The organism is Bacillus cereus group sp. BfR-BA-01383, from assembly GCF_022663495.1.
In the GTDB taxonomy this organism is placed as follows: domain Bacteria; phylum Bacillota; class Bacilli; order Bacillales; family Bacillaceae_G; genus Bacillus_A; species Bacillus_A cereus_AU.
The window spans coordinates 57,672-103,044 of sequence record NZ_JAKUFP010000016.1 but is presented as its reverse complement, the minus strand read 5'-3'; the positions used below and the strand labels follow the sequence as shown (position 1 = coordinate 103,044).

Here is a 45,373-nt window from a genome sequence, read left to right as displayed (position 1 = left end):
CAAATGAAAAACACCTCCGTTGAATTTGCATACTTAGTATGCGAATTCAGGAGGTGTTTTTTTCATGTACCACTATTCGGGTTCACTTCAGATAATTGGATAGCTTTTTCTACATAATATATTACGCCACTTTAGGGCCTTTTCTCTCATGTCCACGTTGAACAATAAATAAGAAGATTGTTGATAAAATACCACCTGCTAGTAGTAGAATGAAACAACCATCCCAACCTGAACGATCAACAATAACACCAATTGCCGCATTTGCTACAAGACTTCCGCCTACATAGCCGAACAGACCACACATACCAACTGTCGTACCTACTGCAAATTTCGGTACTAATTCCATCGCACTTAAACCGATTAAGAACTGTGGTACATAAATTAAACATCCGATAATAGAAACTGCAATACTTACAACAAGTACGCTAGATGCTTGCCAATATACAACCGTACCAACAACAACTCCGGCCATACTAATAATACATAATGGCATACGTTTTCCTTTAAATAACTTATCACTTAAAAGACCAACGATTAATGAACTTGGAATAGCCATCCCTTCAAAAATCGCATATGCAGCATGTGCTTCATTTTTTGAAAAACCTTTAACGGTCGTTAAATAAAGTGGCACCCAGTTAATAACCCCGAAACGAATTAAATAAACAAATGCATTCGCAATACATAAATACCAAACGAACTTATTTTTCACTACATATTTCATTAAAATTTCTTTTGGTGACATCTTATTAGCGTTATCCGCTTTTTCAAGATTTTCATAGTCATTACGATACTCATCAATTGGAGGAAGACCTTCAGATTCTGGTGTATCCTTCGCATTAATCCAAACAAGAACTGAAATTACCATTGCGATAATCGCCGGGAAAATAAATACGCCGCCTTGCCAATGGTTTTCACCAAAAATACCTACACCAATTCCGACAAGGGGTGGCACAAGCATTCCACCAACGTTATGTGAAATATTCCAAATACCTGTTTTCGTACCACGTTCTTTCTTCGAGAACCATTTCGTCATTACGATACTACAAGGTGGCGCTCCCATACCTTGTACAATACCGTTCAGGACAAGTAATGTAACAATCATCCCAAATGAAGATGCAAAACCGAAGCAAATATTTACAAGCCCTGATAAGAATAAACCGACCGCGATAAAGCGCTGGGCGAAAGCTTTATCTGACAAATTCCCCATAAAGAACTTACTAAATCCATAAACAATCGCCATTACTGAACCTAGTAGTCCAATTTGAGCTGTACTAAAACCGTATTCTTGTACTAAATACGTACTTGATAACGTAAAGTTACTTCGCACTAAATAATAAGCAGCATATCCAACTGAAATTCCAATTAGTACACGAATACGCAGCAATGTATATACTTTAGCGATCATATCCGCTGGTAATCTCTCAATTGCAGGTGCTGGCTTAAGCCATTTAAACATATACTCTCGTCTCCTTTTCTCACTTTTGAGAGAGACGCTGTCTATTCCATATCTCGATTATTCCACTATTTGATATATTTTGGTTTGTCCTTCTAACCGGCTGTCCTTCTATTTCTTTCTCATTCTTCGCAAACATCGTCGGTACGCCAAACGAAACTTTTTCTAAAATGTGCCCCGCTTCTTCTGATAAACAATAATCAATAAATAAATCCGCAATAATACCACTCGGTGCACGTTTTAACTTCGAAATCGCATTAACGGACAACCCTGTTTGCTCAGGTTCGTTACTTAAAATAGGAAAGCCTTGTTTTTGAAGCATTCTCTGATCTCCCATAAAATTGATGCCTATCATATATTCACCGCTCGCAACAAGTTCCGCTGGTATGTAACCATTCACCGTTACTTCTCCAACCTGTCCTGCAAGGTTCTTAACATATTCCTTTGCTTGCTCTTCACCTAAAGTATCAATAAGTGATTGAAACAACGTATATGCTGTACCTGAAACGTTTGGATCGGGCATGACAATCTTTCCCTTATATACTGGATTTAATAACTCTTGCCACCTTGATGGATATGGAAGACCAAGCGGTGCTACCTCTTCATTCCACCGCTCTTTATTAATCGCAATCGCCAGTTTCTCCACTTCATAACCGTACCAATAACCGTCTTTATCTTTAACAGTTTTTAAAATACGATTCGCATGCTGACTAGTAACAGGAATAGATAGGTTTTTTTTCTTCATCATTTGATGCGCATCCACCGTACCACCAATAATAATATCTGCTTTCGGATTTCCAGCTTCCTCTTCTACCCTCCGAAGAAGCTCTTCTGTCGAAAGGCGAATAAATTCATACGTACATCCTCGTGGTTTGCAAAATGATGAAAGCAACGCCTCACCAACTTCCTCGCGGGCTGCTACATACGCAACAAGATGACGATCATCCAAAATAGGGAGACCACTTTTATTATATTTAATAGAGGTTGTATCTCGAGAGCAACTAGACATCGCTCCTCCGATTACTAGCAAAAAGAAGAAAAAGGCTATCTTTCTCATGACACATTCTCCTTTACAAAGAAATCTGCTAGAGATCCTTTCATATACATGACATTCCCGTTATTGTCACCGAGATATTGCACAACAAAGTACGATGGATATACAGAAATCGTAAGAATATCCTCCCGGTCATTCTTTATACGTTTACCTGTTTTATAAGCAGTAACATAAGCCACGGGCTCATTCTGTGATTGTAATAATTTCTGAATTTCTCCGTAATCTGTAATTTGCTTTGCGTATCGAATAGAATCAAACATTTGCGTAAGATTTGTAGTACGTATTACATCCCCTTGCCTCACTACAACTTCCTTTGCCTCTGCAAAGAAATTACTAATGCGCTCTGGTGTATAATACAGACTTAACAAATACGTTTGAAATGCTGAGATCATCGGATCCACGCCATTCTTTCCGTATACGTTCGCCTCATACTGGAACAAGTCACCTACTGCAAAAGTACGTTTATGTCCATTCAAGTACGTTACTTCTCCAGTAAATACTTGTTCTTGGCTCTTAGCTTCTCTCGGCTCTATTCGAATTCGGTCAAAGAATGAAACAATCGTATGTAAACGAACTTCATCCGTTACAACAATTTCTCCCCACTTCTCATGCTTTACTTTCATTTCAATAGGAAGAGATTCATTCACTCTTTGTAAAACGGCCTGCTTGTCATCCACAATTGTAATTCTGTTATATATTTGCTTCTCAATAACATAAAACACAATAAGAGAAGCAATGATACAAAAGACAAACGTAAGAATTTGAAATGATAGCCTTTTCATTTCTGCCTACCTCCAAGATAAAAAAACGTTGTTTCGAAAATACCGCATAATTGTTTCATAAATGTATCATTTAACCGCTTTCAAGTTTTTTATGTCTTCCATCCGTCTCGGAAGTAAAAATGTAATAAATATCGTAGTCCCAATCTCTTCGCTACTCTCAATTCGCATACTTCCGCCCTGCTTATTCATAATCTCTTGGCAAATATACAAACCATAGCCATTCCCATAACTAGAAGGAAGTACTTTACCTCCTGGAGACTCATTCCACTCCGCAAGCACACCTTCATCTATACCGATGCCATCATCATGAACAAAAACCTTTGCCTCATGCTCATTTACAATTACATTCATTCGAATTTGCGTAGCATCACTATATTTAATCGCATTATCAAGTACATTTAAGAAAATTTGCTTCGTCTTATCAAAATCGGCAACGACGTGTACTTCTGTTAACTCATTCATAACTTCAATTTCAAACTGCTGCAAGCGCGGTTTCACAATCGAAACTGCTTCCTCTGCCAATTCCTTTATATTCACAACTGTAGGAGACACTTCAAATGTGCTCGTCCCATATTTTGAAGACTTAAGTAGTTCCTCTACAAGTGCTAATAAACGCTCACTTTCTACAGCTACATAACGAAGACTCTCCTGCACATCCTCCTTCGATTGTAACTTCGGAATTAAATCTACATAACCGATAATGGCTGTTAGCGGTGTTTTCAGCTCATGCGTAATGCGGTCCAAGAAATCCTTCTGTTTCACTTTCTCTTCCTTCAGCTGCTTAATATGCAGTTCAATCCCATCAGCCATCGCATTAAAGGACGCTGAAAGCTGCGCAATTTCCACATACTCATTAAGCTCAATCTTACTTTCATAATCTCCATTCGCAAGCCGATGTGCCATTTGCCTTAACTGATCAATCGGCTTATGAAGAGACTTCGCCAAACGAATCGCAAAGAAAATCCCGGCAGCTACTAAACAAAGAGACGTCATTAGAAACGTCCAACTCACATTTATTAAAACTTCCTTCTCATCCGTTAACTCATTTATAAAACGAATACTCCCAATGACATCGTTTCCATAATAAACTGGACTTGAAAACAAAAGAATTGGAGCTGGGTCTCCCTCCTCGAAAACATACGATTTCTTTCCCTTCAAAGAACTCTCAATATCAATATTCCGATGAAGTAATGCTCCTTTTTGTGTATCTGCAACAACAGCTCCATTCTTCCCAATCATCTGCACACGGGCATCCATTCGCTTCGCTAAATACGAAGCAATTAAAAGCGAATTCGGACCTAGCGTCTCCACTTCTGCTTCCTTCTCTAAATAATTCATCGTATAAATTTGAGCCTCTACACTTAACTTTTCCAAAGAATCCGCCGCATTATGATACATATTCTTCTCTAGTGAAATATAAACAACTGCATACAAAAGAACAAGAATCGGGATCAACAATCCAACTATTCCAAACACCATATTTCGTTTTAAAGACATATCATCACCACTTAACAATCTAGCTTATAGCCAACGCCATAAATTGTCTTAATATACTCACCGCTCGTACCGAGCTTCTTTCGAAGTCTTTGCACCATAATATCTACCGCTCTCGTATTTCCGATATACTCAAAGCCCCATACTTTCTCAAGCAACTCATCTCTCATAAATACACGCTGCGGATTTGCAACAAACAGCTGACATAAATTAAACTCTCGGTACGTTAACTGAATCTCTTGTCCACTAACATGTAAATTTCTTTCCTTAGGACAAATTATTAACTCCCCAGCTCGAATTACCTCGTGACTTACATTTACCTCCTCCTTCTTCACACGCCTGCTCATATTCTTCACACGAAGAATAAGCTCCGCATAATTGAAAGGCTTCGTCACATAATCATCCGCACCAAGTTGCAGGCCCAGCAATTTATCATTCATCTGACTCTTTGCAGTTAACATGAGTACTGGAATATCTCTATCCTTCTCACGGAACAAACGAAGCAGCTCATACCCATCTGTATCTGGAAGCATCACATCCAAAATCAATACATCCGGCTGCTCATTCCATCTCTCTAAAGCTTCTCTCCCATCAGCTGCCGTCAATACTTCGTAGCCTTCCATCTCTAACTGCATACGAATCAAATTACGAATACTCGATTCATCATCAACTACAAGTATTTTCATCATTGTCCTCCTTTCATCCCGTATTATAGTACAGTTTAGTATAGCAAAAATCATACAAAAAAAGAGAGGGTATTGTCGAACATATATTGAACGACGATACCCTCTCTTTTTCATTTCTACTTACTTCTCATAGCCATGAGGTTTCTCCTGATGCCAATTCCACGCATGTTCAATAATTGTTTTAACCTCTACATACTGTGGATTCCATCCTAATTTCTCTTTCGCCTTTTGTGAAGAAGCAACTAAACGTGCTGGATCTCCCGCACGGCGCGGTGCTACCTCAGCAGGGATTTCATGATTTGTAACTTCACGAACTGCATCAACGATTTCTTTTACACTGAAACCATTACCATTTCCTAAGTTATAGAAATCACTCTCTCCGCCGTTCTGTAGATCCTTAAGTCCTAAGAAGTGAGCTGCCACTAAATCCTCAACATGAATATAATCACGGATACAAGTACCATCTGGTGTATTATAATCTTCACCAAACATCATAATCTTCTCACGTTGACCTAACGCCACTTGTAATACAAGAGGAATTAAATGCGTCTCTGGACGGTGATCTTCTCCAATAATACCATTTGGAGTTGCACCAGCAACGTTAAAGTATCTGAAAATCTTATAACGTAAATTAGAAGCTTGGCTATACCAATGAAGCATCTTCTCGATTGCTAACTTCGTCTCTCCGTATGTATTTGTTGGATTTGTCATCGTTTCCTCAGTAATAAGTTCCACATCTACCTCACCATACGTTGCCGCAGTAGAAGAGAAAATAAACTTATCTACCTTAAACTCGTCCATTACCTCTAATAAGCAAAGTGCACCATACACATTGTTATTATAATATTGAAGAGGCTTCTCCATACTAACTCCAACTAAAGAATCAGCTGCGAAATGCATAACCGCCTCAATATTTTCTTGTGTAAAAACATCTCTTAAAAATGCTTTATCACGAAGGTCGCCATTATAAAACTTCGCGCCCTCTGTAATTGCATCCTCATGACCAGTTTGTAAGTTATCTACTACTACTACAGATAAACCTTCATCTACTAATTTTTTCACAGCGTGAGAACCGATATAACCAGCTCCGCCACAGATTAGAATTGAATTCATTATATCCCCACTTTCCTCATAGCTATATTTTCAAGTTTATAACTATTTAATTTATAATACATTATAGCATAGACATCTATCTCAATTATCTATAGTGTGTACACTAAAACCTTAACGCTATTTTTTGATATAACCGTTTTTATTGTTTGACTGCCATTTCCAAGAATCTGCACACATTTCTTCTAATCCACGTTTTGCTTCCCATCCTAGTTCACGTTTTGCTTTTGATGCATCTGCAAAACATACCGCTACATCACCAGGGCGACGATCTGTAATTTTATAAGGAATTTTCTTATCTGAAACTCTTTCAAATGCTTCAACCATCTCTAACACACTATAACCTGTACCTGTTCCCAGATTATAAGCATCTACTCCTGTTGCATTCAGTACTTTCTCAAGCGCTTTTACATGACCATTCGCTAAGTCTACAACATGAATGTAATCACGGATGCCTGTTCCATCTTTCGTTGGATAGTCGTTTCCAAATACACTCAATTCCTTTAACTTACCAACTGCGACTTGCGTTACATATGGCATTAAGTTATTTGGAATTCCATTTGGATCTTCTCCAATACGTCCACTTTCATGCGCACCAAATGGATTGAAATAGCGGAGTAATGCAATGCTCCATTCCTCATCTGCCAATGCTACATCACGCATCATTTGTTCAATCATTAATTTTGTTTGACCATATGGATTTGTTGCACTTAATGGAAATTCTTCCGTAATTGGTGATGTTTCTGGAATACCATATACCGTTGCAGATGAACTAAAAATCATCTTCTTTACATTACGCTTTTGCATCACTTCACATAATACTAATGTGCTAATAATGTTGTTATGATAATACGTTAATGGCTTTGCTACCGATTCTCCTACAGCTTTCAAACCTGCAAAGTGAATGACAGCTTCAATTGTATTTTCCTCGAAAATCTTATTCAGTGCCTCGTAATTTACAAGATCATCTTTATAAAACTTAAATTGTTTTCCGGTTATCTCTCTCACTCGATTGATTGATTCTACTGAGCTATTTGAAAGGTTGTCTACTACTATAACTTCATAACCGTTATTCAATAATTCAACACATGTATGACTACCGATATATCCTGCTCCACCTGTTACAAGTATTGCCATAAGTATACCTCCAGTATTATTAAATATTAATAAAAAAGAAAATCCTTTATCTTTTATAAAACAAATGATTTTCTTCTCACAGATTTTATTTAGCTATAAAATAATCCGTTACATATTGCGCCCAAACTTCATGTCCTTTTGCACTTGGGAAACCAAACTCTTCTTGTAAGTAAGGTAAAATAGCTTTTGTTGTTGCATCAGGCCATGCTCCCCAATGATCAACATATGTATAACCATTTTGCGTTGCAAATTGCTTTAACGCTTCAATCGCTTTCGGATAATTTTTCGCACCATACACCGGGTTTGATGGTTGAATCATAATTGTAGCATCTTTTGCACTAGTAGAAAGTGCTTGAACGAACTTCTGCGTATTCGCAACAGAGTTGCCATTACCAGTTTTACTATTATCAGTAATAAATGGTGGCTCAAATAAAATCACATCTGGATTGTCTTTCGCAATCTCTTTATCACGTTTATTCGCGATTAAATCGTCTGTGCTTTCACCCTTATATTCCTTAACTGTCACATTCCATAAACCTTTACCATAAGCAGTTTCTAAATTAGCAGTTAACTTAGCTGCCCAAGCATCTTTTTCAGATGAAGAAGCTTCGTCACCAACAATAACAAGATTTACTGCCTTTTTATCCGCAGCAGCTTTCTTCACCTTCTCTTTTACTTCATCTGGTAGATTCTTCGCATATGCTTCATTAAAAGATACCTTCGCATCTTGTTTTTTCTCTGTTTTCTTCTCTCCACTATCTTTCACTTCAGCCTTTGTTTTCGTTACTTCACTCGTCTGTCCTGTCGCATTCGCAATTTTCTTATTCCAGTATAATTTACCGCTCACAATTGAAGCGACAAACAATACAAAAATACATAGGACAAGTACTGCTTTCTTATTCATCGATTCAACTCATCTATTAATCTCACAATATATAATACTAATATAAATTCATACAAAAATAAACCCAACTCCTACCAAAGGAGTTGGGTTATTACATATTACTTAGTCAATTCAAGATGCGCTCTTAACTTACTCGTTAAATCTTGTTTTGCTGCATCTGGAACATAGTAGTACCAAATACCATCAGCGGCTTTGTGACCGTCACCTGGGATTTGAATATCTTCACTATTCTGCAGACAATTTTTATAATTCATTTGCATATCAAACATTTGATCTTGTGTTAAGTTCGTTTTCACGTTCTTTTGAATTGCTGTTAACACATCGCCATAGCTCGATAAAGAAGAGAAGCTTGCACCTTTTTTAATAACTGCTTGCATCACTTGGCGTTGACGCATTTGACGACCGAAGTCACCACGTGGATCTTCTTTACGCATACGAATATACGCTAAAGCTTGATCACCTGTTAAATGAACATTCCCTTTTTGGAAGTGCTTTCCTTCAAGAGAGAATTCTAAATCATTATTTACATCAACACCGCCCACAGCATCAACAATATCCTTAAATCCTTCCATATTAACTTCTATGTAGTAATTGATAGGCACACCTAAGAATTTTTCGACCGTTGCGACAGACATATCTACTCCACCAAACGCATAAGCGTGGTTAATTTTATCACTTTTTCCTTTACCAACAATTTCCGTATACGTATCACGAGGGATACTTAACGTCTTCATAGAATTTTTCTTCGGGTTTAAAGTAATAACCATTAAAGAGTCAGAACGTCCTTTATCTTCACCGCGTTCATCTGCACCTAGTAATAGGATTGAAACAGGTTCAGATTTATTGATTTTTTCTTCTTGTTTATTATTTTGATCACGCTTTAAAGGTTTATGAACTTCATCTAATGTTTTTGAAACAGAAGAATATATATTATAAGCGTAGACTCCTCCACCTATAATTAATACTCCTATGATTCCTAATATCCATAATAGGATTTTCTTTTTCATTATTATAGACCTCTTCTTTCCATCATTCTGAATAAATATCCAGATAATAAAAGTATCAATTTAGTCTCTTATACTAAGAATGACATTCTATAGCCAATATATCAAAGTATATTCTATCTTAAGTAACCTAAACCGTTGATGGATTTTTCTTTCCCAAAAGCATAATCAATATTATTTCACTTTATAATACTCTACATACCAATTGGCGAACTCCTGTAAGCCTTTTTCTATAGAAGTTTCAGGTTTAAAATCTACAGCCTTCTGTAATAAATCAGTTGATGCATAAGTAGCTGGTACATCTCCTGGTTTGATAGGCTCAAATACCTTTTCAAATGCAACTTCTCTTCCTAAAGCTTTACCTAGTGCTTTCTCTAATGTTTCGATAAACACCATTAGTTTTTCAGGATTATTATTTCCAATATTGAATACTTTATGTTCAACATCACCTTTAGGTGGATTACTCAAAAGACGTTGGATTCCTTCAACGATATCATCTATATAAGTAAAATCACGATATAGGTCATTTTCAAAATCACCGTTATTAAATATTTTGATTGAATCACCAGCAAAATACTTATCAGTAAAACCAAAGTAAGCCATATCTGGACGTCCCATTGGACCATACACCGTAAAGAAGCGAAGCCCAGTAGCAGGAATCTTATACAAATGACTATACGTATGAGCCATTAGTTCATTTGATTTCTTAGTAGATGCGTAAAGTGATACTGGGTTATCTACAAAATCTGTTTCCTCAAAAGGAACCTTTTTATTTGCTCCATACACAGAACTAGATGATGCATATACAAGATGATCAACTAGGTAATGTCTACATGCTTCGAGAACATTATAAAAACCAATAATATTACTTTGAATATATACATCTGGATTTTCAATTGAATATCTCACACCAGCTTGTGCAGCTAAATTCACTACAATATTTGGCTTGTACTCTTCAAAGATCTTAGTAATCATATCCTTATCAGAAATATCCCCTTTAATGAAGGTAAATTTCTCATATGGCTTAAGTTGCTCCAAACGAGCATATTTAAGATTCACATCATAATAATCATTTATATTATCAACACCTATTACTTTGCAACCTTGCTCTAGTAATTTTTTAGATAAGAAGTATCCTACAAAACCAGCGGCTCCAGTAATAAGGTATATTTTATTTTTATCTAGAGGCTTGTAAATCACTGTTATTCAACTCCTTCATGCGATCTCTACTTGTTGATTTTCTACCAATAGAATGATATTCTATGCCTGCTTCTTGTATTGCTTGCACATCATAAATGTTTCTACCATCATAAATTAGAGGTGTTCGCATTAATGTTTTATAAATTTCTGGAGTTAATGCCTTCACTTCTTCCCATTCTGTGAAAATAAAGCAGACGTTTGCACCTTCTAAAGCTTGTTCAATATCCGTAGCATATGTGATATTACCGTTCTTATTTTTCCCCTCTGGATACACTTTAGCAAAGTTATTCGCACCTACTGGATCAAATGCATAAATATCTGCGCCTTGCTCTAACAGTAGAGGAATATTTTCAAGAGATGCAGCTTCTCTTAAGTCATCTGTACCTGGTTTAAATGTCAACCCTAGCACCGCTACTTTAAGACCGTTAAAAGTAATTAACCTTTGGCTCGCCTTTTTGTATAATAAAGTCTTTTGATCATTATTTACATCGATAGCGGCTTTTACCGTTTTTAATTCGTAACCATTTTGGCTCGCTAAATACTCTAATGCTTTAGTATCTTTAGGGAAGCATGATCCGCCAAATCCAATACCTGCATTTAAGAACTTACTTCCAATACGCTCATCAAAGCTCATACCTTTTGCAACATCCTGAATATCCGCACCAACTAACTCACAAAGATTTGCAATATCATTCATATAAGAGATTTTAAGGGCTAAGAAATCGTTAGAGGCATACTTAACCATTTCAGCTGATCTTCGGTTTACTGAAACGATAGGTAAATGAAATGGCTTATAAAGATTCATTAATACTTCTTCAGCCCATTTACTTTCTGTACCAATGACAACTCTTTCTGCATATAACGTATCATGAACCGCAGAACCTTGCGCTAAAAACTCTGGATTTGATGCTACTTCTACTTTTACATCATTAACTAAAAAGTCATGGATAAATTGCTCTACTTTATCGTTCGTTCCGATAGGAACAGTTGACTTTACAACAACAAGGCAATCTTTTTCTATACTTTCAGCAATTTGCTTTGCAACAGTTGCGATATATGAAAGGTTTGCAGAACCATCAGCTTGTTCTGGGGTCCCTACACCAATAAAAATTGCATCTGCGTCTTTATATGCTAACTTGTAATCTGTTGTATAATTAATTCTTCCAGCAGCATAGTTTTTTTGCATTAAGTCCTCTAAATCTGCCTCATAAATTGGTGAAGTACCAGATTTCATTAACTCTACTTTTTTCTCATCAATATCAACACAAGTTACTTGATGACCGACTTCTGCAAAACATACACCTGCTACCAGGCCTACATAGCCTGTTCCTGCTACCACTATCTTATACATAGTTACCTTCCTCTTCATATGTTAATTAACAATTCTATATTCCTCAATAATATAGAAGAGACAAGCATTATACTATTTTATATTATTAACCCATTTTGATATTCATTTCCTAAAAAAATAAATAGAGTTATTTCATAAATAAAATCTCATGATTTAATATCCCACTAAAATAAAACTAAATCTCTTTTATCTTTTTAGCGGGTATCCCAACATATAATGAATCTTTATTTATCTTTCCCTTAACAATCGAACCTGCACCAATAACAACATTATTTTCAATAATCGTTCCTGATAAAACCCTTACCCCTGCTCCTAACCAAACATTAGAGCCTATACTAATGGGATTAGGGATTACTGGATTATCCCTGTATATAGTTCCAGATGTATAATCATGTTCAAAAGAAACAATTGTACAATTATGTGCAATCGAAACATCTTTTTGTATTTCTACTCCACCAGTAGCGTCAATATAACATAAAGGATGAAAACTAACATTATCTCCTACTACTAAATTTTCTAGCTTAAAGAAATATACTCCAGGTCCAATTAAAACATTCTCCCCACAAGATTTACATAAAACCTTAAATATAGTATATCTTATTCCTAATCCTAAATATCCTGGCAAATTTCGATTTAACACTAATAAAGAATACAATACTTTCCGTGGAAAAAAACCCCAAATCCCTATCATTATTCTTAAAAAAAATTGGAATTTCTTTGCTTTTTCTCTTCCTCTCAATTTTTTCAAGCCCTTCCCGTTAAATAATTAATAATATCCCGTTTTACTTTATTTTTGTTTGCACCATACTTAAATCTCCAAATAAACAAAGCAAGCATTCTACAAGGGACTGGATAAATCCTATATTTATTAATAATTTTTGGTATTGGATGATTATTTTCTTTTAAAATATTGAATAATGTAATTCTTGCCAAATCCTTATTTAAAATTTTTCCCAGTCTTTTTTTCATAGATACCTTTTGTATAGATGAACTTGTATTATTCTGATGTCTCCTATAACACATTAAGGGTTCCTTAAAAGCATAACCTTTATTATAAGTCAATAATAATTGTATTAAGGCAAAATCTTCTCCCTGAATTAAGGTCGGAAATCCACCCACTTTAATAAAATCATCTTTTCTTACAAGAAGGCTACTAGTAGGCACTGAATGAATACGAAAATTCCAATCAAACTCTATTATTTTTGGCGGTAAAGTGTATAAATCAAATACTTTTTCATGATTCTCCAAAATTATACTATCTACTTCAATATCATCGTGTATTATTAAGCCGTTTGAAAATACAAAAGAAATATCCTGTTCCTCTTTAAAAATTCCCATTTGTTTTTCAAGTTTATTAGGAAACCAAATATCATCAGCATCAAGAAAAGCAATAAAATCTCCGGTAGCAATATTTACACCTTTATTTCTTGCACTAGAAGCTCCACTATTTTTTTGAGTAACATATTTAAATCTTTCCTTATTATTTTCTAACCACTCTAGCGTTCCATCTGTTGACCCATCATCTATAATGATAATTTCTTTATTTGTATATGTTTGATTTTCTACACTTTTTACCGCAAATTCTATTAATCTTCCTGGATTATAACTTGGTATTATAATACTAACCAATGGCTCTTTCATCAATCTCAATCCACCTTAAAAGCTTCTTTAAATTCATTAAAGTAGTTTATTTTTTTCTCTTTTAAAATGTCCTCTCTATAATCCTTGATCTCATTAATTCCTAAATTAGAAAGTTCACTTAGTAAAGACGGAGATTCCATTAACCTTATAATTGCTTGAGCTAATGTCTTATAGTCACCGACAGGAGCTATACACTCTTTAGGCAAAATTTCAATTGATCCAGAAACTTCTGTTGATACTACTGGTAATCCTCTAGCTAACGATTCAAGTACTACCCTAGGCATACCTTCTGTAAGAGAAGATAGAACAAATAAATCATTTTGATCATATAAACTAAAAAGTTCCTCTCCCCATGGTACAAAACCATGAAAATTTACATATTGTTCTATTTCCAACCCTTTTACAAACTGTTTTAATTCCGATTCAAGAGGACCTTTTCCCACTATGTTTAATTGAATATTATAATTAAATTTTTTTACAATAAAATGAAGTGCCTTTATTAAAGTTTTTTGATCCTTATAAGGACTTAAATTACCTACATTAATTATTTTAAAAGGTTCTGAAGGTTGCTCCCAAACCCTTGGCGTTTTAATAAAGGAATCTGGTAATCTTAAATCACTTATTACTGCTGCTTTAATTATATTTTTGGGCGCATATCTTTCTTTTAAAGTATTAGAAACATAAATACATCCGTATGCCCTTTCAAGATGCCTCATATGCATTTTTAGAAAAATTCGCTTTACAACCTTGGCAAAAGGAATACCCCTAGCTTTTAAAAAGCCTTCGTGCATTGATTGCTCGCCTCTACTTTCAACAACATAAGGCTTTTTATATTTTTTTAAAGCACTGAACGCTAACTCAGCTTCAAATGATGGACTATGCAATATCCCACCATCTAATGATTGAACTAATAAATTAATCTTATTTCTCACCTTTATTATACCAATTACATCTTTTTTCTTAATAGCAGATGAGTCAATAAATTTTACCTTCTTATTATCAGCTCTTTTACATCCAGTTGGAAGCTCATTTACTTTTTTTAATGGAGCTAAGACAAAAATTTCATCAAAACTTTTAAGATATTCATCCCACATCGTATTATTATATGATGTCGTTGTCCAAACTCCATCTTCACTTTCATAGTATTGCGAACTTATAGCAAAAATTATTTTCATGTATTAAACCTCTTTTTCTTAAATTTCATATATATTATTAACGGAAAGATTAAAAACAAATCCTTTGTAACATGCCATAATATTAACCTTGAATCGTGCAGTAAAAATTCCGCACCAAATGTAACTAACAAACCCGCTACAATCGGTGTAATACTCCCAAATTTATTTCTATTTATTACTTCATTTATAACTTCTAGGCAATAGCCAAATATAATCGCTAAAGTCCATATCCCTAAAAATCCAAAGTTTACATAACTTTCCGCCCAAAATCCTCCTATTTTTGCTGTAGTAGGTCTATATTGTTCATAAAATCCTCTACCAGATTCTGCATCATGAGACAAAGCAATCATACCCGGGGGCTTATTAGGTACAATCCAACTAGGTAACATAGTTAAAGCAGCATCAACATAAGTTTTTCCATGCTGGTAATCAATATTACCATTGGGTTGTAATTCCTTATAATATAACATCCAAATGTAATAGCGCCCTAAATCTGTAGCAATTGTGTAACTAGGCGTCAATTGTTCATATTGGTTTTGAATAGACTGTCGGTAATTACTATCTACCAAATAATCGGTATTATATTCCGCATACTTAAATAACTTATATTGTGTAAGCAATGGTATTAATATAAATGCAATTACTATTAGCTTTGTAATATTAAATTTTTTATTTAAATAATTTACATAGATATGTAATCCCCAAAATGCATAAACTAAAATAAAGAATCTGCTACCTCTATCTAAGTTAAATAAAGAAATTAAGACCACAATAACTAGTAAATATATTAACCCCAGAAACTTTACGTTTTTACCTTTCTTAGCAACTTTACTAGCCCAGTTAAAATATAAAAATATTAAACCTACACTAAAAAAATCATTTAAAACATAAATGGTCCCAGTTAATGCACCTAAGCCTATCCCTGACTCTATAATCATATTTGCACTAAAACCAACTAGTATATAAACAAAAGCGATGAAAGAAATATTAGGTACTTTTATTTCTTCATTCTTAAAAGCTTCTTTTTTTACTCTCCATTTAATATTTTTTCTAATATAGCTACCAAAATAAAACAATGGTATCACCGGTAATGAAGTCCAAGCAATAATAGCTATTAGATTTGTAAAATCAGATGGTAAATTATTCGCAATCGGTTGATGCGTTATTAGATGGTACAATGGAGAATAGATAAAAATTAGTATCGAAGTATACGTAAAAATAGCCCAAATATCCAAAGTGGGTACCGTACGAAAAATTATTAATATTATTCTTCGAATGATAAATAAAGCTGTAATTGCAATCGGTATTAAAGCAACTACTTCATTGGTGCTAAAAAACAAAAGTGATATTGAACTAAGTATTACAAGTAGAGTTACGAGTAATACATTAATTAATAGTGGAAATGAAATTACATTTCCACTATTACCCATGTTACTGTGTTTCATAACTTACTTTCCTTTCATTTGCTTTATTCACTCTTAAAATTATTACAAATCTTCCAATCGCAGTAATACAAGAGCCTACAAGTAAAGTAACAGCAGCACCGTATAATCCCCATATGGGTATTAATAAAAATGCACAAATACATGTTACAATTAACATGAAAATAAGTTGAGGTAACTCATTCTTATAAGTTTTAGTCGCAATAGTTGCGTATCCCATAAACTCAGCAGGATATCTAAAAATAGTCGCTGCCATTAAAAGAGTTAAAAGCGAAGAATATTCGATATAATCTGGTCCAAAAAGAATATACAATAAGAACTCTCCAAGATAAAAGGTCAATAATGTACTTACCAGGCCTAACATCGAGCCAAAGATAACTAGTTTATTAAATAATTTATTAAAATCACTTTTTGACTCCCGATCACTATAACGAGATAATCTATTGCAAAAAGACTGCCCTATCGCACCAACGAGAGTATTTCCCGCTATCATTAGATACGAGAGGGCTGTAAAATAACCTAATTGTTCTGTATCAGTATAATAAGTAATAAAGTATCTAGTTATATTTGTATTTAATGAATATAGAAGTGAGATAATCCCCAAAGGTAACAGAGCCCTATATAAATGACTAACCTTTTTCATATCATTAGGTAATTTCAAGTAAGCTTTAATATTTCTCTTCTTATTCATATTAATTTTAGAAATATCATATATTAAAAGAGTAAGTAACCATGATAATCCTATACTAAGAGTGGCCAATAAAATATCTCTTGTGAAATAGTAAAAAATAAAAAATAACAAGGTCGATGAAATACCTTTTATAAAATTTGAAAGTCCTACTTCGTGAAGCTTTTCTTGTTGTTGTAAAATACCATAAACTAATTCGGAAACTAATTGAACATTTTTGGCTAACAAGTAGATAAATACTAATTGTGTTACGTCAGAACTAGCTTTTGTAATAAAGCAAATACCTAAGGATATTATAGTTGCTAATATTACATTTAAAATTACAATTTCAATATACGAAGATGAGTTACTTTCTTCACTAGTAACTTTATTTCTAATTTGCATCGTAAAAAACATGTATACAGGACCTGTAATCGCCAGCATTAATCCAAACTCTCCTACAACTTCAGCATTACCTAGTCTCGCCAATATTATTATTATTAAAAATTGTGATGCCATAAAAAATGCTGATCCCATAAAAACTGATATAACCTTAAGTAACATAGACTTAGAATTAATCATAATATCATATAACCCTCTTACTTATAATTATTTCTGTACACTGTTTATTACGTCTAGATAGGCATTCAGAACAATATTTCTATCAAATTCCTTTTCAACTTTCTTTCTACCTGCTAAGCCCATGTTCTTTTTATCTTGCCAATCCATACTTAAAAAGCGCTCTATTTTTTCTATTAAGTCCTGACTATTTTGTTGTTTGACAATTAAACCATTTTCTCCATTTTCAACAATTTCTCGACAGCCACTTCTATCAGTGGTAATAATAGGCCTTCCACAAGCAGCACTTTCGAGTAATACATTAGACATACCTTCTGGATAATATGTAGGATGAATAGTACACTGAGAAATTTTATGGAACTCCTTGATATCACTTTGCATTCCATGATACTGAATTATCCCTTTTTCCTGCAGTATCTTTAATTTTTCTTCATATTCATCTTCACAAAATCCTAAAATATGGAATATAGTACTTGGGTATTTCTCTCTTATGTATTTAGCAGCATCTAAATATTGATCAATACCTTTTTCCTTCATTACACGAGCAATAAATAAAAAATTAACCTCTTTATCCAATGGATATTCCAGTATAGGATAATAATCAAGATTAACACCTGATCCTGGTATTAATCTTGATTCCCCCTTAACAACCCTTTTTGTACTAAAAAAGTTTTTATTTGATTCATTTTGGAAGAATACACATGTCGCGTCTTTTAGGGCGCTTTTATATAGAAATAAAGTGATTTTTTGTAATATCCCATCATTTTCTACCGCTGTTCCAAGACCAGTAATATTACATACATAAGGAATACCTGCCATCCTACAAGCTAGACCGCCATATACGTTAGGCTTTATTGTGTAGGTTAACACCACATCAGGTTTAACCTCTTTAATAATTTTTTTATAATTCATAAATAATTTTACATCAGTTATTGGATTAGTACCCCTTCTACTGATTGGTGTATTAATGAACTCACATCCTATTTCCTTTAATTGATGTATAAATTCACCACCTGGGAGTGAAATATAAACTTTATATTCTTTCACTAACTCTTGTATAAGCTCTTTTCTAAATTTATATAAACCGACATCGTTATTTGCTAATATTAAAACCTTTTTCATTCTATAATCTCCTAGATGGAACCCCAACATAAGTTCCTAATTCAGTTATATCCTTAACAACAACAGTTCCTGCACCAATCCTACAACCACCGGTAATATTAATATTATTACTTATGATACTACCAATTCCCAACCAAGTACCTCGCCCAATATTGACCGTACCTGCCAAATGTGCCCCCGGTGATATATGAACATAATCCTCAATTACATTGTCATGATCTACCGTAGAAGCAGTATTAATAATGCACCCTTTTCCGATTTTAGTACAACAATTAATCACAGCTCCTGCCATAACTACAGTTCCTGCTTCCAAATAAACTTGTTCCCCAATAATTGCACTCGGATGAATTAATACCGGGATACTCGCCTCTTCAGTCTCAAGTTGCCTCTGGATTTTCTCTCGTATGACATTATTACCAATTCCAACAAAAAAATCGTAATCATCTATATACTTTGAGACACTTGCTGATTTGTCAATTATTTCTATTCCCATTGAAGATTTTACATTTTCTTTATCATCTAAAAAAGCAATACTCTGCCATTTATTCATTTTCAGTGCGATATCGGCTATAACTTTTCCGTGGCCACTAGCCCCTATTATAAGAAGTTTTTTTTTCATAACCTTATACTTCCTTTTCCATTCCCATTAAATGGTTCCATTGTAGCAGCAGTTTCTGAATTAATTCCTTCTCTAATAAAAACTTTCTTAATTGTTAAAAGGATAATCTTCCAATCTGTAGTGAAACTTCCATTATCTACATACTCTACATCGTAATTAAATTTCTCTTCCCAACTAATAGCATTCCGACCGTTAACTTGTGCTAACCCTGACAATCCAGGCCTAACTTCATGGCGACGCTTTTGATGTTCATTATATAGTGGTAAATACTGAACTAATAAAGGCCTTGGTCCTATAATTGACATATCACCTTTAAAAATATTAAAAAGCCCAGGTAATTCATCAAGTGATGTCGAACGTAAAAATTCACCGAACTTAGTAAGTCTTATACTATCAGGTAACAGCTCACCATCTTCGTTTTTTTCATCGGTCATTGTTCTAAATTTATACATTTTAAAAATGTTCCCATGTAATCCTGGTCGCTCTTGCTTAAACAACACTGGACTACCTAATTTTGTTTTTACAAGAAAAGCAACTATAATAAATATTGGACTAAGCACTACAATAGCAATTAAAGACAGCATAAAATCCATCGGTCTTTTTATAAACCGTCTATAGATGCCAACTTTAGAACTCCTCATTACGCTATCCACAACCCTTTAATAATTTTCACGACTCTATCTAAATCTTTATCTGTCATTTTCGTATCACTTGGTAAGCAAACACCATTCTCAAATAGCTTCTCTGATACATCTGTCCCAACAAAATCATATTTTTCAAAGAATGGCTGTAAATGCATTGGCTTCCACACTGGTCTAGATTCAATATTTTCTTTTTCAAGAGCTTCCATCACATCAATCGGTCGAATCTTGCCGTTCAAAGTCATAGAACTTAACCAATAGTTTGGTTCATTCCATTCATTGCTAGGCATAAACTCAATACCTTCAAGATTTCCTAATTCTCTCTTATAAAACTCGAATATGTATCTTTTCTTCTGAACTCTTTGATCTAATACTTTAAGCTGTCCTCTACCGATTCCGGCAACTACATTACTCATACGATAGTTAAAACCTAATTCACTATGTTGATAATGTCTTGCTTGATCTCTACTTTGAGTAGCCCAAAATCTTGCTTTTGAAATTCTTTCCTCATCATTAGAAACGAGCATTCCACCACCAGAAGTAGTGATAATCTTATTTCCATTAAAAGAGAAAATACCATAATCGCCAAAGCTTCCCGTATGTTTACCTTTATAGTATGTTCCTAAAGACTCCGCAGCATCTTCAATTAAAGTAACGCCATACTTTTTACAAAGTTCAACAATCTTATCCATATCTGCGGAAAGCCCATAAAGGTGAACTACTATAACTGCCTTTACATTTGGATATTTTTTAAAAGCCTCTTCTAATGCTTTAGGGCACATATTCCAAGTTTCATAATCGCTATCTATAAAAACAGGAATAGCATTTTGATAAATAATAGGATTTGCAGTAGCTGAGAATGTAAGTGTTTGACAAAAAACAACATCCCCCTTCCCTACTCCCGCTGCTTTTAATGCCATATGAATTGCAGCTGTTCCAGAAGATAGTGCTGCCGCTGCCTTAGATCCCACTTTCATAGCTAATTCTTTTTCGAATCCATTCACATTTTCCCCAAGTGGTGCAATCCAATTTGTATCGAAAGCTTCCTTAACATAATGCATTTCATAACCTTCATCACTCATATGTGGTGATGAAAGAAATATTCTGTTTCTCATTTAAAAAACTTCCTTCCCTTAAATTAATGTTTAACATTAACTTTATTATTGGCAATTTCTAATAATCGTTCTCTTATTTCCTCTTTACTGATTTCTTCAAAATCATTCATAAACTGTCTTAAAACCTCTTGATCCATTAAAACAGCTTTTCCTATATGAATCTTAGGGAATATTTGCTCCGGATGAATTTCACCTTCATTTAATAACTCTTCATACATTTTTTCACCTGGTCTTAATCCAGTAAATTCAATTCCAATTTCCTCAATTGAATACCCTGAAAGAGTAATTAAATTTTTAGCTAAATCAACAATCTTTACTGGGTCTCCCATATCTAGTACGAACAATTCTCCACCTCTAGCTAGTGTTCCAGCCTGAATAACTAATCTTGAAGCTTCCGGTATTGTCATAAAGTAACGAATCATATCAGGGTGAGTAACTGTTACAGGTCCACCTTTTTGAATTTGTTTCTTGAATAATGGGATTACACTTCCTCTACTTCCAAGAACATTACCGAATCTAACTGCAACAAAACGTGTACCAGTACTAATGGATGCCATATGTTGGACAATCATTTCCGCAAATCGTTTTGTAGCTCCCATTACATTCGTCGGATTTACCGCTTTATCTGTAGAAACCATTACGAACGTATTTACTTTAAATGTATCAGCCGCTTCTGCAACATTTTTCGTACCAAAAATATTATTTTTTACAGCCTCTTCAGGATTACGTTCCATTAAAGGTACATGCTTATGTGCAGCTGCATGATATACGATATATGGTTGATGCTTGTTCATTATTTCAAAGATTTTATGTCGATCTTGAATATCAGCAATTTCTGTCGTAATTTCCACTGCATCTTTATAAGTAACTCGCATTTCCATTTCAATAGTATAAATGCTATTTTCACCATGTCCTAAAAGAACAATTTTTGCAGGATTATACTTCATCACTTGACGACAAATTTCTGATCCAATTGATCCGCCCGCACCCGTTACTAAAATCGTTTTACCTGCAATCTTTTCCCCGATGCCCGCGTCATCTAATTGAATTGGCTCCCTACCTAATAAATCTTCCACTTGTACATCCCGGAATTCATTAACAGAAACTGTACCATCTAGAAGATCTTCAAGCATCGGTACAATTTGAGTCTTTGCCTTCGTTTTTCTACACTTCTCAAAAATTTCATTTATTTGATTTCTACTTAAAGAAGGAATAGCGATAATGATATGTTCTATATCATTATCTTCTACAATTTCTTTAATGTTAGTTGTTGTACCAATAACAGGAACGTTATAAATTTCTAATTTTTGTTTATTTCTATCGTCATCAACAAAAGCAATTGGATATAAGTCTGCATCTTTATTATGTTGTAATTGGCGCACCACCATAGTTCCTGCCGAACCTGCACCAATGATTAATGTTCGTTTTTTATCTGCCGCTTTTGCAATATACGTATCCCGGAACATACGCCATACAAAACGAGAACCACCTATTAATAACAAATGTAGCATCCATGCCATAGCTAAAATTCGAACATAAATATCATGATTTATAATTTGTTGAACAATTGCTGTTACTAGAATAGATAGCGTAATCGCCTTAAATATTTGTATTAATTCCCCAATACTTGCATACTCCCACGCCTTGTTATAAAGCTTATAAATAGCAGCAAAAATATGATGGCTACACAATAATGTAATAGAACTAATAATTACTGTCGTGGGAATTTTACCTAATACATTCGGATGTATGAACCAATAACTTAAATATACGGCGGTTAATACAATAAATGAATCTAATAAAATTAATAATGAGAGCCGTTTTCGATAACTCAATATACCTGTTCCCTTCTTTATATAATTCACATCTTATTGATAATAAAAAAGGACATTCTCTTATGAATGTACCTCTTCTTTTTTTACAAGTTCTTTTATATACTTCATCAAGTCTAATTTCAATTCTTCGTTTTGAAGTGCCATCTCAATCGTTGTTTTAATAAATCCGAATTTTTCCCCAACATCATATCGAGTACCTTCAAAATCATATGCAAACACATGTTGAATTTCATTTAAACGTTGAATCGCATCTGTTAATTGAATTTCTCCACCTGCACCTGTTTGTTGGTCTTCAAGGAACATGAAGATTTCTGGTGTTAATACGTAACGCCCCATAATTGCTAAATTAGATGGTGCTGTTCCCTGTGCTGGTTTTTCAACAAATCGGCGCACCTGATATTGACGACCATTTTGCGTGATTGGATCAATAATTCCATAACGATGCGTTTCATTTTCCGGTACTGTTTGCACACCAATTACAGACGAATGTGTTGCCTCGTACTCATTCATCAACTGACGTAAACATGGCGTATCAGCTTGTACGATATCATCACCAAGTAATACTGCAAATGGCTCATTCCCAATAAATTTACGAGCACACCATACTGCGTGACCTAATCCTTTTGGTTCTTTTTGTCTTATGTAATGAATATTAATCTTTGAAGATGCTTGTACTTTTTCAAGCATTTCATATTTACCTTTTTCTAAAAGGTTTTGTTCCAGTTCAAAAGAATGATCAAAATGATCTTCAATTGCACGTTTTCCTTTTCCAGTTACAATAATAATATCTTCAATGCCAGATTCAATTGCTTCTTCTACAATGTACTGAATCGTCGGTTTATCAACGATAGGTAACATTTCTTTCGGCATCGCTTTCGTCGCTGGTAAAAATCTTGTTCCCAGTCCAGCAGCTGGAATAATTGCCTTCCTTACTTTTTTCAAATCAGTACCCCCAAATTTTTATATATATTTGTATATAACAATAATAAAAAAACCTACCTATAGAGTCATATTTATAACTCCATAGGTAGAGTTTCTATCATAAATAAATTATGGGCATCTAACCCAGCCTCACACCATGCTTTTGACAACAAACGCGTCTAAGGTAGAAATTTACTCTACCCACAGCACGACCGAGTGCCCCCATTGATAACGGTTAGGAGGCATCACCAAGTGGTTTTCTCTTTAAAAGAGACCGAATATTTTTCTTTGTCTTATTTTCTCGGGCTCTTCTCGATAAATCATTTTTCCACTTATTAGTTCATATGTATTTTCCTTGAAGTCGTACAATGTAGAACTCCCAAATGTTTTCTCTACTGTTTCATACGCAGCTTGCAAGTGAAAGGAGCGCGTTGTTGTGTTATGAGCATCTGATGATATGACATGTGTTAAATGATGCTCAATAAGTTGCAATGAAAACTTCTTGATTTTCTTTCCGAACTTTCCTGTGACGCTTCCTGCGGTAATTTGTGTTAGTGCCCCTTGATTGACGAGCTTATACAACACATCGGGGCGTTCAATAATTTCCATATTCCGTTCTGGATGAACAATAACCGGCGTGATCCCTTTCACACGTAATTCATATAACATTTTTTCTGCATAGCGCGGGACATGGTTTGTTGGAAATTCAATTAATATATATTTATCCGTACGATTCAATGTAACAATACGCCCCGAATCATAGTCTTCTAATAACTCTCCGTACAACCTGATTTCTTGACCAGGTAAAATGGTTAAATTGATATCCTCTTCTTTTAATCTTTCATTTAACTGCTTTACCTGATGAAGAATGCTTTCTGCTAGATTCATATAAACCCCATTTTGGTGATGAGGAGTAGCAACGATTGTATGAATTCCTTCTTCGCATGCTGCCTTTGCCATTGCAATGCTGTCTTCGATTGATTGTGCTCCATCATCGACATTAGGCAAGATATGACAATGTAAATCAATCATTCTATTTCATCCTCTCTCCACGTATTCTTCACATACTGAATATAAGAAGAAAAGATGAATGTTCACCTTTCCTTCTTTTGTATTTAGTTAGAACCGTAATAGTAATATTCGGATCCATTTTGTTCTTTATCGTTTAAGATAACGCCAAGTAATGTACCTTTTGCGCTATCTAATGATTGTTTTGCTTTAAGTGCCGCCTCTTTTTCTGTTACACCACTTCGAATAACAAGTACAGAAGCATCACATTGATTTGCCATAATTTGTGCATCTGTAACTGGTAAGATTGGTGATGTGTCAAAAATGACAAGGTCATACGTGCCAAAAGCTTCTGAAAGTAAATCTTTCATCGAGCTTGCACCCAGTAATTCCGCTGGATTTGGTGGGATTGGACCACATGGTAAAAATGTTAAATTACCGATTTTCGTTTGTGTCACACATGTTTCTAGTGTATTACTACGTGTTAATACACTTGTTAAGCCAAATATATTATCCACTTGCATCATTTGATGTAATGCTGGTTTACGTAAGTCTGCATCGATAAGTAATACTTTCTTGCCTTGTTGTGCGAAAACAATTGCAATATTAGCAGCCGTTGTTGTCTTTCCTTCACTTTGATTCGCAGATGTTACGATAAGAGAACGAATCTTCTTATCAACAGATGCAAATTCAATATTTGTTCGTATATTTCGGTATTGCTCTGACACAGATGATTTTGGTTGTTCATATGCAATCAGCTGACGGCGAGCACGTAATATTTTTTTCTTAAGAACCAATTGTATGACCCCCTACTCTCTTCGTTGCTGATAAACTACCGCTCTTTGTGCCATCTTCCTCCATATGAGAAACGACGCCAAGAACTGGTATACCAAGTTGTTTTTCAATATCTTCTTCTTTTTTCATCGTGTTATCTAAGTACTCTAGTAAGAATGCAATTCCAACAGAAGCCATTAATCCAACAACAAATGCAATTGCTACGTTCAGCATCTTATTTGGTTTAATTGGTGACTGTCCTTCTGTTACTTCTGCTTTTGATAAGATTGTTACGTTATCAACACTCATGATTTTTGCAATTTCACTCTTGAATACTTCCGCTGTTGTGTTTGCGATATCACGAGCTAGCTTTGCATCTTTATCTTGTACAGTAACAGCGATCACTTGTGAATCTTTCTCGTTTGCGACGTTAATTTTGCTATTTAAAGCCCCAGTTGACATGTTAAGCTTTAACTTTTCTTTCACTTGATCTAAAATAACTGGGCTTTTCACAATAACTTTATATGTATTTGTTAATTGAAGACTTGTTTGTACTTCACCAGGTTGAAAAACACCTTCTTGCTTCTTTTGATTAACAAGAATTTGCGTCGAAGTCTGATAAATCGGCGTTATAAAGTAGAAACTTACGATCGCGCTTACAAGTGCTGCACCAATCGTAATTACAAGGATCATAACTAATCGTTTTCTTAAAATAGCAAATAACTCTTTCAAACTTATTGTTTCTTCCATGCCTTCCTCCAGCTTTCAATAATTTGTTATAAAAACTTCTGAAAATAAATAAATTGTCAGGTTTTAGGCTGACAACAAAAATCTGGTATCTAGCCCTAAAGCTGTTTAGTGATAAATAACTATTTAACATATTACAGAACTTACATTAGTATAGCAAGAATTGTTGAGAAAATTGTTAGAGGAATTGACAAATATTATACTGCCGAATCTGACGAATTTCGACACGGTTTTTAATATATAGGTTTTCATTTGCTATATACTGTCGATATATGGGTATTATTAGTATTACTAGTGAATATACCATTGATTGATCTGTGTATTTATACTACCTTGTTTATAAAAATCTTACCATTATTAATTTTTCAACATCTTTTTCAGACTTTAGTTGATAAACTTTTTTTCGAAAGTCCCCTATATTTTTTAATCAAACGTTTGTTTAAGAGTAAGAGAACTTACCTATCAACAAATCCTCTTACCCTTCGTCCATTTCTTCATAATTCGCTTCAATAACAATAAAAAAGATGAATGACCATACTCTCTTCATTCATCTTCCAACGTAAAGTTATGTTAACAAATCTTTATTCTTTTTTATCACCAATTGCAAATGTGATTTCAGCTTCACAAGCGATTTCACCATTTACAGTTGCTACTGCTTTTCCTTTTCCAATCGGTCCACGGACACGTGTCATTTCGACTTCTAGGCGAAGTTGATCACCTGGGCGAACTTGACGTTTGAAGCGGCAGTTATCAATGCCAGCAAAGAATGCAAGGCGACCGCGATTTTCTTCCTTCTTCAGTACCGCAACAGCACCCACCTGCGCTAATGCTTCTACAATTAGAACACCTGGCATCACAGGATAATCTGGAAAGTGTCCATTAAAGTATTCCTCATTTGCCGTTACATTTTTAATCCCAACCGCATGCTTTCCTTCTTCTACTTCTAAAATTTGATCGACTAGTAGAAATGGATAACGATGTGGAATAATTTCTTTAATCTGTTGAATATCTAGCATATCATTCTCTCCTTATATACCAAATTGGTCATACCACCAACGCACTGTCCTTATTATCCCATTCTCCATTGTTTTTGTCACGAAAAACAAGAAATGCTTTCTACCCAAAATATCTATTAGGACTATTAAAAAAGATACACCCTTTTCCCTTCGCTAATCGGCATAACAAAATAATAGCAATTAACACGGAGGTTGGAAAAAGGTGTATATCAAAGTTAGGGAGAGGAAATATACATTATTTCCCTCATATGTCGTATTCATAACTCATTATAAAGGACAAAAATAAGAAAGAAAAATTTAATATTTACTCCTTTTTACCATCATACCCTTAATTTTCTACAAATTTCTGCAAATTTCTTCATTTTTCTTATATTATCTTAAATAGCATATCTAGAAATTAAGATTCGCAATCCAGAACACTATGCTTTATAAAAAAATAAATCTTCGTGGATTAGCCTTTAATAAAAATCCTATAAAATATCATCACAAAAGATACATTTACATTTTATATAAATATCCAATAATACATATAAATTCTTATAAATCTATTTAACGATATATAAAAATAGAATATAACTAATAAGAAATTGTTGCTTTCCCTTGTTTATCTGTTAAATAAGGCATTCCGGAGTATTTGAGAGAAAAATTCAAATGAAATAAAAAGAAATACTTATATAATATTCTTCACTATCTCTCTTTCATCTCCTCAAATCGTTTCCCTTCTTAATTACTTATATAAAATTAGTAGCAATTCAAAATACCAACAATTCATTAGGCACTACCTCTCATTAATCACTGACCATAAAAATGTCTACAAGGCGCTTCAAAATATATTATCACAACTACACTAATAAACCTTTATATACAAAAAACAGCGAGACCTCTAGTCCTAAGGACAAGGGGCCTCGCTGCTTTTTGTTATATGGTATAAATAAAATCAGGTTCCATGTTAAATTATAACACGAATATTTATACATGTATATAGATGGTATATTAATAAGACACACAAAGTATTTCTAATTTTTTTACTGGTCACACAATTAAATTAAGCTCATATTTCCATAAAAAGACCAGTACACAAATACCAATTATCCCCCAAACCATAAATAATCAAATTGTGTTACCGGCCCGAAAGAAATAAAGGCAGTGTATTCCTTAAATTTATAAAAAATAATTGTGACTAGTCATATTTAAATGTTTACCTTAGCCTGTTGTCCAAGTAGACTACTAAATAAACCACTTTCATCTTTTGCCAGTTGTGTGAAACTACCATGTTGAATAATTTGTCCTTGATCCATTACAATTACTTGGTCAGCTTTACGTATAGTAGATAGTCTATGTGCAATGACAATAATTGTCATGCTTCCTTTCAATCTTTCCAATGCTTCTTGTATTTTCGCTTCATTTTCAGCATCTAATGCACTTGTTGCCTCATCTAATACTAAAATAGAAGGCTTTCGAAGTATTGCTCTAGCCAGAACAAGACGTTGTCGTTCTCCCCCTGAAAGTTTGACTCCCCTATCGCCAATCAGTGTATCCAATCCTTGCGAGAGCCTGCTAACAAACTCAGCGGAAGCAGAAAATTCCAAAGCTTCCCAAAGCTGCTCCTCACTTGCATTTGGTTCAACCATTCTCAAATTGTCTCTTATACTGGCATTGAATAGAAATGGATCTTGAGGAACATAGCTAATAGATTTCCTCAATGATAATAGGTCCTTACTTGTCAACGGTTTGTTATCTATTAATAACTGACCGCTCTCCGGCTGCATAAGTCCCATTATGATATCAATTAATGTACTCTTTCCAGCACCGGAACGTCCTGAGATAGCTGTCATACAATTTGCAGGAATACGCAAATTAATATCTTTAAGTGAGTACACGGCATTTTCTTTATTGTAGCGGAAAGAGATATTTTGACACTCAATAGATTGTTCTATCTGCATAGGATTTATACAATCATTATCCTGCTCTATATCTTGCAATTCTATACTTTTCTTACACTCTGCCTGTAATTGCAGCAAATCTTTAAAAGCGGGAAGATTCGCTGCAATTTGTTCCATGTTTGATTGTATACCTGCAAATCGTGGCCACAAACGAGAAAATATAAGAATAATTAATAATAATTGCTCTGTTTTCGTCTGAAACAGCTGAACAGATAGAAAGATAAGAATAGCAATGAAAACAGCTGATGCAATTTTATAAAAGAGTTGAGAATTATTTCTCACCTTAACATATGCAAACTGTTCACGTTCCACATCTTCTACCCAATTACGTAACCACATATAACGAGATCGTTCTAGTGTATTGCTCTTAATATCCTTAATTCCATTAAAATGATCAGTTATACCTGAAAGATACGCTTTTGAATTCTCTGAGGTTCGACCACCTAATCTTTTTGATTTTTTAATAAATCTTCGTGAAAGAAAGGCAAGTACCACAGCGCAACATAGTAAAAAAATTGTTATATCTGCCGCTAACCAAAAAGCGAAACCAATCTGTATAAATGTAAACATTAAAGAAGTGAGCAACTGTAAAAATAAATTAGTGCCTGCGCTAACACGCCCTAATTCCGTTGTCAAAGAATTGATAAGATCTGATTTTCTCTTTTTCACAAAAAAACTCCAGTTGGCCTGCAACAATCCACGATAAGTTTCCAATCTCAAATGATTAATAAAACGTATCTGGATTTTCGCATTACGAACTGTTATATTCCTTTGCAAAAGCGCTTGTCCCACGACCAATATAATATATATTCCTAATACAAGTGGTAATCCTAAAGTAGTTGGAATCTCACCTAGGAATCCAAGAACCCCTGAAAGAGGACTTGTCTGTTCATTCATCTTCGCAATACCGCTAATACTTATCATAGGAATTAATAATAAAATGCCGATTCCTTCTACAAGACTGACTAATACCATTCCCATGAGATTAACAATGAGAATGTTTCCAGTAAAAGAGTATAACCGCTTTGTAAAATATAAAATATTTCTCATTTTCACTTCTCCTTACGGTACCTCATTTCCCTCCAAATCCATAAAACCGGTCGCAAAGGGAAATATAAAACATGCAGTTGTTTTGGCAGTGGTAAAGTTTCCACATCCTGAGGATAAGGATACAACCAACTAAGATGAAACAGTAGCTTTTGAGAGCTTGTCTTTAACAAATATAAATATCGCTCATGATATTTTGAAACTTCTTCTGGGACAGGATCTGTATGCAAGTTAATCATATTTTCCAAGTAATATATAGCAAGCTGCGCTAATTGCGTTACCCTTCTCCCTGACATTAATACTTTTGCCTCTTCCGCTATTATAAGAGTATCTAAAAGCTCAGAAGATAAAATAAGCGCCTGACCTACCAGTTGTTTGCATCCATATCTTTCCAACATAACAGTGAGTTCTTCCCAATCTATTTCTTTCCTTACCATACGGTCAATGTCCGTTAACCATCGAAGCCTGGACCAACCATGCCTAGTCCCATGAGTCACAAGAAACATAAACAAATCCTCTCTACCTAAAAAATAGACAGGATAATTTGTGACAGGACTCGTCCTCTTTCGCCCCCATAACTCATCGAAGTGTGGTTCCTTTCCCGGTCCTGGGTGTAGTCGCCAATGAATCTCCAATTTCACCTTACTTATCGGATGCATGTAAGTTGTATGGTGGCGTCTCCACTTCCATTCATTCATAACCGTCGGAAAATCATCCTCTTTGACATAACCATTCTTTACAAGTAATTCGTTCACTTTTCCAAGATCATCTATAGGAACAAGGGCATCCAGATCCCCTGATGTTCGAAGGGAAACATCTCCATATAGGTCTGTGCCAAGAATAGGGCCCTTCAAAAATAGAAGTTGAAGTTGGTTTTCAGCAAATAATTTACTTACTTTTCCCATTTCTCCACTTAAATGAAGCATATGGAATGTATTCCTTTTAAAATATGTACTTAATACTTGCACAACATTTGATGGAACTAACTGTTTATCAATAGATTTCATTTTTGGATAAATGAACGCGTACATGCGATGATGCAGCGCCAGTTTCAAAAATTTGTTCCAATCAATATTTATGAACCAGTCTCCCGGGATTTCTTGTATCTCTTTATCTTCCTTCTTTATAATTTCAAGTAACAATTTTAGTTCTTTAGGTAAATGACTCAAATCAAGATTACAACCGGTATACATCTCATTCTCCTTCAAGATTTTTTTACCCTATCCTTTTTGCAAATTTACCAACAACGGTAAATCTCTTCATTTCTTCTACGCCAGTAATATAAAAGGGCCCGCTACGTAACCACGCATGGGCAATCATATTTCCCGTCTCATCTTTCGCGGTCCCTAAGTAAAGGGTACTTTCAATTTGACGCTTCTCCAACATTTTCATTGCAGCGATAGCTTTAACGAGACACTGGCTTTCCCAAAATGTATAACGGCTCATCATATGCACTGCTTGAGAAATTTTCCTTAACGTAATCTTTTCCGATTCATCATAGCTTAAAGACGTTTCTGCCATATGAATTCCTAATATAGGAGCAGCTTTAGAAAACGGTATACTTTTAAGAATACGAGCCCAGCCTAAATAAAAGAAAGCTTCTATAAGTAATAATTTTGTTCCCATATCGAACGACAAGAAAGCTTTGGCTTTATTTATGATATTCATCGGTCCTACTCCTAATCTATTAAATCTGGAACGTTCAATTAAAAATCAAAGTTTTTCATCAACCGAGATTAACCCTTCTGCATACAAATGATTTAAGAAAGAGAGTACTTGTTCCTTACATTCTGCCTCTTCAATCATATATCGAGACAATAATATATCAATCACTTGATTGACAGATATTAATTCATTAATTAAACTCCAAATTTCACCACCTATACCTCCTAAGTTATAGTATTTCCCATTATGGATGCTCATCATCACTTTCTCCCCATCCATATCGCTCACTACATTTTCCTGACCTTGTACAACAAAACTGTGTAATGAAATTGTTTGTTTACTATTCATTATTTTTCCTCCTCTTTTAAAGACTCTAGAATTTTGGATACTAAATCATGTGCCGTAAACTTTGAAATAGGACGTCTCAATTGAAACATATCTATTTTGTTTACGATATTTGTTGAATGCATAAAATGCCATTCCATCATCCCCAATCGTGGGATTAATGAATTCCTATATGTATGACGTAGCAATGTGCGTAGTCTCTCCAGTCCTTCAATCTGCTGAAGTTCAACATCCCCATTTTCTACTTTCACTAATTCGAATACACCTGCCAATGGTAATGGTTCCTCGAAAAAGTTAGCTGTAACGGGGACAGCATATTTAGTTTCCCTTTCAAATAATGGCTGATAATTCGCTGTCTCCATTCCAAACTGATCAAGACTCTCTTTCCATAACTTTTGTTGCGGGTAAGATGGTGTAACAAAAGGAATATTATCCTCAGAAAGAGACACAGCAATTACATCATCACTTAAAAGCTCATAGCCTTTGCTTAAAAGGGCTGATGCAAGAGTTGATTTTCCAGCTCCTGATCTTCCTACAAAAGCATACGCCTTTCCATTGATGGCTATTACACTTCCATGCAGAGGGAGTATTTTTCTCTGCATCAACAATGCCCCCATACAAGTCCCAAGAATATAAAGCCGAATCTTATCTTGATCAGACCCTTTCATAGGTGAAACAATGATTTTTTCTCCATTTTTAATACAAAACGTAGCAGTTTCGGGGATTTGAAACATAATTAATTCTTCTTCAACTACAAACACTGACTTCGGAGAAGATAACTCTCCCCATAATTGGGACAAATCTGCAGTTTCTATTTTTACGTCTACTTCATTTTCGTAATTACTTACTTGAGGCAATTCCGGCAGGGGAATCTCACTTAATAGGGCTAATCCGAAGGCTTTGTAAATCTCTTTCTTTACAGTATGTATCATCTTTCTCACTCCAAATAGTTGAAAAATTGATTAAAAAAAACCCTTATACCGTAATTAAACTATATAAGGGCTGTAAAGCATATAAATCTCATTTAAATATTAGTGCATTAGCTGTGGTGAAGAGCGCCTTGCTCATCCTCATCTTCAAAAACTTGGTCAACAAGTCTCTTTCCAGGTCCAGCCATTGTCATGTTGATATCAAGTACTTCTAATACTGGTGATTGCCATTCTTGTTTCATAATTTCACCCCCTTTCAAATATATTTTTTGATAAATCGATAGACAATAAGACTACGCATTAAAATTCTAAAATCTGGATCAAACACGTATTCTACTCGTGGTTCTCCTTGAATTTTCAAAATCGCGCTCTTAATAATCTCCATATTAAAAAAGTTAGAGGCCACTGGGTCTTTACTAAGCTGCTGAAGTTCCTCGATAAACATTTTCCATGAAGGAATCATGCGATGAACCACATCAGCTGCCTGTATTCCCCGCACACGCTGATTTAACCTTACTTTGTCAGGAAGAAATCCTTTTGTGGACCTCCGGACAAGTGCACGATTTAAGCCATTTTGAACAAATTGTTCGAGTGGTAACGATAAACAGAATCGAATTACCCGTAAGTCATTCGTTGGATCATGCCCTTGTAAACCATAACGCAAGGAGAGCTTTGTTCCACTTGTACCCGTTGTATTCCACAAGTTTAGCTGTTCAAAATGTTTCTGCCTTATTTCATATATATTTGGGATAGAGGCCCCTGTTACTTTCACACCATGTTCTTCAAGCTTTCTAAATACATCAGTACGTTTGGCAAGTTCTGGACTAACTAACGTTGGCAGTTCGTATTGCTGTTCTGAGGAAAACATGTTTTTTATCGATGGAAATGCTTTCTCCCCTACAACTTTCAGTATTCTCGATTTTTTGACCCCAACGTTCTTACCATACAAATCAATTTCACGATAAAGCTGCAACCAGCTGAACTTTTTAAGTAAAATCGCATAATAATCTAAAGCTGGCCCCCAAGAGATTGTGAAATTTCCTCTCGCTCCATTTAAGAGCACCCCAATCCCTTGTTGTTGAGCTTTTTCATAAATTCCTTTCACCCAGACAGAATTTTCGAAAAATTTATATGGCATCTCCATAATCTCAAGCCAATCATCAATTTCTGAGAAAGAATTTTCTCCCGGAAAATTCAAATAATTCCCTTTAATATTCCCTACATGTTGTACTGTAGTTTGAATAAATGGCTTTTCATCAGCAATCGTATGACCACGAGTCCAATCAGTAAACCCTTCCGCAGGTACCGAGCTGAATGTATATAATTTTTTGTTCTCTTTTTGCAGGGCTCTCGCAGCAAAGCTAGCAACAGCTCCTGAATCTAATCCCCCACTTAAATGAGAACCAACATTACGATGAGTACGTAACCTTGATGTTACTGCGCTTTCAAATACGTCCCTGAACGCCTCTTCATAATCTTCATTTGATTTGAGTTGCAACTGCTCCTCTACAAATAACGTGTCGTATTTCGCAATACTAACTCTTCCCTTAACTACGGAGATAGTATGAGAAGGCGGGACTTGCTCTATATTTTTATGCACTGTTGAAAATGCATCTATTGTATCAAGCATATTAGGTATCGCTAAATATTCAGCTAACCATTGCTCATTCAATTCCTTCCCAACGTACGGTAAAGAAAACAGCGGTTTTATGCTAGTACAAAAAGCAAATTGATTTTGATTGCGGTAAAAGTAAAAAGTCCGACTTCCTGAAAAATCACGTGCACCAAAGAGCAATTGCTTTCTCTCATCCCAAATCATAAAAGCAAAATCACCAATTAGATACTTTGGTACATGCTCTCCCCACTTTTGATAAGCGAGTAAAATCAACTTACTATCAGGCATCTCTCTTCTATGTACCTTGTCTACTTGCAATCTATCGAATAATTCATTGCGATTATCAATAATAGCATCAGCAGTTATAACCAACTGTGTTTCATAATCATAGTAGGGTAATTGTTCATTAATAGATTCAGATGTTATCCATTTTGCATGGGAGCCAAAAAAAATATTTTCCTTGTGCCATATATCGGTATTGTCACCTGGATAACGAGATAAATCTTTCATGATTCCAATCCTATGTTCAGGCGGTATCGGTTCTCCATTTAAATGATAAATTCCGGTTATTGCACTCATTTTTTCCTCCCACTACGAGACAATTAAGGGAAAACCCGATGGATAAGTAAATTACTAGATATATCAAAAAAATGTTATTAATATACTAGAAAACCATTTCCTCGAACTACCTCGTTTACGCATAACAGATTTTAAAACCCAATTTTATAGCCTTAAATCTTTTTCAGTTGAAGTATTCAAGCTTCCAGGCTACCTATCCTATTGTAAACCCTTGCATTTTAATTTTCTCAAAAAAGAACAAAGGTGTGATTTTCTTAATTCGAATCAAAATATTACCATCTGAATTTTATATAAATAAAAATCACTGAATTTAATATATCGATAAAACGTTTATATTCTTTATAAAGAATATAAACTCAGATTACCATTTCACTATTAAATTGTCAAGTATCTATATACTCAAGAAAGTGAATATTTATGTATCTTTTTTAGTAACTGTAAGAACAAATAATACAGTACAACTTTAATCGGTAGGAGGCTTTACATCCCTACCGACTATTAATCTCATCAATCGAGCTTTTACGAACATTCCATCTATCTTCTAAGTTTCCCTAAAATCTTAAGGTAGTGCTCTTAATGCTCATAAATAGCAGGATAAACGTTATATCTTACAAATACACAGGAGAATTTTCATCTTTTTATATTTTTAAAATTTCTGTGCTATGATATTTTATATAATTTATTATTAACCCACTAATTAAAGTTGATTTTTCACTTGTTATGTTCTCTATTACTTTATTCTCCTGCTTCTTTAATCGAAACAGGAGAATAACCTTTTTATATTTATACCATTTTCACAAAGGGGATGATATAATATGCGTTTACCACTAATAAAAAATACCATTCGCATTTACCACAAGATTATGTACGCTTACTATTTCACTCTTTATAGGGATTGCCGTGACTTTCATTCAAAGAAAATTTTTTTCAGTAAAATGAGATTTCACAAAAACAGCACTGAATGAGATATTAAATCCTCCTAGTTCATTAACACCCTTCTTAATTAAAGCTGTTTCTATTTTTTATCTTTACATACCAGCACTTACCATCAATATATTCTTAATACATGTAATAACTCTTGTCTGATCTTTTTCTGTCATACCTGATCCAGACGGAAGACATACGCCTGTTGCAAATAATTTTCTAGAAACATCCTCACTCTCACTATGCGGATAATACATTACATCTTCAAATAAAGGTTGCATATGAAGAGGCTTCCAAACAGGACGCGCCTCAATGTTTTCATTTTCCAGTTGTTTCAGTAATGCCTGAATCGGTACTCCTGTTTTTTCTTCATCTACAGTAAGAACTGTAAGCCACCGGTTTGAATAAGTATCCTCTAACTCAGGCATAAACTGTATCCCTGGAATATGAGATAATTCTTGATAATATCTATCAAATATTCGTCTTCTTGCATGTACTCTCTCTTGTAAGACCTGCAGCTGTGCTCTACCTACACCTGCTAAAATATTACTCATACGATAATTATATCCAACCTCACTATGTTGGTAGTGTGGAGCCGGATCTCTTGCTTGAGTAGCTAAAAATCTTGCTTTTCTCAATGCTTCGACATCATTTGAAACAAGCATGCCTCCACCTGAAGTTGTAATGATTTTATTGCCGTTAAACGAATAAATACCAAATTTTCCGAATGTCCCGCTTTCTTTACCTTTATAGGAAGAACCGAGCGATTCTGCCGCATCTTCTATCACTGGGATATCATATTCATTACATAACGAAAGAATTTCATCCATTTTAGCGCTTTGTCCATATAAATTTACAACAATGACAGCTTTCGGAAGTATTCCTTTCTCATTTGCATCACGTAATGCACGTTCTAAAGCTTGTGGCGACATATTCCACGTTTCAAGCTCAGAATCAATAAATACTGGTTTAGCCCCTAAATATAAAATTGGATTTGCGCTCGCTATAAAAGTAAGACTTGAACAAAACACCGTATCTCCATCATTTACATCCAGTAAGCGAAGTGCCAAATGGATAGCAGAGGTTCCTGAACTAACTGCAGCCGCATCAAGAACTCCAACATGGGATGAAAGTTCACTTTCAAACGCATCTACATTTGGACCAAGTGGAGCAATCCAATTCATATCAAATGCTTCCCCTATATATTTTTGTTCATTACCGCTCATATGTGGAGCGGAGAGATAGATTCTTGTTTTTTCCTGTGAGTATACCACTTTAAACACTCTCCTATAATTCTTTTTTTATTACTCTAGCTGGAATGCCAACTGCCTTACAATTCGCTACAATGTCACAGATCACTGTTGCTCCGGCACCGATAACGGACCAATCGCCAATTGTAATATTTGGAATCACATTAACTCCTGCTCCTATATGTACTCCTGTTCCTACAGTAACGGATCCTGTAAGCACTGCATTGGGGGAAATATGTGCAAAATCATTTACCTTATTATCATGTTCAATAATAGCGCCTGAATTGACAATAACGTGATTCCCAACTTCAACATCTGCATTAACAATTGCACCTGGCATAATAACCGTACCAGCTCCAATCTTTGCACTTAAACTAACAATAGATTGTTTATGTATAAGAGTCGCATAGCGATGACTGGGAATCTCTAACTGCTCCATAATTATCTTTCTTGTTCTGTTATTCCCTATAGCTATCACAAACTTTGTATCTACATGCTCATCCATTAACTTTACAGCTGCAGAAATAGGTCCAAAATAAACACCATCCTCAATTTTTAACTCTTTATACACATCATCTAATTGCGCAATGATTTCATAATTTCCATATGATAGGATAATATCTCGGATTACTTTACTATGACCACCTGCCCCAATCATAATTATTCGCATCCATCTCACCTCCTCAAGAATTCTTTGTACCATTAAATTTTTCCACAGTTACATGCCCAACCTGATTGATTCCTTCTGACTTAAATACTTTCTTTGCCGTTAACAACAAAATTTTCATATCAAGCCAAAAAGTCCGTTTTTTTGCATACCATACATCAAAATCAAATTTTTCCTCCCAAGAAATCGCGTTTCTGCCATTTACTTGGGCCCATCCCGTAATCCCTGGTCTGACATTATGTCGCTTGGCCTGCTCTTCTGTGTATAGTTCCAAATACTCCATCAATAACGGTCTTGGACCTACCAAACTTAAGTCCCCTTTTATAACATTAAACAACTGTGGCAATTCATCTAAACTATATTTTCTCAGAAACCCTCCGAAACGGGTAAACCTTACATCATCGGGCAACACATTCCCCTCACTATCCTTCTCGTCAGTCATAGTTCTAAACTTATAAAGAAAAAAAGGGACACCATGCAATCCCGGGCGTTGCTGCTTAAATATGATAGGGGAACCCAACTTAATTCTAACTAAAACAGCCACTATTATAATAAGAGGTAAAAGAAACACCAATAATGACAAAGAAACGAACAAATCGAAAAGTCTTTTCATATATAATCATACTCCTAATTTGGTTTATGTATTAACCTCTACTCCATAACTGCCTAAAACTTCTATCTTCATAAAAAGCAGTCCCATTCATAGTTGAAAAATAACGAATTGATTTACTTTTTTATTTAAGGACATGTCATGCAAAATATTTAATTAAAATACTCAGTAATAAGAACACCACCATATTCAACAGAACATAGTGGTGTTTCATTTCTAAAAGATTCTTAATACTTTCCTTTTATTTACTTGCTCTTACTTTAAAGCATTATAATTTTGTGTCAATTCATTAGGCGCTGGTGTTCGATGGATTGGGTCAGTAACGGGATTATAGAAATGTAGATTTCAAATTAAAAAGTGCCCTTTTTATTTGACTGAATTTTCACCCTCAGGTTTCCCATTATACTTTTAACAACTCCAAATAAATACTTAAATTCATCTGTCTTATAAAAAACAAATACATAAATAGCATTTGGAATTATTAAACAAATCATCCCTCTTAATATTAATTCTAGTAATCCATTATACGGAATAAGACCACATATTAAACTTGTGATAACACAAGCTCCTAGCCCTATCATCACATAGTAAGTATATTTTAAAAAATAATCCCTAACCGGTTTACGGAATACTTTCTTATATACTAAATAAGGAGCAATCCAAAATGGAACCACTAGTGTACTTATAAGTGTTCCAATAAAAACACCTGTTATGCCCATATATTGCACCAAGACAATAGAAGCCACCAGATTCACGGCAGCCTCTAAAAAGGGCGCATACCTATCTTCATGAAAAATCCCTGATGTTGTTTTGACCATAGATATAGAACGTCTCATTCCTGATACATAAAAATTTATCATTAATATAATTAATACACTTATATCCATAATAAATTTCGAACCAATCCATAAAGTAATAAAGGGTTGTATTATAATATATAAAAATATGGAAAAAAATGAGTATATCCAAAAATTACAAAGCATAGTAATCTTAAATATGCTATAAATTTTTTCATCGCTTTCTTTTGCAACCAAATTCCCTACACTATGATTAATATTATCAAAGATCTGATTTATAAAGGTTCTACAAATATTAATTAACATATAATAATTTGAATACAATCCAACAGCTGTAACACTGACAAAAGACGCAATTAACATGTTATCAGTACCAAAGACAATATATCCTCCTATATTATGTAGCACTAAAGCCTTTACATTTTTAACAATATTATTTTTGGTTTCACTATCTAATTTGCTTGCTGCTTTATTTTTTAAAAATGGGTACATCTTATCTACCAATATAGCCAAGAACGCAGAGGTACTGATTGTTATAATAATATCGATTATTAGATATAAAATATAACTATGCGTAAAGTATAAAATTCCTATTTTAATGCAAGTAGATATAATAGATGAGATAGAATAAATCCCTGTAACAATATATCCCTTTTGACAAACATTTAAAAATGAGGTTTTATAAGAAAATAGATAAGATGAAGCTGTATTAATTAAGAATATAATATAAATAAAATGAATATTGTCTACCTTTGCATCTTTAGCGATATATCCAAGAAAAGGTAACAAAAGTAATCCTAGTAACAATACTATTAAAGCTATTGCCATATATGCCTTTCTATAAAAATTCATAAGCATATTGATTCTATCCTGATTATTTTCTGCCACTGGTTTATATAGATTATATATGATAGCAGATCCTATTCCTGCTTCAGCTAAAGATAACATTCCTAATATATTAGTAAATAATCCATTTACCCCCAGATACTCAACACCTAAATAAGTAATAAATATGGTTCTGGAAGCAAAACTTAGTAACGTAATAATAACTTGACTACCTATACCGGCTGATATATTAATTATTGAATTTTTAACTCTCATTTTTCCTCCTACTTCAGAAAGTATGAAAACACTTTCAACCCAAGAGTATTACCTAATTTCTCTTTTATATGCTGCAACTATTAAAGGGTACACTTTAAACTTTATTGCTAAATAATATATATACTCCTTAAAGTTATTGCATCGATATGAAAAACCAATTCCTTTTACACTATCTGAGAACATTTCATAATTCACTATTCTACGAAAAGCATTATTAACATCCACATTAGGATCGCTTTTTAAATTATTAATCAACAGTCTATATATGTGATTTATATAATAATTAGCCATATCTTTTTTAAATTGCTTATCGTGTAGTAAACCAAATTCTTGTGAAAGTTGTCTTCTCATTTGATATTGTAAAACTAAACTGTTCTCTAAATTTGGTTTATACGGAACCCTCATTAAGCTATTTGGATTATTAATAGTATAAAAATAAAGAACTTCTGAGACTGCACATACCCTTTGTGAGTGCAATAAAAACTCTAAATTAAAAATAACATCTTCTCCAATAAACACTTGTTCATTAAATCTGATGTTTTTTTCTTTTATAATGCTTAAATTGTATATATACCTCCATGCAAAGCATAGATCATTCTTGGAATGAACATTTGGAGAGCTCAGTACAAAATCTCTCCCGTTCATAACGGTATCTAATTTGAAGTTAGGAATAATACTATTATTATTCGGAATAGTTTTGTATCCACATATTACAGTATCACACTTTTCATCTTCCGCAATACCATATAACCTAGTAAAATAGTTTTCACTTACCTCATCATCGGGATCTATAAATACTATATACTTCCCTGTAGCAGCTTCGATTCCTGCATTCCTTGCGCTACTCACTCCTCCATTTTCTTTATAGATTACTTTAATTCTATTATCCTTTTCTAAATATTCTTCACATATTTCACCACATTTATCTGTTGAACCATCATTGACTAGAACTAATTCAATATTGACGAAAGGCTGTTTTAAAACACTTTCAATACATCTAGCTAACCATTTTTCCACATTATATATGGGAACAATAACACTTATTAATTCATGCAATCCTTTCACCTCTACATTACTTACATAAGTTAAACCCTCATGCCTATCTTATTACATCTTTAATTTCACTTAAATATTTCTCATCTTGAATATCGCCCACATTTTGTCCAGCACCTGCTTCACATACGTACTTATTTTCAATTTTGATTTTAGTTTTTGCTTGTCTTAAAAACCATTCGTATTCAATATCCACATGCCCTATATCAATTGCTTGATATCCCTCTTTATACAAATCATATGCTAATATAGTAGCAGTAGGACCTATTGCTAATAGAATCAATTTAGATTTATTATTTTTTTTTGCTGCTTTTAAGATTTTATTGTAATGTAAGAATGCGTGCTCCTCTGGTACTAAAATCCTTTCAATTGATTTAGCATTGTCAAACAGATCATTTCCAATACCTAATCTACTCTTACTGCCTTCTATTAAAACTATATCCCTATCTTTCCATATTAATTTTAATAATATAAACCATTCTTTACATTTTGACTTATCTCGAAAGGGATAATAGAATCTCGATATAAAGGAATTATAATATGTTTTTCCCTTCTTCAAGTCTTTATACCACTTTAGTCTATATTTTGCAGTATGAAGACTCCAATAATCCTTTGGTTCATCTGCATATTTTGATAAATCTTGAAAAACATCCGGTAAACAAACTAAGAACTTCTCATCTTCACTTAGCAATATTTCTTTTAATCTTTTTGATAACAAATGATCAGCCCGTTGAAATGTTATATCTAGATTATGAATTAATTTAAATTCACCATCACCATACCTGGCTACGGAAGCTTTATCATGAATAATTTTTTTTAAAGTTTCATCTATAGATTGAATTCTAGGGGGCTTGAAAAAGCACTTCGTGAATCGATCTTTTATGATAGTTAATCGATTCAAACTCTGAATTTTCATATCGATCAATTTATTCCAAATAAAAACTAACATACTTTTTATTTGCACCATACCAAGCTCCTTTCTAATACTTTTCTCGATAGAGCATTAGATTATCTTTCCTCTTTTTCTTAAGAAAATTACTCTTATCCCTCTATTCACATCTTACATAATATTTATTCTTATTATTTCCCAATTTTTCAACTAGCCTTTTTTCTCAACGAAACATCGCCTCTAGAATTTTTAGTGGCAAGTTTCCGGCCTATTTTTATTGATGGAATTTCAATAAATTTATAACATACGACCGACACAACCATAGTAAATAAGAAAGAAATTAATAAAATTAAAGGCACTGATATCTTTCCATAGAAAATATGAACTGTTGTTAATAGAACAATTGGATGTACTAAATAAAGACTATATGATATTTCCCCTATAAATTGTACTGGTTTAATCAGTAATAATTTAGAAAATAGTTTTGAACTTAGAGCGGATAGAATAATTAAAACTGCACCAAAACATATATACCAATCGATGATAATAAGATACAACTCATAATCAATTTCACCAATTAGTTTGGAAAGTAACATAAATGGGATACGTGGATAGCTAAAAAATAAAAGACCTAAAGGCAATAATATATATTTTACTTTTGAATTAATAATTTTACTCACTAAATATTCTCTGTTTTTGGCTAGTAATGCACCAATAATAAACATTGAGCTATAATGTAATGTGATAAAGTAATTGGTGGATACTGGAATATTAAATTCACTTGGAATGTTCTTCATTAATAAATAACCAATAACTGATAAAAACATCGCTATCCCAATACTTACTTTCCAGTTTACTTTAAGTAAAAGAAAAATAATTAAAGGAAACACTATGGAAATTCGCATCTCGTGAACTAATGACCAAATCACCATAATAAACGCATCAGAATTAAATTCTCTCAAGAATAAAATATGATCCATTACTCTATTAAAAGAAACTTCTATGTTCCATGAACCCCATTGTACCAGACCAGGAATGGTACCAATTTTAGAATGAATCCCCAATTTAATTCCTATTGCAATAAAAAGAATTACAATATAAGGAATGTAAATCCTACAAACTCTTTTAATAAGATACTTTGAATAATTAAATTCCGTCCCTTTATAAAAAGGCAAAGATAGAACAAATCCACTTAACACAAAAAATATAATCACAGCCGAATGACCTTGCCATAATATAGAAAAATAGGCCCCATATGTTGAATACATTACCTTTTTACCTAATATCGGAAATAATGCTAAGAAGTGTCCTAATAGAACAATGATTGCAGCAATACCCCGAAGGGAATCCAATTCTTTATAACGTCTCGTCATAATTCTTCCCTCTGTTCTAAAATAAAATTTATTAATCTAACCATTAAAATTTAGTCATCCTTATCAGGATGACTAAATTTTATAATTATTACGTAAATTAATTAATCTAATACAAAACCCTTGTGTGAATGGCAATATATCGAATAACGTAGAATATACACCTATATCCTTCGTATCACCTTGAGAGAAGTCGACCGCTCCGTTTCTTCTTGTCACTCCCATCAAATAACCGATAGCTTTATCTGCACTTTCCAAACATTCCTTTGAAATATCTTCTATCTTTGCTGCATTCAACATAAACCACCCCAGTGTGGATGTAGCGGAGGAATCTGGCCCGCATTCATTCCTGGTTACAGTCCAATTCCAATTGCCTTGTTGTTGAAATTTCATCGTAGCTTTTGCAAATTTACGTACACTTTCTTCTAATACAGGTTTATAGCTGTTGTTTTCCGGTAATTCATTCCACGTATCTATAAGACCTATAGCAAACCATCCAAGACCTCTTCCCCAGCCATATAAACCTAGAGGAACTTTATCTTCTAATCTATAAGCATGACATGGTATATGACTTAAGTTTAACATTCCATATGTTTCATATTCTTTAATCTGCTTTACAGCCAAATCTATACACTCACTTTTGTTATACCTAATGCCGTAAGTCACTAAGAATGGACATATGAAACCAATGGTATCTACGTATCGATACCCCTTCATAAACTTTCTATATCCTATCGTACCATCCTCACCTATATGCTCTTGTATCATTTCCCAAGTAGCATCCAAGGCTTTTTTATATTTATCTATATCCTCAAAATCCAGCTTCATGATCGCATAAGCAAGTATTGCTCCATCTACATACTGAGGTTTGTGCACCCACTGACCATTATGATCAAATTTAGAGTTCAAAAACTTCGTAATTTCATGTTTCACTGCTTTGTCATCGTTATATTTCAGGTATTCAGACAACCCTAATAGTAAAGATGCTTCTTGCCAATGCTGTATAGCACTTTTCGTATAATTTCCTTTCAACATATCAATTGCTATTAATCTTGTGTTATCAGTTACCTTAATCTTTGGTGTTTTATTTAGCCACTTAACACCTATATGAG

41 protein-coding genes (1 of these 41 running past the window's edge) are annotated in these 45,373 nt (G+C 34.0%); all 41 read right to left on the bottom strand.

What is annotated here, in order from left to right:
* Positions 1-121: 121 nt before the first annotated feature.
* Entirely contained in the window at positions 122-1,456 is a 1,335-nt protein-coding gene (gene pgtP / locus MR065_RS16275) for an MFS transporter (protein WP_242214379.1), read from the bottom strand.
* Between the two features lie 19 nt (positions 1,457-1,475).
* Positions 1,476-2,510 (bottom strand): ABC transporter substrate-binding protein, encoded by a 1,035-nt coding sequence (locus MR065_RS16270; RefSeq protein WP_242214378.1) that lies wholly within the window; start codon positions 2,508-2,510, stop codon positions 1,476-1,478.
* On the bottom strand, positions 2,507-3,289 hold the full coding sequence (locus MR065_RS16265; protein WP_242214377.1) for a DUF3919 family protein: 783 nt from the start codon (positions 3,287-3,289) through the stop codon (positions 2,507-2,509). The genes MR065_RS16270 and MR065_RS16265 overlap by 4 nt, the downstream gene beginning before the upstream one ends.
* 66 nt (positions 3,290-3,355) lie before the next feature.
* Complete coding sequence (locus MR065_RS16260; protein ID WP_242214376.1) at positions 3,356-4,786, bottom strand: HAMP domain-containing sensor histidine kinase; 1,431 nt, start codon at positions 4,784-4,786, stop codon at positions 3,356-3,358.
* An 11-nt stretch (positions 4,787-4,797) separates the two neighbouring features.
* Positions 4,798-5,469, bottom strand: a complete 672-nt coding sequence (locus tag MR065_RS16255) for a response regulator transcription factor (protein WP_242214375.1) — start codon at positions 5,467-5,469, stop codon at positions 4,798-4,800.
* Between the two features lie 120 nt (positions 5,470-5,589).
* Positions 5,590-6,582 (bottom strand): UDP-glucose 4-epimerase GalE, encoded by a 993-nt coding sequence (gene galE, locus MR065_RS16250; RefSeq protein ID WP_242214374.1) that lies wholly within the window; start codon positions 6,580-6,582, stop codon positions 5,590-5,592.
* A gap of 117 nt (positions 6,583-6,699) precedes the next feature.
* Complete coding sequence (gene galE / locus MR065_RS16245) at positions 6,700-7,716, bottom strand: UDP-glucose 4-epimerase GalE (RefSeq protein ID WP_242214373.1); 1,017 nt, start codon at positions 7,714-7,716, stop codon at positions 6,700-6,702.
* 85 nt (positions 7,717-7,801) lie between these two features.
* Positions 7,802-8,620, bottom strand: a complete 819-nt coding sequence (locus tag MR065_RS16240; RefSeq protein ID WP_242214372.1) for an SGNH/GDSL hydrolase family protein — start codon at positions 8,618-8,620, stop codon at positions 7,802-7,804.
* A gap of 98 nt (positions 8,621-8,718) precedes the next feature.
* Positions 8,719-9,627: a polyisoprenyl-teichoic acid--peptidoglycan teichoic acid transferase TagU gene (gene tagU / locus MR065_RS16235; RefSeq protein WP_242214371.1), complete on the bottom strand. Its 909-nt coding sequence runs from the start codon at positions 9,625-9,627 to the stop codon at positions 8,719-8,721.
* A gap of 171 nt (positions 9,628-9,798) precedes the next feature.
* A complete protein-coding gene (locus tag MR065_RS16230) occupies positions 9,799-10,824 on the bottom strand; it encodes an SDR family NAD(P)-dependent oxidoreductase (protein WP_070145543.1) in 1,026 nt (341 codons plus the stop codon).
* Positions 10,802-12,175 carry a UDP-glucose dehydrogenase family protein gene (locus tag MR065_RS16225; protein WP_242214370.1) on the bottom strand — a complete coding sequence of 458 codons (1,374 nt, stop codon included), beginning with the start codon at positions 12,173-12,175 and terminating at the stop codon, positions 10,802-10,804. The genes MR065_RS16230 and MR065_RS16225 overlap by 23 nt, the downstream gene beginning before the upstream one ends.
* A gap of 175 nt (positions 12,176-12,350) precedes the next feature.
* Positions 12,351-12,914, bottom strand: a complete 564-nt coding sequence (locus MR065_RS16220) for an acyltransferase (protein ID WP_242214369.1) — start codon at positions 12,912-12,914, stop codon at positions 12,351-12,353.
* 5 nt (positions 12,915-12,919) lie between these two features.
* The gene (locus MR065_RS16215) at positions 12,920-13,816 is read right to left on the bottom strand and encodes a glycosyltransferase family 2 protein (protein ID WP_242214382.1); all 897 of its coding nucleotides are present in this window, start codon (positions 13,814-13,816) and stop codon (positions 12,920-12,922) included.
* 5 nt (positions 13,817-13,821) lie between these two features.
* On the bottom strand, positions 13,822-14,991 hold the full coding sequence (locus MR065_RS16210; protein ID WP_242214368.1) for a glycosyltransferase family 4 protein: 1,170 nt from the start codon (positions 14,989-14,991) through the stop codon (positions 13,822-13,824).
* A complete protein-coding gene (locus tag MR065_RS16205) occupies positions 14,988-16,436 on the bottom strand; it encodes an O-antigen polysaccharide polymerase Wzy family protein (protein WP_242214367.1) in 1,449 nt (482 codons plus the stop codon). The genes MR065_RS16210 and MR065_RS16205 overlap by 4 nt, the downstream gene beginning before the upstream one ends.
* Positions 16,423-17,682 (bottom strand): oligosaccharide flippase family protein, encoded by a 1,260-nt coding sequence (locus MR065_RS16200; RefSeq protein WP_242214366.1) that lies wholly within the window; start codon positions 17,680-17,682, stop codon positions 16,423-16,425. Before MR065_RS16200 ends, MR065_RS16205 begins: the two co-directional genes overlap by 14 nt.
* Before the next feature lie 27 nt (positions 17,683-17,709).
* On the bottom strand, positions 17,710-18,801 hold the full coding sequence (locus tag MR065_RS16195) for a glycosyltransferase family 4 protein (RefSeq protein WP_242214365.1): 1,092 nt from the start codon (positions 18,799-18,801) through the stop codon (positions 17,710-17,712).
* Between the two features lies 1 nt (position 18,802).
* Entirely contained in the window at positions 18,803-19,420 is a 618-nt protein-coding gene (locus MR065_RS16190; RefSeq protein ID WP_242214364.1) for an acetyltransferase, read from the bottom strand.
* Positions 19,417-20,061 (bottom strand): sugar transferase, encoded by a 645-nt coding sequence (locus tag MR065_RS16185; RefSeq protein ID WP_277927434.1) that lies wholly within the window; start codon positions 20,059-20,061, stop codon positions 19,417-19,419. Before MR065_RS16185 ends, MR065_RS16190 begins: the two co-directional genes overlap by 4 nt.
* The gene (locus MR065_RS16180; protein WP_242214363.1) at positions 20,061-21,176 is read right to left on the bottom strand and encodes a DegT/DnrJ/EryC1/StrS family aminotransferase; all 1,116 of its coding nucleotides are present in this window, start codon (positions 21,174-21,176) and stop codon (positions 20,061-20,063) included. The genes MR065_RS16185 and MR065_RS16180 overlap by 1 nt, the downstream gene beginning before the upstream one ends.
* 23 nt (positions 21,177-21,199) lie before the next feature.
* A complete protein-coding gene (locus tag MR065_RS16175) occupies positions 21,200-23,011 on the bottom strand; it encodes a polysaccharide biosynthesis protein (protein WP_242214362.1) in 1,812 nt (603 codons plus the stop codon).
* A gap of 60 nt (positions 23,012-23,071) precedes the next feature.
* Positions 23,072-23,953, bottom strand: coding sequence for a UTP--glucose-1-phosphate uridylyltransferase GalU (gene galU / locus MR065_RS16170; RefSeq protein WP_098216071.1), 882 nt, complete (start codon positions 23,951-23,953; stop codon positions 23,072-23,074).
* A 243-nt stretch (positions 23,954-24,196) separates the two neighbouring features.
* Positions 24,197-24,964 (bottom strand): tyrosine-protein phosphatase, encoded by a 768-nt coding sequence (locus tag MR065_RS16165; RefSeq protein ID WP_071743883.1) that lies wholly within the window; start codon positions 24,962-24,964, stop codon positions 24,197-24,199.
* An 83-nt stretch (positions 24,965-25,047) separates the two neighbouring features.
* Positions 25,048-25,737, bottom strand: coding sequence for a CpsD/CapB family tyrosine-protein kinase (locus MR065_RS16160; protein WP_071743882.1), 690 nt, complete (start codon positions 25,735-25,737; stop codon positions 25,048-25,050).
* Positions 25,727-26,464, bottom strand: a complete 738-nt coding sequence (locus tag MR065_RS16155; RefSeq protein WP_242214361.1) for a YveK family protein — start codon at positions 26,462-26,464, stop codon at positions 25,727-25,729. The genes MR065_RS16160 and MR065_RS16155 overlap by 11 nt, the downstream gene beginning before the upstream one ends.
* Positions 26,465-27,042: 578 nt before the next feature.
* On the bottom strand, positions 27,043-27,477 hold the full coding sequence (fabZ, locus tag MR065_RS16150; RefSeq protein ID WP_242214360.1) for a 3-hydroxyacyl-ACP dehydratase FabZ: 435 nt from the start codon (positions 27,475-27,477) through the stop codon (positions 27,043-27,045).
* A 1,190-nt stretch (positions 27,478-28,667) separates the two neighbouring features.
* On the bottom strand, positions 28,668-30,470 hold the full coding sequence (locus tag MR065_RS16145; protein WP_242214359.1) for an ABC transporter ATP-binding protein: 1,803 nt from the start codon (positions 30,468-30,470) through the stop codon (positions 28,668-28,670).
* Positions 30,471-30,472: 2 nt separating this feature from the next.
* Positions 30,473-31,660 carry a nucleotidyltransferase domain-containing protein gene (locus MR065_RS16140; protein ID WP_242214358.1) on the bottom strand — a complete coding sequence of 396 codons (1,188 nt, stop codon included), beginning with the start codon at positions 31,658-31,660 and terminating at the stop codon, positions 30,473-30,475.
* A gap of 22 nt (positions 31,661-31,682) precedes the next feature.
* Entirely contained in the window at positions 31,683-32,135 is a 453-nt protein-coding gene (locus MR065_RS16135; RefSeq protein WP_001021513.1) for a lasso peptide biosynthesis B2 protein, read from the bottom strand.
* A 45-nt stretch (positions 32,136-32,180) separates the two neighbouring features.
* Positions 32,181-32,480, bottom strand: a complete 300-nt coding sequence (locus MR065_RS16130) for a lasso peptide biosynthesis PqqD family chaperone (protein ID WP_016130930.1) — start codon at positions 32,478-32,480, stop codon at positions 32,181-32,183.
* Positions 32,480-33,409, bottom strand: a complete 930-nt coding sequence (locus tag MR065_RS16125; protein ID WP_242214357.1) for an aldolase — start codon at positions 33,407-33,409, stop codon at positions 32,480-32,482. The genes MR065_RS16130 and MR065_RS16125 overlap by 1 nt, the downstream gene beginning before the upstream one ends.
* Before the next feature lie 107 nt (positions 33,410-33,516).
* A complete protein-coding gene (locus MR065_RS16120; RefSeq protein ID WP_000808480.1) occupies positions 33,517-33,648 on the bottom strand; it encodes a paeninodin family lasso peptide in 132 nt (43 codons plus the stop codon).
* A 14-nt stretch (positions 33,649-33,662) separates the two neighbouring features.
* Positions 33,663-35,600 carry a lasso peptide isopeptide bond-forming cyclase gene (locus tag MR065_RS16115; protein ID WP_071769864.1) on the bottom strand — a complete coding sequence of 646 codons (1,938 nt, stop codon included), beginning with the start codon at positions 35,598-35,600 and terminating at the stop codon, positions 33,663-33,665.
* A 1,028-nt stretch (positions 35,601-36,628) separates the two neighbouring features.
* Entirely contained in the window at positions 36,629-37,798 is a 1,170-nt protein-coding gene (locus MR065_RS16110) for a DegT/DnrJ/EryC1/StrS family aminotransferase (protein ID WP_313895164.1), read from the bottom strand.
* Between the two features lie 13 nt (positions 37,799-37,811).
* Positions 37,812-38,444, bottom strand: coding sequence for an acetyltransferase (locus MR065_RS16105; RefSeq protein ID WP_242214356.1), 633 nt, complete (start codon positions 38,442-38,444; stop codon positions 37,812-37,814).
* A gap of 13 nt (positions 38,445-38,457) precedes the next feature.
* Complete coding sequence (locus tag MR065_RS16100; protein ID WP_107887177.1) at positions 38,458-39,054, bottom strand: sugar transferase; 597 nt, start codon at positions 39,052-39,054, stop codon at positions 38,458-38,460.
* Positions 39,055-39,401: 347 nt separating this feature from the next.
* Positions 39,402-40,949, bottom strand: coding sequence for a lipopolysaccharide biosynthesis protein (locus tag MR065_RS16095; RefSeq protein WP_242214355.1), 1,548 nt, complete (start codon positions 40,947-40,949; stop codon positions 39,402-39,404).
* Positions 40,950-40,997: 48 nt separating this feature from the next.
* A complete protein-coding gene (locus MR065_RS16090) occupies positions 40,998-42,005 on the bottom strand; it encodes a glycosyltransferase (protein ID WP_277927433.1) in 1,008 nt (335 codons plus the stop codon).
* A 43-nt stretch (positions 42,006-42,048) separates the two neighbouring features.
* Positions 42,049-42,969 carry an SP_1767 family glycosyltransferase gene (locus tag MR065_RS16085; protein ID WP_242214353.1) on the bottom strand — a complete coding sequence of 307 codons (921 nt, stop codon included), beginning with the start codon at positions 42,967-42,969 and terminating at the stop codon, positions 42,049-42,051.
* 128 nt (positions 42,970-43,097) lie between these two features.
* Positions 43,098-44,264 carry an acyltransferase family protein gene (locus MR065_RS16080; protein ID WP_242214352.1) on the bottom strand — a complete coding sequence of 389 codons (1,167 nt, stop codon included), beginning with the start codon at positions 44,262-44,264 and terminating at the stop codon, positions 43,098-43,100.
* Between the two features lie 72 nt (positions 44,265-44,336).
* A protein-coding gene (locus MR065_RS16075; RefSeq protein WP_242214351.1) for a glycoside hydrolase family 88 protein crosses the window boundary here: on the bottom strand, positions 44,337-45,373 show its 3' portion. 145 nt of this gene lie beyond the right edge of the window; only the last 1,037 of its 1,182 coding nucleotides appear in the window; the start codon falls outside the window, past its right edge; its stop codon occupies positions 44,337-44,339.

Coding starts and splice junctions, on each gene's coding strand:
- pgtP (WP_242214379.1), bottom strand. CDS start 1,456: ATGTTTAAATGGCTTAAGCCAGCACCTGCAATTGAGAGATTACCAGCG.
- MR065_RS16270 (WP_242214378.1), bottom strand. CDS start 2,510: ATGAGAAAGATAGCCTTTTTCTTCTTTTTGCTAGTAATCGGAGGAGCG.
- MR065_RS16265 (WP_242214377.1), bottom strand. CDS start 3,289: ATGAAAAGGCTATCATTTCAAATTCTTACGTTTGTCTTTTGTATCATT.
- MR065_RS16260 (WP_242214376.1), bottom strand. CDS start 4,786: ATGTCTTTAAAACGAAATATGGTGTTTGGAATAGTTGGATTGTTGATC.
- MR065_RS16255 (WP_242214375.1), bottom strand. CDS start 5,469: ATGAAAATACTTGTAGTTGATGATGAATCGAGTATTCGTAATTTGATT.
- galE (WP_242214374.1), bottom strand. CDS start 6,582: ATGAATTCAATTCTAATCTGTGGCGGAGCTGGTTATATCGGTTCTCAC.
- galE (WP_242214373.1), bottom strand. CDS start 7,716: ATGGCAATACTTGTAACAGGTGGAGCAGGATATATCGGTAGTCATACA.
- MR065_RS16240 (WP_242214372.1), bottom strand. CDS start 8,620: ATGAATAAGAAAGCAGTACTTGTCCTATGTATTTTTGTATTGTTTGTC.
- tagU (WP_242214371.1), bottom strand. CDS start 9,627: ATGAAAAAGAAAATCCTATTATGGATATTAGGAATCATAGGAGTATTA.
- MR065_RS16225 (WP_242214370.1), bottom strand. CDS start 12,175: ATGTATAAGATAGTGGTAGCAGGAACAGGCTATGTAGGCCTGGTAGCA.
- MR065_RS16215 (WP_242214382.1), bottom strand. CDS start 13,816: ATGAAAGAGCCATTGGTTAGTATTATAATACCAAGTTATAATCCAGGA.
- MR065_RS16210 (WP_242214368.1), bottom strand. CDS start 14,991: ATGAAAATAATTTTTGCTATAAGTTCGCAATACTATGAAAGTGAAGAT.
- MR065_RS16205 (WP_242214367.1), bottom strand. CDS start 16,436: ATGAAACACAGTAACATGGGTAATAGTGGAAATGTAATTTCATTTCCA.
- MR065_RS16200 (WP_242214366.1), bottom strand. CDS start 17,682: ATGATTAATTCTAAGTCTATGTTACTTAAGGTTATATCAGTTTTTATG.
- MR065_RS16195 (WP_242214365.1), bottom strand. CDS start 18,801: ATGAAAAAGGTTTTAATATTAGCAAATAACGATGTCGGTTTATATAAA.
- MR065_RS16190 (WP_242214364.1), bottom strand. CDS start 19,420: ATGAAAAAAAAACTTCTTATAATAGGGGCTAGTGGCCACGGAAAAGTT.
- MR065_RS16185 (WP_277927434.1), bottom strand. CDS start 20,061: ATGAGGAGTTCTAAAGTTGGCATCTATAGACGGTTTATAAAAAGACCG.
- MR065_RS16180 (WP_242214363.1), bottom strand. CDS start 21,176: ATGAGAAACAGAATATTTCTTTCATCACCACATATGAGTGATGAAGGT.
- MR065_RS16165 (WP_071743883.1), bottom strand. CDS start 24,964: ATGATTGATTTACATTGTCATATCTTGCCTAATGTCGATGATGGAGCA.
- MR065_RS16155 (WP_242214361.1), bottom strand. CDS start 26,464: ATGGAAGAAACAATAAGTTTGAAAGAGTTATTTGCTATTTTAAGAAAA.
- fabZ (WP_242214360.1), bottom strand. CDS start 27,477: ATGCTAGATATTCAACAGATTAAAGAAATTATTCCACATCGTTATCCA.
- MR065_RS16145 (WP_242214359.1), bottom strand. CDS start 30,470: ATGAGAAATATTTTATATTTTACAAAGCGGTTATACTCTTTTACTGGA.
- MR065_RS16140 (WP_242214358.1), bottom strand. CDS start 31,660: ATGTATACCGGTTGTAATCTTGATTTGAGTCATTTACCTAAAGAACTA.
- MR065_RS16135 (WP_001021513.1), bottom strand. CDS start 32,135: ATGAATATCATAAATAAAGCCAAAGCTTTCTTGTCGTTCGATATGGGA.
- MR065_RS16130 (WP_016130930.1), bottom strand. CDS start 32,480: ATGAATAGTAAACAAACAATTTCATTACACAGTTTTGTTGTACAAGGT.
- MR065_RS16125 (WP_242214357.1), bottom strand. CDS start 33,409: ATGATACATACTGTAAAGAAAGAGATTTACAAAGCCTTCGGATTAGCC.
- MR065_RS16120 (WP_000808480.1), bottom strand. CDS start 33,648: ATGAAACAAGAATGGCAATCACCAGTATTAGAAGTACTTGATATCAAC.
- MR065_RS16115 (WP_071769864.1), bottom strand. CDS start 35,600: ATGAGTGCAATAACCGGAATTTATCATTTAAATGGAGAACCGATACCG.
- MR065_RS16105 (WP_242214356.1), bottom strand. CDS start 38,444: ATGCGAATAATTATGATTGGGGCAGGTGGTCATAGTAAAGTAATCCGA.
- MR065_RS16100 (WP_107887177.1), bottom strand. CDS start 39,054: ATGAAAAGACTTTTCGATTTGTTCGTTTCTTTGTCATTATTGGTGTTT.
- MR065_RS16095 (WP_242214355.1), bottom strand. CDS start 40,949: ATGAGAGTTAAAAATTCAATAATTAATATATCAGCCGGTATAGGTAGT.
- MR065_RS16085 (WP_242214353.1), bottom strand. CDS start 42,969: ATGGTGCAAATAAAAAGTATGTTAGTTTTTATTTGGAATAAATTGATC.
- MR065_RS16080 (WP_242214352.1), bottom strand. CDS start 44,264: ATGACGAGACGTTATAAAGAATTGGATTCCCTTCGGGGTATTGCTGCA.